This is a genomic window from Proteus sp. G4380 (genome assembly GCF_963885725.1).
Taxonomy (GTDB): domain Bacteria; phylum Pseudomonadota; class Gammaproteobacteria; order Enterobacterales; family Enterobacteriaceae; genus Proteus; species Proteus mirabilis.
Map to the genome: position 1 here is coordinate 1 of NZ_CAWPAV010000143.1, position 48,170 is coordinate 48,170.

Here is a 48,170-nt window from a genome sequence, read left to right on the forward strand (position 1 = left end):
GTGTACTTTTATTAATGTAACTAATCATGGTTTTTAAATGGATTTAAAGGTATTTATTGTGAAATTTTTATTAAATTTTAATATGTTGTAAATTTTTTATCATCTCTCTTTTAACAAAGATTAATCGCAATGGATAGCATCAAAATAATCTACTTTATACATTTTAAGTGTTAAGTATATTGATGTTATGTGTGTTTTCTCATCAATGAAAAAATAATAGCAATGCTAAAAACATTGCTATTAAGATTAAACTGAAAATGAATCACAGTGAGAATAAATTAAGAGACTAATCGTTCACTTAACAACATGGTAGGACGTTCAATCCGTTTTTGGGTTTGTCGATCAAAAAAATGTAGATTTTCTGGATAAATAGCAACACCTATTCTATTACCCACATTAACACCATGATCGTTTGTGGCTCGAATAACAATAGATTGTTGGTCACAAGTGGTGGCGTAAATTAAAACATCAGCCCCTAAAGCTTCAATAAAATCGACATTAGCATGAAACAGTGGATTTTGTTGATTTATGAGCAAATGTTCAGGACGTAATCCTAGTTGGATCTCACCATTAGGTAATGAGTGGGCAGAAATAGCAAGATGACCATCCGCAATTTCAATAATACCGCGATTGATATGAGTGGTTAAAATATTCATCGCCGGTGATCCCATAAATGTTGCCACAAATACAGAAGCTGGGCTTTCATAAATCTCTAAGGGGGAGCCAACTTGTTCTATATGACCTTGGTTTAGTACTACTAATTTATCCGCCAAGGTCATGGCTTCCACTTGATCATGAGTGACATAAACAGAAGTAGTGGCTAATTTTTGCTGCAGCTTTTTGATTTCAAGACGCATTTGTACGCGTAGTTTGGCATCAAGGTTAGAGAGCGGTTCATCAAATAAGAAGACTTTGGGATCACGGACAATCGCTCTGCCCATGGCAACGCGTTGGCGTTGTCCACCAGAAAGCTCTTTAGGTTTTCTATCCAGTAAATGGCTTATTTCTAGCATATGAGCAGCGCGATCGACTCGGGCTATGATTTCAGCTTTGGGGATTTTTCGATTACGCAAACCATACGCCATATTGTCATAGACAGACATATGTGGGTAGAGGGCATAATTTTGAAAAACCATCGCAATATCTCGCTCACTAGGCTCATGTTCATTTACGCGTCGATTATCAATCAGTAAATCGCCATCTGTGATGGTTTCTAATCCCGCTATCATGCGCAGTAGTGTTGATTTTCCACAACCACTAGGCCCTACTAAAACCACCATTTCGCCTTGCTCAATAGAGAGATTGAGCGTGGAAATTGCTTGATAACCATTAGGATAACGTTTTTCTAAATTAGTCAGTGTTACGGTAGTCATATTATTTCTCCGTATCAACAAAGCCTTTAACAAAGGCTCTTTGCATCAAAATGACGATAAAGACAGGTGGCAACATTGCAATTAAAGTGGTTGCCATAATTTTGTTCCACTCAATCACGCCATCAGATACGGCCACCATCTGTTTGATGCCCATGACAATGGTGTAGTACTGAGTATCTGTGGTGATAAGCATTGGCCAAAGATATTGATTCCAGCCATAGATAAAGGTGATAACAAAAAGTGCGGCAATATTGGTACGGGATAAAGGCAATAAAATAGTAAAGAAAAATTTTATTGGCCCTGCACCATCAATTTTGGCCGCTTCAATCAGCTCTGGGGTGATGGTAAGAAAAAATTGGCGAAACAAAAATGTAGCCGTTGCACTCGCAATCAGTGGAATGGTCAGTCCTGCATAGGAGTTCAACATATTAAGATTTGTCACTACCTCAAAGGTCGGCATGATCCGCACTTCGACGGGGAGCATCAAGGTAAAGAAGATTGTCCAAAAAGCCAGCATTCTGCCAGGAAAACGAAAGAACACCACGGCGTAAGCGGAGGCAATAGAGATAACCAATTTACCAATAGTGATCACTAACGCCATAACTAAAGAGTTCAATAGCATACCATTAATGGTAATTGCACTATTTTGAGTCGTTCCCGCTGATGAAAAGAGCGTTTTAAAAACCTCGATACCCTCCTGACCAAACCAAAGAGGCGAGCCTGTGGCAAATTCGGTATTTTGGTGGGTAGTCGCAACAACAGCGATCCATACCGGAAATGCTACAGAAAGAATGCCAACAATCAGAATAAGATGGCAAAAAGCGTGGAAGAGAGGTCTACGTTCAACCATTAGTAAGCCACCTTTTTCTCAACATAACGAAATTGAATAATGGTCAATATGGCAACAATCAACATTAAAATAACCGATTGTGCCGCTGATGAGCCTAAATCTAATCCAACAAATCCATCGTTATACACTTTATAAACTAATGTTGAGGTGCTATTACCGGGGCCACCTTGGGTCATGGCATGAATGATGGGAAAGGTGTCAAAAAAGGCGTAGGCAAAATTCACCACCAATAAGAAAAAAGTTGTCGGCGAAATTAATGGCAAACTAATGGTAATAAAACGTTTAATTGGACCACTGCCATCAATGGCTGCTGCTTCTAGCAACGATTTAGGCACAGATTGTAACGCGGCAAGAAAAAACAGAAAGTTATAGCTTATCTGTTTCCATGTGGCGGTTAAAATCACCATCCACATTGCATGAGATGTATTTAAGACCGGATCCCAATTGATACCGATTTTGTTTAATACTCGGCTTAATACACCAATGGTAGGATCGAGCATAAACAACCAGAGAAAACCTGCGATAACAGGAGCAATAGCATAAGGAGCGATAAGTATTGTGCGGTAAAACAATTTACCCCGTAATATTTGCTCAGCAATACCCGCTAAAATAACCGCAGATAACATTGAAAGTAATACAACACTGGTACTAAAAATAAGCGTGGTGATTAAGCTGTCAAAATAATAATTATCATTAAATAAGCGCTGAAAATTTTCTAAACCAACAAATTCACGACTAAGGCCAAAAGCATCTTCTAACTGAAAAGATTGCAACAATGCTTGTCCAGCCGGCCAAATAAAGAAAACTAAAGTAATGGCTAATTGAGGGAAGATCAGCGCGATAGGTAACCATTTTTGTTTAAAGTAAACGGATTGGGAAGCCATACTGTATCCAGAGATCTGACAAAATAACAGGCGAACACTTATTGATGTTCGCCGAATACCAAATACCTTACTGAGTGCGTTCAAATCGCCGTAGTTGTTCATTTCCCCGTTTAACCGCATTATCCAAGGCGGCTTGTGCGCTCTGTTTGCCTGACCACACTTTTTCTAATTCTTCATCGACGATTTCTCGCGTTTGTAAAAAGTTACCAAAGCGCAAGCCTTTTGAGTTTGCTGTAGAGTCAGAGGTGGTCATTTGTAAAATAGCCGTATCAGCACCAGGATTTTGCTGATAGAACCCCTGTTGTTGTGTTAATGCATAAGCGGCTTTCGTCACAGGTAAATAACCGGTTGCTTGATGCCAATCTGCTTGTACTTCAGGACTAGAAAGATAGGTAAAGAATTTAGCGACACCGTTATATTCAGCATCAGGGCGACCTGCCATTACCCATAATGAGGCACCTCCGATAATGCTATTAGCAGGTTTATCAACTAAAGTATCGTCATAAGGCAATTGGCTAACACCAATATCAATGCCTTTCATATTCTCTTTAATACCCGCAAAGCCTGCAGATGACTCCATCACCATGGCGCATTCTTGAGTATAAAATAGCGGCATAGCATCAGATTGGCGGCCACCATATTTAAAAATACCGGATTTAGACCAATCCGCCATGCGTTGGATATGAGTAACAAACGGTGCCTGATTAAATAAAAATGAGGTATCAGTCCCATCAAAGCCGTTATTTTTGGTGGCGATAGGTAAGTTATTACGAGCGCCAAAATTCTCTATTTGGGTCCATGATTGCCAAGTGGTGGTAAAACCACATTTCACGCCAGCATCAAGTAGTTTCTGAGAGACAGCCCCCATCTCTTTCCATGTTTTAGGAGGTTGCTCTATGCCTGCTTGTTTAAATAGTGCTTTGTTGTAATAAAGCACAGGCGTTGAGCTATTAAAAGGTAGAGATATCATCTTACCATCGCTGGTGGTGTAATAAGCGGTAACTGTCGAGAGGTAGCTATTAGGATCAAATGGCTCGTTGGTTTTTTCCATTAATTGGTAAACAGGAAAAACGGCTTTTTTAGCTCCCATCATACTTGCTGTTCCCACCTCAAACACTTGAACAATCGCAGGTTGGTTTTTGGCTCGAAATGCAGCAACAGCGCTGGTCATCGTTTCTGGATAAGTCCCTTTATAGACAGGTTTGATCACATATTCTGATTGGCTGGCATTAAAGTCTGAGGCAATTTGATTGACTTTTTGACCTAAGGCGCCCCCCATAGCATGCCACCACTCTATTTCGGTTTTTGCGTAGGTTGGTGAAGTAAATAATGCTATTGCTATGGCAAGCGTACTGAAGGATTTAATCGACATGCAAAATTTCCTTTTTATTTAAATACGAAAGGCGCAATCTAATTTAAGAAATACCCTAAGCGTTCTTTATGACAAATGGGTGACAATTAAATGAAGATATGTTGATGGTGTGACTGTCAAATTGCTGTCATAAATGGTTGTCATGATGGCGATATCAACGAATAAGGAGAGAAAGATGAAAATAGCCGCTCATAGAGGATTTTCTGGAAAGGCACCTGAAAACACATTAGCTGCATTTAAAATGGCAATTGATTTTGGGTGTGAATGGATTGAAACCGATGTGCAATTAACGGCAGATCATGTACCTGTACTGATCCATGACAAGACGGTTAATCGTTGCACGAATGGACAAGGTGCGGTGCGCTTTCATAGTTTGGATGATTTACACCGCCTTGATGCAGGCAGTTGGTTTAGTTCACTTTATCAAGGGGAAAAAATTCCCACACTAAGACAAGGTTTGCAGTTGATAAAGCGCTCAGGCACTAAGCTCAATATCGAACTTAAAACATGGCCTGATGATGATGTAGAGCGCTTATGTTTAGCGGTATCTGAAATGATAAAAAGCGCAGATATCCCTAACGAACAAATCCTGTTTTCCTCTTTCGATACTCACGCATTAATGGTGATGAAACGTTATCTGCCCGCCATTCGTCGAGGACAGCTATGGGATGATATTCCTGATAATGCACTAGAAACTTTACAAGCTATAGAGGGGTTTAGCGTGCATTGTAATTATCAATATTTAACGCAGCAACAAGCGGCTATGTTGAAACAAGCAGGCTATGAAATTTATTGCTATACCCCCAATGATCCTAAAGAAGTGAAAGATTTTGAAGCATGGGGAGTCGATATGTTGATCACTGATGTCCCAGATATTTATCAACAGAATTAATGTGCTTTTTATAAGGTATCTGAGTGAATGACACAGATGCCTTATAATGCTTATTTTTATCACTAATCTGTCAATATATGGCTAGTAGGATAGGCCTTATTATAATTATGAGGATTTAACCGTGCAAATAATCCCATAGTTAATATCACTAAGACAGCATGAAAAGCCCAAGCATAGGTAAAACTACCATCATCTTGTTGTAGCCATACTGCGATCAGCGGCCCAAAAGAGGCAATAATAAATCCGCCACCTTGCATCAAGGCTGATAGTGCTCCTGCGTGTAATGGATGAGGAACATGATCTAATGCGGCAATCATCATCATTGAGAAACAACCACCCAACCCACAGCCTAAAAAGATACTCCATAGATAAGGGGCGCTCATTGGCATTGTCATCAGCGCTAAAAATCCAATAAGTTGGCTTGTCAGTGTTAAAAGTAGCCAAAAACGGCGATCATGATTTTTGGCAGCAAGAAATGGAATAATTAATGCTGCTGATGCTTGAAAGAGTGACAAAATAGCAACTAATGAGCCACTTTGTGCACTTGGCATACCTAATGATTGATAGAAGGGAGCTAACCATGCCACCATCGAAGCGTAACCGGCATTAACAAAGCCAAATCCAACAATTAATAAGGCTGTTCTTGGTCGCCAAATCAATGTATTAAGTGGCAGTTTATTGGTTTCGGAAATATTCTTTTTAATTGATAGCGTAATAGCAACTAATGCGACGCTCGCGGGTAACGCAAACCAAGCAAGAGCCTGTTGCCAATTGCCATCAGATGCCGTAAGAACAGGGGATAACTGAGCACCTAATGCACCTCCTCCCATTAGCATGGCTGAGTAGAGACCCATCATAATGGGAGTTTTCTGTCCAAACCACGCTTTGATGATGCCAGGGAAAACCGCTTGGATATAAGCGACACTTAAACCACAAAATAGAGCAGTAATAAGTAACTGATCACCATCAGAAACATAGGCACGAGAAAACGATGCTAATAATAAGATAAGCATCGCAACTTGTAGCCCTCTACGAGCTTGAATATAAGGTTGTAAAAAGGGCACAACCAAAGCACCGACTCCCATTAAAATCATGGGTAATAACGTGAGTAATGAGACTTGGCTATAGCTCATGCCTGTTGAAGCAATAATATTGTCAATAACAGGGCCAGGCCCGGTTAAAAAAGGGCGTAAATTTATTCCTACTAAAATGATAGTAAGGACAATCTGCCACATATTTTTTCGTGGTAAGGCTGTCATAGTAATTCCCTGATAAACATCAAATTTGTCTATTGTATAGACAAAGTTTGTCTAAAAAAATGCTAATAGTAAAGATAAAGTGTCATTGTTTTCAGTTAAGGTTAGCATTATTGACAGAATATAGAACTCTAATCTGAAGATGATATTTTCCCTAATTTGTTCTATCAGTTATTTCCTAAGTAAATTTATCTAAATGATATTTGGTTTCTTTTATATTAATATTAGCAGGAAGGTGTAAACTGGTTTATTATTTTATACCGAAAAATATAAATAACTAAGGTAAGTTAATGTTGAGTATGGAAAAAATTAAGCAACCCTATTGGCCAGCATTAAAATTGATATTAAGTTCACTTATTGTTTTTAGTTTCTATTTGAAACAAAGCCATACCCCTGACTTTTCATTACTGATTAATATATTTGATTTAACATTAATTCCTATGTTTGTTTTTATTATCGGGTTTATTACTAAGAATGGGACATGGAAAAGTTGGCGTGATAATTTATTGGCTGCCTTAGTGATTTATGCGACTTTCCAAACTATTGATATGATCCCTCTTTATTATTCAGGGCAATTTGACCTTAATACTTACCTTCTTTTTCCTCAAAATGGTGTTTGGTTTTTTCTTGCTACACCTATTTGGCAAGCTTTTTTCCTATTGTTACCTTCATATATCAGACATCATAAACCAATATTATTCTCTCTTCTGCTTGTCAGTATTTTGCTATCGTTGTTAACTAAAGGCTATGAAACTAAACTATCTACTTTCTTGGCTATAATACAATATTTTCCATTTTTTATTATCGCTTATTTAGTAGACCAACAAACTATTGCTAAATTGAGAAGTCAATCTTCTGTGGTTATTGCTTTAATAAGTTTATTATCAATATTTATACTTTATTATCAATCTAATATCAATTATATTATTCTAACAAAATTAGAAGGGAGTCTATTTTTTGCAAAATTAATTATATATATTATCTCTTTATTGATAAGTTTTATTTTAAGCGCAGGGATTATTTACCTTGCACCAACCACTCAAAAATACGCTTCTCTTGCCAATAATGCGTTAGGTGTTTATTTAATTCATCCAATTATTTGCTTTATCCTTTTACAAGGCATAATCTTTTTTCAGTTATCTCTTACATTACCGATGGTTTTTGCACTCACTGTTATCACCATTAGCCTAGCACTATTATTGGCATCAATTAAGCTTATTCATTGGTTTATTAGCCCAACTTTTAATATCCGATAGCTTAGTCAACATGAGTGGAGAAGAATGCCATTAATTTTTCTCCACTAAGAATAAAATCGTATGTTCACTATTAATTTGTTTTATTTGTATAAATAAATTGTCTTTACGCCAGGATTCATTTCCATCTGTATTCCAATATGCATTTATATCTTTTACATAACCTAGATTTTCAATATAATTTATCAATTCTATTTTACGGTTTGGATTTACATTTGAAAATAGAATTGAATTAGTCATTGGTGCTACACCATCAGGTGAGTCGTAAAATATAATGTAATTGCTTGAAATAATAGGAGCGTTTTTGATTTCATCAAAGGTAAATAAATTATACCTAATGAAATCATGTTTTGTGTATGAAAAATGATTATCTACAAATAAAATGGGTATATTCAGAATAGACCCTACAAGTAATAGAACAATAAAAATAAATTTAATAACCTTATTCAAATTTGATCTCCATATCTCTACGAAATTGATATTATATCTTGTTTTATCTTCAATGTGATGGCATTGTCAAGGGTGCTAAATTCTGTCTAATTTTTTCATTTGCTTATAAAGGATTGGAATGGGTATTTAAGGATCAATATCATTTAGCCGATTTTTTGGGAAATGTAACGGTTGATATGGCAAAAACAGCTTTGGCTGCTGCTGGAGCTTGGGCTGTAGGCACAGTATTATTATCAAGCGCTGTGGTAGGAGGCAGTGTAGTAGCTGTTGGGTTAATTGTCTTTCTTGTAGGGGTTGGTATCACGATGACTTTAGATTATATAGATAAGCAATATGGCTTAAGTGAAAAAGTCATTTAATACTTGAGAGAGGAGTCAAAAAGAAAACCAAGAACACCTGAGGTTGATGTTAATAAAATATTTCACTCATGGCCAAGGTTTTGATTATGCCAAGATGGGATAAAATAATAGTTTCCATATTCTTTCTTATTTTATTTATCGTAATTGGAATACTTGTTTATGGTTACACTATTTCGTTATTTCTGATGGAAGATATTATTATATTTTCAGAGCCTATTGTTATGTTAACACTGGGGGTACCACTTGTCATATATACTTGTTTCGCAATGACAATTGAGTTTTTTCTTGGTGTAAAATCAATTGTTTTTATGTCTTTAATGACATTTAATAAATTAATAATGCGATATTTAGTCTATTTAGGACTTGCCGGTGTATTGCTCAGTTTTCCTATCTCATTTGTAGTAAATATCTTTCTTCTTGATGAAGGATATAAAACGTGTGATAAAATTTCGTGGCTATCACCCACTACATATGTAAAAGAATTATCGTTTTGCAATAACAAAAAAGCCCTTAACAAATAATGAAAAGGGCTTTTTAATTCAATGTATTATACGACTTCTATTAATTCATGCCGTATTTTTTCAGTTTCTTACGCAGTGTGCCACGGTTAATGCCCATCATTTGCGCAGCACGTGTTTGGTTACCACGGGTGTATTGCATCACCATGTCCAACAATGGCTGTTCAACTTCAGCCAATACCAGCTCATATAAGTCATTAACATCTTGACCGTTTAATTGAGCAAAATAGTTCTTCAGTGCTTGTTTAACTGAGTCACGTAAAGGTTTTTGGGTTACCTGATCTTGTGAATTTACAGTGGCAACGGTTAGTACGTCTGAATTTACGCGTTGTTCGAACATAGTTCTGTCAGCTCTTTTATTTATTTACGCAAAAAATTTTCGAAATATGCTTCCAACGCCTCCAGCTGTTCGCTGGCATCCTCTATGGCGTTGAAGGAGCGCCGAAACTGGTCATCAGGGGCATGTTCCTTGAGATACCAAGAGACATGCTTGCGTGCAATGCGAGTTCCTTTGCCTTGACCGTAAAAGTCGTGCAATTCACGCACATGCTTTTGCATTATTTGTTGCACCTTTGCAATCGGCAAAGGAGGCAACAGTTCACCTGTGTCCAGATAGTGCTGGATTTCCCGAAAGATCCAGGGTCTTCCCTGAGCAGCGCGACCGATCATTAAAGCATCGGCTCCAGTGTAGTCAAGCACTGCTCTGGCTTTTAGCGGGTCAGTTATGTCTCCATTCGCAATAATGGGAATAGAGACACTCTGCTTAACTGTCCGAATACTGTCGTATTCAGCTTCACCTTTGAACAAACACTCGCGCGTACGTCCATGAATGGTGAGAGCCGCAATACCACAATCTTCAGCCAATTTGGCAATCTCTACACAGTTTCGTTCATCAGGTGACCATCCTGTACGGATCTTGAGTGTAACAGGTACATCAACCGCATTGACCACCGCAGAAAGGATCTCTGCGACTAAATCCGGATAACGCAGCAATGCCGAGCCTGCTAACTTTTTATTCACCTTTTTTGCTGGACAACCCATATTAATGTCGATAATCTGAGCGCCACTTTCTACGTTTATTTTCGCAGCTGTAGCCATATCAACAGGGTCACTTCCCGCAATTTGTACGGAGCGGATCCCCAATTCATCGCTATGTACCATCCGTAACCGAGACTTGTCTGTCTTCCAAACCTGAGGATTAGAAGAAAGCATTTCAGAAACTGTCATCCCCGCACCCATGTCATAGCAAAGTGACCGAAAAGGTCGGTCTGTAACGCCAGCCATTGGAGCTGCAATGAGGCAATTTTTTAACTGATACTGTCCGATTCGCATAGATGAAAAGAGGGCCAAACTGTGACTGCAAGGGCGCGTATATTACGCATTTTTTACCAGATATGAAAGGACAAAGTTTAACCAAATCGCGAAAAAAAGTTACTTTTTTATACTTGATTTTTTATAAATAGATTATTTAGTCAATAAAAACAAAAAGTTACTGTTTTTCTAAAATTTTAAATTTAAATATAGAGAAGTAACAAACTCAAGCAACAAGGTGATATTTATCAGGCAAAATTGTGATTAATGCCTGATAAATAATCATTAAGTGAAACTTTAACTGTTTAATATTATCGTAAATTGTTTAATATTTAATCTGTGTTATTTTTTCACTCCGGTAATACGACACCACTCTTCTTTTTCAGCCACAGGATCTAAAGTAAATTGTTTTTGATAAGCTTGTGCAACACTGTCAGCTTGTGTGGCAAGAACACCGGAAAGACCTAAATGACCCCCTTGACGTGGCAGTGTGCTGATAATAGGTGCTAATTCACGTAATGGGCCAGCTAAGATATTGGCGACCACTACATCGGCACTGAGATTGTCTGGTTGGTCTTTAGCAAGGTATAGCGTCAGTGCATCAGCGACACCGTTACGTTGCGCATTGTCGCGACTTGCTTGGATAGCTTGTGGGTCGATATCGATACCTATCGCTTTCGCAGCCCCCAGTTTTAATGCTGCAATGGCTAAAATACCAGAGCCACAACCAAAGTCGATAACGGTTTTACCTGCGAGATCTAAACCATCGAGCCATTGTAGACATAAAGAGGTGGTTGGGTGAGTACCAGTACCAAATGCCAGACCTGGATCGAGCATGACATTTACAGCGTTAGGATCAGGCACTTCACGCCAGCTTGGGCAAATCCATAAACGTTCGCCAAAGCGCATAGGGTGGAAGTTATCCATCCATTCGCGCTCCCAATCTTTATCTTCTAATTGTTCGATTTTATGTACAAATCCTTTACCCAGCACCGCCGTGTTTTCTAACATAGCCACGATGATACTCATATCGGTTTCTGCATCATATAAGCCAATAACATCGGTATCACCCCAGAGGCGAGTTTCTCCCGGTAATGGCTCAAAAATAGGGGTATCGTGGCTATCTTGAAAGGTTACTGATACCGCGCCACTTTCAACCAACTCATCACCAATGGCTTCGGCGTTTTCTGAGGTGGCATTTAGTCTTAATTGTATCCAAGGCATAATTAATCTCTTTTAAAAACAAGTTCACTGTAATGGAGCAGATTGAGGCAAGGTTTGTTCTCCAAACCTATTTGCGACAAGAAAGGCCACTAAGCTCAATAACAGCGCAGGAATAATAGGATGAAATCCAGCAATCTGGATATTAAATGTTGCCAGTGTAGCATAGAGTGTGGCACCGGTTATCATGCCCGCAATCGCGCCATAACGGTTTGCTTTGTTCCAGTAAAGGCCAAGTACTAGAGGCCATAAGAAAACCGCTTGTAGTCCACCAAAGGCAAGTAAATTGAGCCAAATTATCATTGATGGCGGGTTCCATGCAGCAAATAGCAATAAGATCCCTAAAATCAAAGTAGATAGGCTAGATAAACGCGCAATGCGTTTTTCATTGTTTATGGCATGAGGCGCGAGATTGAGATAGAGATCTTTGACCAATGTCGCTGATGATTGTAGCAGTTGTGCGTTAATCGTTGACATGATGGCTGCCATCGGTGCCGCTAAAAATATACCGGCAGCAAAAGGCGGTAATACATCAACCATTAAGGTTGGAATAACTTGATCTGGCACGGTGAGATCAGGAATGATTGCCCGACCTAATGCGCCCGCAAAGTGCATACCAAACATTAATAACGCCATCACGATGGTGCCGATGATGATCCCTCTGTGCATGGCTTTGCTGTCTTTATAAGAGATACAGCGCACTGCAGTATGGGGAAGGCCGATAACCCCAAAACAGACCAATACCCAAAATGACGCCATAAAGGGGCCAGTTAAAATGCCGTCAGCACCATGAGGAGAGGTAAGGGCAGGATCGATAGCATTTAGTTTTTGTATTGCAATATCTAAACCACCCGCCTTGTAGATAATGGCAAAAAGCAAAATAAAGGTGCCCAATAACATCACAAGGCCTTGTAAGGCATCATTTAATACACTGGCTCTAAATCCACCTATCGCTGTATATAATGCGATTGAGATACCAAATATCAGCAAACCAAATTCATAGGGAATACCCGCAGCGGTTTCTAATAAGCGAGCACCACCAATAAATTGTACGGTCATGGCACCAACAAAAGCTACCAGTAGACTTAAGCTGGCAAACCAGACTAAAAAGCGACTTTGGTAGCGAGCATAGAGCATATCATTTAGGGTGACGGCGTTATAACGACGCGCCAAAATAGCAAATTTTTTACCTAGTACCCCGAGGGAGAGCCAAATCGCGGGGAGCTGGATCATCGAAAGAAGTACCCAACCAATGCCGTATTTGTAAGCCGCGCCTGGTCCACCAATAAAAGAGCTAGCACTGACATAGGTTGCCGTGATGGTCATTGCAAGGACAAATCCACCCATAGAGCGGTTACCAAGAAAATACTCGTTAAGAAATTGCCCTTTTTCACGTTTACGATATGCGTATGCGGATAATAGGAAGACCAATAAGAGATAGCCAACCAGTGGCACGATAACCTCAGTTTGCATTGTCATGCTCATCTCCTAACGGCATATCTTTGAAAAAATAGCGTACCATCAGATAGCACAGTAAAAAAAATAGCACAGGCAAAAATAGGCATGAAAGCTCAAACCAAACCGGTAGGCCGGTTAGGCCCACAGTATTATCGGGTAAATAGGCAGTAAGTAACCAACCCAATAAGTAGATAAAAGTAAGCACTAAGGCCAAGAGGGCTTCTTTGTGGGCCTGAACAAAACGCTTGTCCATCTGTTCTCCCAATCTTTATAGGATTAAAACGAATGGGAAGGATTGTACGGGAAAGTGAGAGGTGATTCAGTGAAAATTGATCATAAACTTATTGGTGGCATCAAATGATGAGGAATTGATTGGCGGTTAAGTGTGCTGCAGGAACTTATTTGGTTATTTAATAGACTATTTAGTCGAATAAAAAAGGCATAGTCGATAAACTATGCCTTTTACTAATAAGCTAAAAAGATTAATTTTCAGTTAAACCTAGGCGTTTTTCTAGGTAGTGAATATTAGTGCCACCTTTTTGGAATTGCTCATCATTCATAATGAATTGGTGTAGCTCAATATTGGTTTTAATGCCGTCAATAATAAGTTCTGCCAACGCATTTTTCATACGAGAAATCGCAATTTCACGTGTTTCACCGTAAGTGATCAATTTACCAATCATTGAATCATAGTGTGGTGGAACGGTGTAACCTGCGTAAATATGTGATTCCCAACGTACACCAAATCCGCCTGGTGAGTGGAAACGAGTGATGGTTCCCGGGCTTGGCAAGAAGGTTTTTGGATCTTCTGCGTTGATACGGCACTCAATAGCATGTCCATGAACGTGAATTTGATCTTGTGTGACCGATAATGGTAAGCCTGATGCAATACGCAGTTGCTCTTTGATAAGGTCAACACCGGTGATCATCTCAGTAACAGGGTGTTCAACCTGAATACGGGTATTCATTTCGATAAAGTAGAATTCGCCATTTTCATAGAGGAATTCAAACGTACCCGCACCGCGGTAGCCAATTTCAATACACGCATTTGCACAGCGTTCACCGATATTTTTACGGATCTCAGGGGTAATACCCGGTGCTGGTGCTTCTTCAACCACTTTTTGGTGGCGACGTTGCATTGAGCAGTCACGTTCAGCTAAATAGATAGCATTACCTTGTCCATCGGCCATCACCTGAATTTCGACGTGGCGTGGATTTTCAAGGTATTTTTCCATATAGACCATATCGTTGCTAAATGCCGCTTTGGCTTCCGCACGGGTCATGGAGATTGCTTGCGCTAAGTCTTTTTCTGAGCGAACAACACGCATACCGCGACCACCGCCACCACCTGATGCTTTGATGATAACAGGGTAACCAATGCGTTTGGCGATTTCGATATTTTTGGCTGTATCGTTACCTAATGGGCCATCTGAGCCTGGTACACAAGGAACACCGGCTTTTTTCATCGCTTCAATAGCGGAAACTTTATCACCCATTAGGCGAATGGTTTCCGCTTTAGGGCCAATAAAAATAAAGCCTGAGCGTTCAACTTGTTCGGCAAAATCGGCATTTTCAGACAGGAAGCCATATCCTGGGTGAATGGCTTGCGCGCCACTTATCTCTGCCGCGGCAATAATTGCCGGAATATTTAAGTAACTTTTTGCTGAAGCAGCGGGACCAATACAGATAGTCTCGTCTGCCAGCAGAACGTGTTTTAAATCACGGTCTGCCGTGGAGTGAACGGCGACTGCTTTGATCCCAAGTTCCTTACAAGCTCTTAGGATACGCAGTGCAATTTCACCACGGTTGGCAATGAGGATTTTTTCTAGCATGGGCCTGCCTCGTTATTCGATGACAAAGAGTGGATCGTCAAACTCAATAGTATCGCCATCTTGGCAAAGGATAGATTTAACAACGCCCGCTTTATCAGATTCGATTTGGTTCATCATTTTCATTGCTTCAACGATACACAGTGTATCGCCAACATTGACTTGCTGACCCACTTCAACAAAGACTTTTGCTTCTGGGCTTGGTGAACGATAGAAGGTACCTACCATTGGTGAGCGAACAACATGGCCGCTAATTTCTTGCGTTGCTGTAGCCGCTGGTGTTTCTGGTGCTACAGGTGCCACAGCAGCTGCTAATGCAGGTTGAGGTGCTGCTGGTGCCGCAAAATATTGCTGAGGAGCCATTTGACCCTGAACGCCAGAGTTGCGACTGATGCGTACTGACTCTTCACCTTCAGAAATTTCCAGTTCAGAAATGCCAGACTCTTCGACTAGCTCGATCAGTTTTTTAATTTTACGAATATCCATGAGTTGATTCCGTACTCTTTTGATGTTTTTTATTAAGACAAACGGTTGACCGCTGCCTGTAAAGCAAATCGATACCCTTCAGCACCTAATCCACAGATTACGCCAGTTGCGATATCAGAAAGATAAGAGTGGTGACGGAAAGGTTCCCGACTGTAGACATTGGATAGGTGAATTTCAATAAATGGAATATTCACCCCTAATAATGCATCACGCAGTGCAACACTGGTGTGCGTAAATGCTGCAGGGTTGATAAGAATATAATCAACATTTCCCCGCGCCGCATGAATTTTATTTATTAGCTCATGTTCAGCATTTGATTGAAAATGAGTCAGTTTCACATTTAATGCTTGAGCATCCGCTGACAAACTTTGAACAATATCATTCAGAGTTAGGTGTCCGTAAGTTTCCGGCTCTCTAGTGCCAAGCAGGTTTAAGTTCGGACCATTCAGGAGCAAAATATGAAAATTTTCCGACATTATGCTTCTATCTCCGTCAATTCGTCAACGAAATGACAAAATAACCTGTGCTTTTCGTTTTGTCATCTTTTATTGTATCGAATGTTACGATATAAATCACAAAGTCCGACATTATAGACATTTCACAGAAGATAACAGCAAAATACTGGTCTAATCAGGGAAAGATGGGATTATTTTGATGAAAAGTTAAAAGTTTTTACAAGATTGTAAAACCAAGAAAGTAAAATAAACAGAAGTTTAAAAAAATAATCATAACATGACGTTATTTATTGATGTGACAGGAAATCTACGCTTCTTTGAGCTAGATCGATAATATATGTTATAAATGTGATCCGGATCACATTACTAACCAGGCTTAATATTAAAAACGCAATAATCTGGCATTAAATTAATCCGTTTAATGCCAGAAATTAGCTCAAAATCATGATAAATAATTACAACTTAACTAAGGTTCTACCTGTTACTTGATTATCCATTATCATCTGAGCATAGCGTGGCACCTCATCGAGTGTAATTTCGGTTACTGTTTGCTGATAAAATGTATCAGGCAATAGCTGTAGTAAACGTTGCCATACTTGAGCGCGTTTTTCTGCTGGATAATAGACGGAATCGATACCTTGCAGACGAACATTGCGTAAAATAAATGGCATGACTGTAGTAGGTAACGTATATCCTCCTGCTAATCCACAGGCGGCAACGGTGCCATTGTAATGTGTTTGTGACAAGATATTGGCAAGGATTTGTCCACCTACGGTATCAATAGCGCCTGCCCAACGCTGTTTATCTAACGCTTTACCTGCAGCCTCAAATGCTTCACGGGTGATAATATGCTCGGCCCCCAGTTTACGTAAATAATCGTGATTGCTGGCTCTGCCACTGAGAGCGGTAACCTGATAGCCAAGTGCGGTTAATAAACTAATTGCGGTGCTACCGACACCACCGCTGGCACCTGTAACCAAAATCTCACCACTATCGGGTGTTATGCCACCTTGTTCTAACGCCATCACACAAAGCATGGCAGTAAAACCAGCTGTACCAATGATCATGGCATTTTTTAACGACAGTCCTTCGGGCAGCGCCGTTAACCAATCACCTTTAACGCCCGCTTTTTGTGCTAAACCGCCCCAGTGGTTTTCACCTACACCCCAACCGGTTAGTAACACATGTTGTCCAATATGAAAACGGGGATCTTCTGTATGGTGAACCACCCCTGAAAAATCGATACCGGGGACCATCGGAAATTGGCGTAGAATTTTTCCTTTACCTGTTATGGCTAAGCCATCTTTGTAGTTTAGTGTCGAGTAGTGGACATCAACAATGACCTCATGAATAGGGAGTTGTGATTCATCGATATGTTGGACGCCGGCGCTAAGTTTATCGCTGTGTTGTTCGACTAATAATGCTTTCATGATGACCTCTTATTGCTATCCGTTTCTGTCATGATAGGTGATTTTTTAGCAAGCGTTGTGATTGTGCACAATATCTCGTGTAATAATGAGACAAATTAACGCTTTTTAGTGTATAAACGATGGGTTCTATGTTCATTTAAGCAGAGATTATTCTGAGTTTTACATTTTTGTTGTGAGTTGATACTTAAAATATTTTACGATTGGGCCAAAAATAACATTTATCTTCGTTTATTGAAATTAAGCTAATAGGTTGTTTTGGCCACCATCAAGATGAGTATGATGATCGCTATCTTCATCAAATGATAGGGTAAATGTTATCGAAAATAGATATTGCTGATGTGAATAATTAAATGAATAAATTTTATTTGAACTTGAACCCTTACTTTTGTGTCACAGTGTGGCAACCAAGTAAGATTTTTCTTTGTCGATATCTACGTGATTTGTATTGTGATTAAGTCAAATAAATCTTACGTAGGATCGAATTTATGCGTTAATCGTTTTAATTAGCCCATTTTTATGCAGTTTTTTTCTGCTCCAATTGGGAAAAGTAACGTAGAATATTGTGCCTTTATGATTATTCACGTGTCCACTTTTAACTAAGTAGCGGATCGCGCCTTGTCGCTGCTTATTGTGGTTGGTAGAGTAGACGGATTTTTCCGTCCCGGCTTGCAGGATTATCCTTTCGTATGTTTAAAAAATTTCGTGGCATGTTTTCCAACGATCTGTCTATTGACTTGGGTACCGCCAATACCCTGATTTATGTCAAAGGACAAGGTATTGTTCTCGATGAACCTTCTGTAGTTGCGATCCGCCAAGATCGCGCAGGTACATCAAAAAGTGTTGCAGCCGTCGGGCATGAAGCCAAACAGATGCTAGGGCGTACACCTGGGAATATCGCAGCTATTCGTCCAATGAAAGACGGTGTTATTGCTGATTTTTATGTAACCGAAAAAATGCTTCAACACTTCATAAAACAGGTTCATAACAACAGCTTTATGCGTCCAAGCCCTCGTGTATTAGTGTGTGTACCTGTTGGTGCGACACAAGTTGAGCGTAGGGCTATCCGCGAGTCGGCACTTAGTGCGGGTGCTCGCGAAGTCTTTTTAATTGAAGAACCTATGTCTGCTGCAATTGGTGCAGGTTTACCGGTATCTGAAGCGACGGGTTCAATGGTCGTTGATATTGGTGGTGGGACTACAGAAGTTGCGGTTATCTCATTAAATGGTGTGGTTTATTCCTCTTCTGTACGTATTGGGGGAGACCGTTTTGATGAAGCTATCATTAATTATGTACGTCGTAACTACGGTTCGTTGATTGGTGAAGCAACCGCTGAGCGTATTAAGCATGATATTGGCTCTGCTTATCCTTCAGACGAATTAAATGAGATTGAAGTACGTGGACGTAATTTAGCGGAAGGGGTACCACGTAGCTTTACTTTAAATTCCAATGAGATCCTCGAAGCTTTACAAGAGCCATTAACAGGTATTGTAAGTGCTGTGATGGTTGCCTTAGAACAGTGTCCGCCAGAGCTTGCTTCTGATATTTCAGAACGAGGTATGGTCTTAACGGGTGGTGGGGCACTGTTACGTAACTTAGACCGTTTATTAATGGAAGAAACAGGTATTCCTGTTATTGTGGCTGAAGATCCGCTTACCTGTGTGGCTCGTGGTGGTGGTAAAGCATTAGAAATGATCGATATGCACGGTGGCGATCTATTTAGCGAAGATTAATATTATTGTGCGAGTAAGGGAGAAAGGATTCCCCCTTAATCACAATATAACAATATTAACACCTGTTCTTTTACTTCTCCGTGTGAGTGATCTTAGAGTTTATGAAGCCTATTTTTAGTCGGGGGCCTTCCCTGCAACTAAGATTAATAATCGCTGTGATTATCGCGATATCGTTGTTAATTGCTGATAATCGCATAGGTGCTTTTTCAAAAGTCCGTCAGTATTTGGATACTGCTGTGAGTCCTTTCTATTTTCTTGCAAATGGGCCTCGTCGTTTCCTTGATCAACTCTCTGAAACCTTTGCAACTCGCGAACGTTTACAATTTGAAAATCAAGCGCTAAGAAAAGAGCTTCTTGTTCGCAGTGGTGAAAGTCAGCTACTGGAACAATTTAAACAAGAAAATGCCCGCTTACGAGAATTACTTGGTTCACCTTTACGTCAAAATGAACAAATGACGGTAACACAAGTGTTGTCTGGTAATAGTACGCCTTATCGAGATCAAGTGGTGATAGACAAAGGCACTAATGATGGGGTGTATGAAGGTCAGCCTGTTATTAGTGATAAAGGCGTTGTTGGACAAGTTATTGCCGTAAGTGAGTTAACCAGCCGAGTACTGTTAATTTGTGATACCTCTCATGCATTACCGGTACAAGTATTACGTAATGATATTCGCGTTATTGCCTCAGGGGCTGGGTGTGCGGATGATCTACTGTTAGAGGCACTACCTGCGAATATCGATATTCGTGTAGGGGATGTGTTAGTCACCTCAGGATTAGGGGGACGCTTTCCTGAAGGTTATCCTGTTGGGGTTGTTTCTTCGGTAAAAGTCGATAATCAACGTGCTTATTCGGTGATTAATGTGCGACCTTCTGCTGAATTACAACGTTTACGTTATCTGTTGCTATTATGGAACGCCTCAGAGAAGAAACAAGCGCCACCGTTACCCTCAGAGGTTTACCGTGCTGCCAATGAACGTTTGATGCAATTAATGCCACAGGTACTGCCTAACTATGAACAAGCGGGGCCACCACTGCCTCGTTCTATGTCACAAGAGCCAACGGAAAATAGCGCCACCCCAAGTGATATAGCACCAGTACCACCAACGGAAAACAATAAACCTCAACCTAATACGAATCGAGGTAGATAGTGACAATCAATCCTTATCGTAGCCGTGGGCGTTGGATTATTTGGCTCTCGTTTCTAATAGCTTTGGTGTTACAAATTATGCCTTGGCCTGAGCAACTAGAAGTTTATCGCCCTATTTGGCCGGTGTTGTTTCTGATTTATTGGATAACGTCATTACCTCATCGTATTAGCGTTGGAACAGCATTTGTTCTTGGGATGAGCATGGACTTAGTGCAAGGGACAACATTAGGGGTGAATGCGTTGGCTTATACCCTAGTAAGTTATGTTATCGCCTTTAAATATCAATTATTTTGTAACTTAGCGTTATGGCAACAGGCATTAGTGGTAATGTTAGCGATTGGTGTGGTTGATCTTACTGTATTTTGGGCAGAATTTTTGCTTTCTCCCGTGACTTTTCACCCACAAGTATTCTGGAATAGTCCAGTCAGTGGTATTCTTTGGCCATGGCTTTATTTTTTGCTTCGCAAAGTCCGTCACCAGTTTTCAGTTCATTAACCTCTCTGGATCATGACGGTATTTTTGTGTCACCGTCATGAGGATATTATTGTGATCACTCTTTACCTTGCATCGAGTTCCCCCAGAAGGCGAGAGCTTCTGTCACTGTTGGATGTTCAATTTAGCACCATTACACCGGCAATTGATGAAATTTGGCAACAAGGTGAAGCACCGGAAGATTATGTTATCCGTTTGGCGAGGGAGAAATCTCAAGAGGGGGTACGTCAAGCGACAAATGACTATCCGGTATTAGGCTCTGATACTATCGTGGTTCAAGCAGGTCGTATTCTGGAAAAACCACGAGATAAAGCGCATGCAGCACAAATGCTAAGTAATCTTTCAGGTGCAACCCACCAAGTGATGACGGCGATTGCTATTTCAGATAAAACCCGAACAATAAGCCAATTAGTTGTCACGGATGTGACTTTTAGAAAGATGACAGAAAGTGAAATTAGTGCGTATATTGAAACGGGAGAGCCAATGGATAAAGCTGGCGCTTACGGTATTCAGGGAAAAGGAGGCCGTTTTGTACAACGGATTGAGGGTAGCTATCATGCTGTTGTCGGCTTACCGCTTGTTGAAACCGAAGCATTGATAGCTCAATTTTTGTCTCTAGCGAATGATAAGGAGATTTCATGACAGCAGAGCTATTAGTGAATGTGACTCCCTCTGAAACCCGAGTGGCCTATATCAGCGGGGGCATACTACAAGAGATCCACGTTGAAAGAGAAGCCAAACGAGGTCTTGTCGGAAACATCTACAAAGGTCGGGTAAGTCGTGTATTACCTGGGATGCAAGCTGCATTTATTGACATTGGGCTTGAGAAAGCCGCTTTTTTACATGCTTCTGATATTATGCCTCACACGGAATGTATCGCGGGTGAAGAGCAGAAAAAATTTAATGTTCGTGATATTGCGCAACTTGTACATCAAGGTCAGGACTTGATTGTACAAGTGGTGAAAGATCCTCTAGGTACAAAAGGGGCACGTCTTACAACAGATATCACATTACCATCACGTTACTTGGTGTTTATGCCGGGTGCTTCTCATGTGGGTGTTTCACAACGTATTGAAAGTGAAGAAGAACGTGAGCGCTTAAAACGCTTGGTAGAAGAGTATTGTGATGAAAATGGCGGGTTTATTATTCGCACCGCCGCTGAAGGTGTCGGCGAACATGAAATAAAACAAGATGCTGCTTTTTTAAAGCGCCTATGGAATAAAATCATTGAGCGTAAAAAAAGAAATAAAACGCGCATTCAAATTTATGGTGAGCTCGCTTTAGCACAACGTATTCTACGTGATTTTGCAGGGGCTGAATTAGATAGCATTCGAGTTGACTCTAAATTGACTTATCATCAATTACAGGAGTTTATTGGTGAGTATATTCCTGAATTAACCGCTAAACTTGAATTACACCAAGGTAATCAACCTATTTTCGATCTTTACGGGGTTGAAAGTGAAATTCAGCGCGCGTTAGAGCGAAAGGTCGAGTTAAAATCAGGAGGCTATCTGATTATCGACCAAACCGAAGCAATGACAACGATTGATATCAATACGGGCGCTTTTGTTGGTCATCGTAATTTAGAAGAGACGATTTTTAATACCAATGTTGAGGCGAGTCAGGCGATAGCGCGGCAACTGAGATTACGTAATTTAGGCGGCATTATCATTATTGATTTTATTGATATGAGTAATGAAGATCATCGCCGTAGAGTATTAGCTTCCTTAGAACAAGCATTGAGCAAAGATCGCGTGAAAACGACCATCAATGGTTTTTCACAATTAGGTTTGGTTGAGATGACACGTAAACGAACCCGTGAAAGTCTCGAGCATGTACTTTGTGATGACTGTCCTACTTGCCAAGGCCGTGGTACAGTAAAATCAGTTGAAACGGTATGTTATGAAATATTACGAGAAATTGTTCGTGTTCATAAAACCATAGACGCAGATCGCTTTTTGGTTTATGCCGCCCCCGCTGTTGTGGAAGCACTAAAAGGTGATGAATCACATGCTTTAGCCGAAGTGGAAATTTTTGTTGGGAAGCAAGTCAAAGTGCAAACTGAGCTACTCTATAGTCAGGAGCAGTTTGATGTGGTGATGATGTAATGGATTCGCCTTGCTAATAAATATGATGGCAGAAAGGAGACTAAATGAAGCGGCTGTCTAAATCTTTATTATTGATAACCCTTTTTTGCCTGATTATTTTCGCCGTAGTATTAAGTGGATTTCGTTATTTTCTGCCTCGTTTAGATAATTATCGCCCTGAAATTGAAACCTATTTATCTAAACAGTTCAATAGCCCAGTCACCATGACACAGGTGAAAGGAGAATGGCAAAACTTTGGCCCTGATATCCAAATTACTGGGCTGTATATTGATAATAACAGTGTTGAAGTGAGTGCTGAACAGATCACTTTCTCTTTTGATGTTTGGCGTTCACTACTTCATTTTCAACTCTATTTTCGTGAATTAACCTTTGAACAATTAGCAGTAAATTACAAAAAGCCTATTTTTACTGGGCAAAATGGTGATATTACTTTCACTGAACCCGATGATATCTCTTCCATTTTCTTAAAACAGTTTGATCGATTTAAATTGGTTGATAGCCGTTTCGTGTTTTTATCACCTTCTGGTGACACTAGCACGCTCCATATTCCCGAATTAATGTGGCTCAATCAGAAAAACCGCCATCGTGCGCAAGGGGAAGTTACTTTAGATACCCCAATAAATCACTATGGTGGACTAAAAGTACGTCTTGATCTCTATACGAAAAAGCAGGGGGCACTCGATAAAGGACAGGTGTTTGTCACCGCTGATGAGGTTGATATTTCCCCTTGGTTAAGCCAATGGGTTAAAAGTAACAGTGGCCTTGGTGAAGCGAAAGCCAGCCTATCTAATTGGATAGAGATCAGTAATGGGCGGATCACGGGTAGCCAGTTACAAATCCATCAAGGTGAAATGGATTGGCGTAATGAAGGGCGCACACATGTATTAAAGGTAGAAGATTTAATTCTACGTATGAGACGCCAAGAAAATGGCTGGCTTGCTGATATCCCTTATACCCGAAAAATAACGATGGATGGCGATGAATGGCCAGATGGTTATTTAGCGGTACTTTATCAACCTAAAGAAAAACAACAAGATGAAGCTTGGCGTATCCGTGCTAAAAATATTGAATTAGAACGGTTATCTGCGTTATTGCCTTTGTTCTCTTTTTTAACGCCTGATGTCGTGCGTCAATGGCAGTATCGTCAATTTTCTGGCATGGTCGACTCATTTGCTCTTGATGTAGCTCCCGATGATTTTAAACGTAGTGCCATTGATATCAGTTGGCAAAATGTTGCTTGGAAACGCTGGCAAGAAATCCCTTCTGTGGCACATTTTAATGGTCATTTAAAGGGCACATTACAGCAAGGAGCGCTTAATTTTGCGCTTAATAACAGTGAAATTGATACTGCTGAGCTTTTTAAAGCGCCACTTAATATAGAAAAAGGCACTGGTACGGTTTACTGGCAGCATCAGGGAGATTCTCTGTCGTTATGGAGTCAAGGGATTGATATAAAAGCCACCTCCGCTTGGGTTGCCGGTGATTTTCGTTATCAAAAACAAGGAGAGCATCAACAACTGTCTATTCTTTCGGGAGTGAATGTGACCGATGCCGGTGAGACATGGCGCTATTTACCTGAAAAATATGTTGGTAAAGATTTAACACAATATCTTTCTGACGCGATTATTGCCGGAAACGTTAAAAACGGTACGTTTATTTTTCATGGTGATCCGCGGGATTTCCCTTTTGAACAACATAATGGCTGGTTTCAAGTCTATGCCCCAGTAAAACAGGCAACTTTCAAATATGATAGTGAATGGCCGGCACTGTTTGATCTTAATGTTAATCTTAATTTTAAGAATAACGGCTTATGGATGTCCTCTGATAATGTTCAGGTTGGTAAAGCCACCGCTAAAAACTTGACGGCGATTATTGAGGACTATAACAAAGAAAAAATTGTTATTGATGCAGATATTGAAGCCACGGGGGATGATTTAAAAGAGTATTTTCTAGCTTCGCAAATGGCAACGATTGGCCATACACTTGAAATACTAAAAGTGGCTGGAAAAATTAACGGGAGTTTGCATCTCGACATTCCTTTTGATGGCGAGCAGGTGGTCGCTTCTGGTCAGGTAAACTTAAACAATAACGATGTCACATTAGCCTTTATGGATACCACCCTAGAAGGTGTTACGGGACAATTTCGTTACCATAATGATAAATTAGAGAGTGATACTTTAACCGCGAATTGGTTTGGTCAACCTTTTACATTTTCTTTTGCTGGTGGTGATCAACGGGATGCTTATCAAGTTGGTGTTGATCTAAAAGGACAATGGGATATCGCGAAAATTAAGGGATTACCTAATGATATACAACATAAATTAAGCGGTTTTTTACCTTGGCATGGCGCGGTGAGTGTTAATATTCCAGAAACAGCGGATGTTAATTATCAAGTGGATCTGACCGGACAAGTGAATGCGCTACAAAGTCAGTTAGCTGCGCCAAGTACCGATGACTTTAAAAACGCTTCCCCCATTGTGATTTCAGCAAAAGGGAATAGTGAAAAACTTAACGTTAGTGCCGATGCACAAGATCAGTGGTCATTAAATAGTGAATGGGCGTTAGGTGAACCATTACGTCTATTACAAGGTAATTTAGTCTCTTCCTCGCTCACACTACCTCAATTAAATGATCAATCACGATTGACTATTGCTTTGCAGGGATTGCAAGGCGATAAATGGCTACCTACTTTAATGGCTTTTTCATCATTAGCCCCTTCTGAAAACGCGATACGTTTCCCTACCAATATTCATATTAGTCTGCCTGAACTTAATTTTGCTGGTCAGCAATGGATTGCGCCACAAACAGAAATTATGCGTGCTGATGATGGTGTAAAATTATCCTTCTCAGGGAGTGAGTTACGAGGTGACTTATTTGTACCCAATACGGCACAACCTTGGCAGGTGAATATTACCTATCTCTATTTTAATGGCGCTAGCCCAACAGAAGAAAATAAATCCTTAAAAATGGCAAATGTGCCTGATGCCAAAAAAGCAGTTCAATTTTCACTTAAAGATATTCCTGCTATCAATTTCGCCTGCCAAGAGTGTTGGGTGAATGGATTATTACTAGGGAATATTGAAGGTGCAATACAGCCTCGTGACGGAGCATTATTGTTAACTGCAGGTAAGCTTAAAAATAGCAGTGGCGAGCTATCTGTGAGTGGTGTGTGGTCAGAAGATAGTTTAGGCAACAGTATCACTAAGTTGGCAGGTAAACTAACGGCACCGGAAGTCGATGAAATGGCGGCTTACTTTGGTTATATCATTCCGATTGTTCAGTCACCACTTACGGCAGATTTCTCACTGCAGTGGCACAATACCCCTTGGAATTTTGATCTAAAAACACTCAATGGTGAAGTGAATGCTTCTCTTGGAAAAGGTCGTATTGAAAAGGTGGATGTTGGGCAAGCGGGAAAATTATTACGTCTAGTCAGTTTTGATGCCCTGTTACGTAAGTTGCAATTCGACTTTAGAGATACTTTTAGTGATAATTTTGAGTATGATTCCATTAAAGGTGATTTGACGGTTAAACAAGGTGTTTTAAACGCGAAAAGTGTTGCTGTAGATGGTGTTATTGCCGATATTGCTATAAAAGGTCAAGTGGATCTGTTGGCGCGTAAAATGGACTTACAAGTAGTGGTAACTCCTGAAATATCAGCTACAGTAGGCGTTGCTACCGCATTTGCTATTAACCCCATCGCTGGTGCTGCTGTATTTGCAGCTTCAAAAGTACTGGGGCCACTTTGGAGTAAGATTTCAGTTATACGTTATCATGTTACCGGAACGGTAGAACAACCCAAGATTGACGAAGTACTGCGTCAACTTAAGGAGGATCAGGCGTTATGAAAAAAGTTAATGTCGCACTTTTGCAGCTTTGTAGCGGAAAAAATATAAAAAATAATCTGGCGCAAATAGAGCAACAGATTAAGCAACTCCCCGATTCAGTCAAGCTTGTATTAACGCCTGAAAATGCATTACTTTTCTCCAGCGCAAAAGATTATCATAAACATGCTGAAATTCAGGGGAAAGGGCCATTACAAGATGCGATTGCTAATATGGCGCAGCGCTATAAGGTGTGGATCTTAGTGGGTTCAATGCCATTGATTAGCCGAGATTCTCCTGAGCAGATCACCAGTAGTAGTTTAGTTTTTGATGATGAAGGGGTGATCCGCGCTCGTTATGACAAAATTCATATGTTTGATGTGAACATTGATGATGAACAAGGCGAATATAATGAATCAGCCATTTATCAACGTGGTGAACGCTTGACTGTAGTGGATACACCTGTGGGGAAATTAGGTTTAACGATTTGTTATGATTTACGTTTTCCCGGTCTTTTCCAAGCATTAAGAGAAAAAGGTGCTGAAATTATTTCTGTACCGGCAGCCTTTACTTGTTTAACAGGTAAAGCGCACTGGGAGCCATTGTTACGCGCGCGGGCTATTGAAAATCAGTGTATTATTTTGGCACCGGCTCAAGTCGGTACCCATGATGCTCGTCGCACATGGGGTCATACAATGGCAGTGGATGGTTGGGGGAAAGTATTGAAAAAGAACCCTGATGCGGTCAGTGCCCTAACGCTCAATATTCGAGTCGATAGTTTAGAAGGTATGCGTGAACAGATACGGGTTGTGAAACATAATCGCTTTCGCCCGAAACTGACACACTTAATAAAAAAAGTTAAGGATAAAAAAGAATTATGAGTTTAGCTGTTGTCAGCGAAAGTCTGTTGGAAGCGAACAACCTGAGTTTAGATGATTTAGCATCGACACTAGAGCAGCTTGCACAGCGTCAAATTGATTATGGTGATCTTTATTTTCAATCAAGCTACCACGAAGCATGGATATTAGATGATCAGATAATTAAAGATGGCTCTTACAATATTGACCAAGGGGTTGGCGTTAGAGCGATTTATGGTGAAAAAACAGGTTTTGCTTATGCAGACCAATTAACACTCAACGCACTTAACCAAAGTGCTCATGCTGCGCGTAGTATTGTGCAAGCACAAGGCAATGGGCAGATCCATACACTGGGTGCTATTCAACATACTCCGTTATACAACCTAAATGATCCATTACAAAGTTTGTCTCGTGAAGAAAAAATAGCACTATTACATGACGTTGATCGTGTGGCACGGGCTGAAGATAAACGTGTTAAACAAGTCAATGCCTCATTAACGGGGGTATATGAGCATGTGTTAGTTGCTGCAACGGATGGTACTTTAGCGGCGGATGTGCGTCCTCTTGTACGTCTTTCAGTAAGCGTACTGGTCGAAGATGACGGTAAACGTGAACGTGGTTCAAGTGGTGGCGGTGGTCGTTTTGGTTATGATTATTTTCTGACTAAAGAAAATGGCGAAACCCATGCAGCGACTTATGCCCGTGAAGCGGTACGCATGGCATTAGTTAATTTATCGGCTATTGCTGCACCGGCAGGTACAATGCCTGTGGTTTTAGGCGCCGGATGGCCCGGTGTTTTATTACATGAAGCTGTTGGACATGGTTTAGAAGGTGATTTTAATCGTCGTCAAACATCGGTATTCTCTGGGCGTATTGGCGATAAGGTAACTTCTGAGTTATGTACTATCGTGGATGATGGTTCAATTGAAGGCCGACGAGGCTCCGTGGCGATTGATGATGAAGGCGTACCAGGCCAATACAACGTATTAATCGAAAATGGCATCTTAAAAGGCTATATGCAAGATAAGATGAATGCGCGTTTAATGGGGGTAAAACCGACGGGCAATGGGCGTCGTGAATCCTATGCACATTTGCCAATGCCACGTATGACCAACACCTATATGCTTGCGGGTAAATCTTCTCCTGAAGAGATCATCGCCAGTGTCGATCGCGGTATTTATGCGCCAAACTTTGGTGGTGGGCAAGTTGATATTACCTCCGGTAAGTTTGTTTTCTCAACTTCAGAAGCCTATTTAATTGAAAAGGGTAAAATTACTAAACCAATTAAAGGCGCAACCTTGATTGGTTCAGGTATTGAAGCGATGCAACAAGTTTCTATGGTGGGTAATGATCTCGCATTAGATAAAGGTGTCGGGGTGTGTGGCAAAGAGGGGCAAAGCTTACCAGTAGGGGTTGGGCAACCGACACTGAAATTGGATAAGTTAACCGTTGGTGGTACTGCTTAACAGTTGTTATTGTTATCTATTTATACAAATTACCCCAATAAAACTCCATCGCTATGATGGAGTTTCTATTTAAGTGAGTAAATGGAGCTATTTATGGGCAAACGTCTATTCCCTGTTCTTATTGTTGTGGCTGTTTTATTTTTTGTTCTGTATAAAGGATTAGTACCTGAAACGCAGATACCAGCAACAGCGCCTCCTACATCAACAACATCTACATCGTCAAAGAGTTCAATCAGTCAGCCTGAGTCTCAACGTCCTTTAGCAATTGATGAAAAGACACAAGCCAATAAAGTGGCTGATTATTTGCAACAACACGCTCGTTTACCTGATTTTTATATCAGCAAAAAAGAGGCTCGTGCTAAAGGTTGGAATGCGAAAGCGGGCAATTTATGTGAAGTTTTACCAGGACGGGCGATTGGTGGTGATCGCTTTATGAACCGTGAAAAACAGTTACCTGAAGAAGCAGGGCGCCAATGGTTTGAAGCAGATGTCAATTATCAATGTGGACATCGTGGTAGCGATCGCTTGCTATATTCTAATGACGGATTAATTTATTTAACCACCGATCATTACCGTACCATGCAAAGAGTTGCACCTTAATGAAACAGATTATTTTTGATTTCAGCACATTGGCGGATCGAGATGCTTTTTATCATCAGTTTGCTCAGCAATTTCAATTAGATGAAGCATTCGGTAATAATCTTGATGCGTTATGGGATGTATTAACAGGAGAAATTGAATTGCCTGTTAATATTGTTTTCAGACATGCACCGCATCATTCCCGCACCTTCCAGCCCATTATTGAGATAATGCAAGAAGCGCAAGAGACGCTGGGTAAAGAGCTATTTCGCTTTCATTGTGAACATAAAAAAGCTAAGTAGAGCTAGCTGAAAGCCCATAAGTATTACAAGGTATCCTGAAAACCGCAGTGGTATCATGATTTAGCACTGCGTTTTCAGGAGCATCAGTCGTTAAGCTGACTCTGAGAGATCTTTTAGATATTGAAACAATAAGCGGAATGATTTTGGCGGTTTATTGGCTTCTTTCTCTTTTTTAGCATTACGAATAAGTGTGCGTAATTGCTGGCGATCGGCCATAGGATAAAGCGCTACCACTTCCTCAATCACTTCATTACCGCCGTCAATCAGACGTGTACGCAGATCTTCTAGTTTATGTAACACTAAAATTTGCTGATTATGGCGATTTTTTAGTTTATCTAGTGCTTGGCGGATCGGCTCTTCATCAACATTACGGAGTAACTTACCGATATATTGAATTTGGCGACGACGCGCTTCGCGTTGTACCTTTTGCGCCAATTTAATTGAAGCGAGTAGTTTTTCATCAAGAGGAACACGTTCAAGCTCTTGAGCACTTAACTCAACAAGTTCGGTGCCTAATTTCTTTAACGCTTCAGCATCACGTTTAATTTCACTTTTGCTGACCCAAATGATCTCTTCCTCTTCTTCCTCTTCTAACGGTGTATTGTCAAATTCAGGATTGAGGTAGTGCCACTCTTCTGGCTGCTTTGCCATAATAAAAATTCCTGTTGCAGAGTAAGCCGGGAGTGTGATTTGGTGAATGACCAAAAGCCCGACGGGTGATAACATTCATATATCTTCTATTGTAACTGGGAAAATCGCTTGTTGACCACCTGTCAATTGATTTACTTTAGCAAAAATAAGTAAAAAGTGATGTTCTCCTTAGGAAAATGGTTCTCAATGAATAATACAGATCAGGTAAAACAGCTGGAAGAGGCAGTTTCTCTTGCACTGGAGATCGCCGCAAAACAGTGTGACGGTGCAGAAGTTGCAATTAATAAATCAACAGGCATAAGCGTTAGTACACGCTATGGTGAAGTAGAAAATGTTGAATTTAATAGTGATGGTGCCTTAGGGATCACCGTCTATCAGCAACAACGTAAAGGGAGTGCATCTTCTACAGATTTAAGTCCTGATGCGATTAAACGTGCAGTACAAGCGGCTGTAGATATTGCGCGCTACACTTCTGTTGATCCTTATGCAGGGCCTGCTGATAAAGCCCTGTTAGCCTTCGATGCCCCTTTTCTTGATCTCTACCACCCAACAGACATAACAGCAGATAAAGCGATTGAGCTGGCGTCTCGAGCGGAGCAAGCTGCATTAGACAGTGATAGCCGTATCGTCAATACCGAAGGGGGAAGCTTTAATAGTCATAGTGGAACTCGTGTCTTTGGTAACAGCCTTGGTTTATTAAAAAGCTACTCTTCATCTCGTTATTCAATGTCGAGTTGCGTTATCGCTCGTGAGGGTGAGGATATGGAGCGCGATTATGCCTATACCATTAGTCGCCGTTTTGAGGCATTACAATCTCCTGAATGGGTAGGACAAGAGTGTGCACGCCGTACCTTATCTCGTCTAGCTCCCCGTAAATTATCCACCATGAAAGCGCCTGTTCTCTTCTCAGCGGAAGTAGCCACGGGGATCTTCGGTCATTTAGTGGCAGCCATCAGTGGTAGCATGATCTACCGTGAGTCATCTTGTTTGTTAGATAGCTTAGGAAAACAGATTTTCCCTCAATGGTTAAATATTCAAGAGCGTCCACATATTGTGGGGGGATTAGCATCAACGCCTTTTGATAGTGAAGGGGTACGCACATCAGATGCAGATATTATTAAAGATGGGGTACTGCAAGAGTGGCTCCTTACTAGCTATTCCGCAAGAAAATTAGGGTTAAAAAGCAATGGACATGCGGGGGGCATTCATAACTGGCGTATCCCAGGGCAAGGTCTCTCCTTTGATGAGTTGTTAAAAGAGATGGGCACAGGGCTTGTGGTCACTGAGTTAATGGGACAAGGGGTTAGCACGGTGACAGGGGATTATTCCCGTGGTGCGAGCGGTTTCTGGGTCGAAAATGGTGAAATTCAGTATCCAGTGAGTGAAGTGACTATTGCCGGTAACTTGAAAGAGATGTGGGCGAATATTGCCACAATAGGTGATGATATTGAAACACGCAGTAATATTCAGTGTGGATCACTACTATTACCAGAAATGAGTATCGCAGGTCAGTAGCACCTTGCCTTTAATCTCAGCCCATAAGTGGGCTGAGATATCGCGCTTACTTGTATTTTATTGCGTTAATAAGATAAAAAATAACACGCGAACCTTCAGCATTGCTTAACGGTGTAATTCACCAGCAGCTTCAGGTTGGTAGAGAATTTCTAATACTTTGACCTTAGTTTCAAGGCCATTAGGAAGCTGCCAACTGATCTCATCATTGATAGCTAAACCTAATAGTGCAGCCCCCATTGGCGCCATGACTGATAATTCAGTCGCACTATCTTTTAATGAAGCAGGGTAAACTAAAGTACGAATACGCTCTTCATTATTTTTTAAGTCCATAAAACGGACTTTGCTGTTCATGGTGACGATGTTAGCAGGGATATCAGCTGGTGTAACAATGTCAGCACGATCTAACTCTTCATTTAAAGCTTCTGCAATTGGGCTGTCTGCAAAGGCAGGTTGCTCTAGTAATGAATCTAAACGTTCTGCATCAAGTTCATTGATGATAATTGTTGGCTTTGTCATACCACACTCCAATTTGTTCCAATGCAAAACAACACCCCCACGGATTAGGTGGGGGTGTTGTTAAACTCTATGTAAGATAATAGGCGGTTCTGTAGCAAAAAGAAAGAGGCAGTGATCACAGTCTCTTTCTGGGATTTTTGTTAAGAAATGCTAATCTATTGTTTTTAATTAGAATTAATCTTCATCAAACCCTGATTCAAATAATGCAATAATCGCATCAATCGCTTCTTTTTCATCACAGCCACTGGCTTCTATATCGATGTGACTGCCTTGTTCGGAATCTAACATCAACATCGCAATCACACTATCTGCTTGCGCCTCAACGCCCTCATGGTTACGTAACGTCACCGTTGATTGAAATGTATTGACCAAATCAAACAATTTCATGGCAGGCCTTGCATGCATGCCTAAACGGTTTTTTATCGCTACGCGTCGATATTGGGTCATTTGCGCTTTTCAAGTGTTCTATGGCGTGATTGTACGTTTTTCCCTCTAGAGCGGAAATAGTCAGCCAGTTGTTCAGCCACGTAAACAGAACGATGTTTGCCGCCAGTACAACCAATAGCAACAGTTAGGTAACTACGATTATTCGTCTCTAACATCGGTAGCCAAAGTTCTAGATAACTTCTTGTTTGATAAATAAAGTTATGCACTTCAGTATGGCGATCGAGGAAGGCTGCGACTGGACGATCTAACCCCGTCATTGGGCGTAATTTGGGATCCCAGTGGGGATTAGGTAAAAATCGTACATCAAAGACATAATCAGCATCGATAGGAATACCATGTTTAAAACCGAAAGACTCAAATACCATGGTCAATTCGCGTTCACGTTTACCGAGTAAGCGTGTACGTAGCATTTCGGCTAATTCATGCACTGACATCTCTGAGGTATCAATAATCAGATCAGCCCGTGATCGTAAAGGTTCGAGCAGATCACTCTCTGTATCAATCGCCATTTCTAGCGAGAGGTTTTTCGTTGAAAGAGGGTGTAGGCGTCGAGTATCACTATAACGGCGGATCAGCGTATTTCTATCAGCATCTAAAAATAACAGTTGTGGAGAATATTCCGCGGGTAAACTTTCCAGCGCCTTTTCGAAAATCTCCGGTGATTCTGGCATATTACGTACGTCAATACTGACTGCGGCAGCGGCAGCATCACGCTCAGCCAGTGTTTTCGCAAGCTCCGGTAACAGATCGACAGGTAAGTTATCAACGCAATAAAATCCCATGTCCTCAAGCGCACGCAAAGCGACTGACTTACCTGAACCAGAGCGTCCGCTGACTATCATCAGCACCATGAGGTAGCTCCCCTTAATTTCCCAGTGATGAATATCATTCCACTGTATGCTATTCGCGTCCTGATAAACCCAAACCCATTAGGTTTATTCTGTGATAATCTGATAAAGCTCTTCATCACTTTGTGCGGAGCGTAGTCGGCGACATAAATTTTTGTCAGCCAACTGTTTTGCAATCAAAGACAGTGTGTGTAAATGTTCCTTACATTGTGTTGCAGGAACGAGTAATGCAAACAACAAATCGACAGGTTGATTATCAATAGCGTCGAAGGCAATAGGCTCGCTTAGGTGAAGAAACACACCAACAACTTTTTCAGTTTCATCACTTTCAATACGCCCATGAGGGATAGCCAATCCACCCCCAATCCCTGTTGTACCGACTTTTTCACGCGTTAATAAAGCCTCAAAAATCAGTGTCTCTGGTAAATTCAGTGCTTGAGCTGCATTCTCACTGATAATTTCTAACGCGCGTTTTTTACTTGTACAATGCACATTGTTATGTGTACATGCCAGAGTAAGTACGTCGCTAATATTCATCTTTGTATCGTTGTTCATTGTCTTATTCACTTAGACCAGCAAACCAGATGCCACAGAGTGACATCTGGTTTTTGTTAGCGGATTATTTAGGCGCTGTTTTTAATTGAACAAACGCGACATCAATAACACTCTAACATCGCCGATTGTATTCCCATTTTACAATGGGAAATGAATTAATGTTGTCTCAGTTTATCTTTGTGTTTGGTTAATTGACGAGCCAGTTTATCCATTAATCCATCAATTGCTGCGTACATATCTTCTGCTTCCGCAGAGGCATGTAATTCACCGCCATTTACTTGAATCGTCGCTTCCGCAATTTTAGTCACTTTTTCGACTTTGAGGATAACTTGGACGTTATTAATTTTGTCAAAGAACTGAGGTAATTTAGCGCTTTTTGCTTTGACGGTATCACGCAGAGCATCAGTTAATTCAATATTATGACCAGTGATTTGAAGTTCCATAGTGTCTTCCTTCTCAATTATGCTCAAACCAACTCTTTACGTTGATTTGAAGGCGGGATGGATAATGACTCTCTATATTTCGCAACAGTTCGTCGAGCAACCTGTATACCAAGCTCGGCGAGCATATTTGCCAGTTTACTATCACTTAGTGGTTTCGCTGGGTTTTCTGCTGCGATTAGTTTCTTCACTAAAGCCCGAATTGCTGTTGAAGAGGCTTCACCTCCGTTATCAGTATTTACGTGGCTTGAGAAAAAATACTTCAATTCGAAAATTCCCCGAGGACAATGCAAATATTTTTGCGTTGTAACGCGAGAAATGGTGGACTCGTGCATCTCAACCTGTTCTGCAATATCGGCCAAAACAAGGGGTTTCATATGCTCTTCACCGAATTCGAAAAACGCCTGCTGTGTGTCAACAATGCAATGAGCGACTTTTAATAATGTCTCATTACGGCTTTCTAAGCTTTTTATCAGCCATTTAGCCTCTTGTAAATTGTCACGAATAAATTTCCCATCGCTTTCGTTTTGAGCTGATTGCCCAAGCGCTGCATAAGTCTCATTTATGCGTAGGCGGGGAATGCTATCCGTATTTAACTCAACTTGCCAGTGTTCTCCTGATTTTTTTACCAGTACATCAGGAATAACATACTGTGATTCCTCTGTATCAATACTTAAACCCGGTTTTGGATCAAGAGATTGAATGGTCTCAATCACTACTTTTAATGTCTCTTCACGTAGCTTAGTGTGACGCATTAATTGGCGAAAATCACGATTACCTAATAACGCTAAATAGTGCTCAATAACAAGTTGAGTCTCTTTCAAATAAGGTGTATTAGTTGGAAATGTCGACAATTGAATTAACAGACACTCTTTTAAGTCTCTGGCTGCGACACCTACGGGATCAAAGCGTTGAATACGCTTTAATACCGCTTCAATCTCATCAAGCTCTAACTCATCATCACCCATTCCGGCAAGAATGTCATCTGTTGAAACTGTTAAATATCCTGTTTCATCGACAGCATCAATAATGCTTGTCGCGATAGCACGATCAGTATCAGTAAAAGGTGTTAGGTCAGCTTGCCAAGTTAGGTAATCTTGCAGTGAAGCCGTGGTTTCACCTTGATAGAGTGGTAATTCATCAGCCGCATAATCATTACTGGTGCCTGAAGGGGTGCCTGCGGTGTAAATTTCTTCCCATTGGGTATCGAGAGGAAGATCGTCAGGCATCTCCTTTTGCTCTAGTGCATCTAGGGTATCTAATACCTCATTATCATGCTCATTGTCTGGTGTACTATCATCACTCTCTTGTGTTGATGAGCTATCAGGATGCGTTACATCAGCTTGATCGTCTTCTTGTTCAAGCAATGGGTTAGATTCAAGGGCTTGTTGAATTTCTTGTTGTAATTCAAGCGTAGAAAGTTGCAACAAACGAATAGCCTGTTGGAGCTGTGGCGTCATGGCCAATTGCTGACTAAGACGAAGTTGCAGACTTTGTTTCATAGTGATGCGATGGATCCTCTTATGTTGTCATCCGTGACGAAATAAAAGTGTCACTCAGATCACAGGCGGAAGCCTTCACCTAAGTAAACACGTTTAACTTGCTCATTTGCCAAAATTTCTTCTGGTGAACCATGGGCAATAAGGTGTCCTTGACTGACGATATAAGCACGTTCACACACATCTAAGGTTTCGCGTACATTATGGTCGGTAATTAATACGCCCAAGCCATAATCGCGTAGATGTTGGATAATTTTCTTAATATCTAAAACGGAAATAGGGTCAACACCGGCAAAAGGCTCATCCAATAAAATAAATTTAGGATTTGCCGCTAGCGCCCGTGCTATCTCTACACGACGGCGTTCACCCCCTGATAAAGATTGCCCTAAACTATTACGTAAGTGACTGACATTAAACTCTTCAAGTAGCTCTTCTGCACGATCTTTTCGTTGTTCGGCCGTTAAATCATGGCGTATTTCTAAAATTCCCATGATATTGTCATAAACGCTTAAGCGTCTAAAAATAGAGGCTTCTTGTGGCAAATAACCAATACCCTTACGCGCACGCTCATGTAACGGGAGTAAGGTAATATCTTCATCGTCGATAGTAATGCTACCCGCATCACGGGCGACAATACCTACCACCATATAAAAGGTGGTGGTTTTCCCCGCACCGTTAGGGCCAAGTAAGCCAACAATCTCACCGGAGTTAACATTGAGGCTCACATCACCGACAACGGTGCGCCCTTTGTATGCTTTTGCTAAATTTTCAGCTTTTAACAGCGCCATAAAGTGTTACTTACCTTTGTTGTTAACACCGGGACCTTTCTCTTGTAACTGAGAAGGGAGTAAAACGGTGGTGACTTGTTTTCCCTTACCGCTAAATGCTTCCATTTGTTGTGTCGGTACGAGATAAGTGATTTTATCACCGGTGATATTACTGTCTAATTGTTCAAGATAAGCCTTACCTGTTAAGGTCACCAGCTCTTTGTCCATCTCATAGGTCATTTTATCACCACGACCTTTGATTGGTTTACCATCATCTTGTAACTGATAGAATGTCACAGGGTTACCAAAAGCTTCAATCACGATTTTTTTAGAATCGCCACCAGGACGTGTAACCACTACTTTATCAGCTCTTATATCAATAGAGCCTTGTTTTACCACAACATTTTGTGTGAAAGTGGTAATGTTTTTTTCTAAATTAAGTGACTGTTTCTCGGAATTAACAACAATAGGTTGTTGTGTATCATCTTTAAGTGCCATAACTGGGACACTTATTGAGAATAACGTACTGATAATTAGTGTATTACGGATTTTTCGATTCATTAGGGATCTCATAATAGGTGTTCACCTGTTCAATCAGCTCTGCACGTTTTTCACGCAGATTGCCTCGCATTTTTAAGCCGACTGATTTCAGTCCGACGCCGATAATAGTCACTTCATCATCAGAGGAAACATCTTGTGTATCCAGATCTGCGATAGCATTTTCTGTGCTGATCCGCTGAAGTTGGGAGTCATCAGTTAAACTATCAATTTGAACGTCGCCATAAAGATAGAGCATTTTACTGTTTGTCAGTTTGGCTTTATTTGCACGCACTGTCCATGTTGCATCTCCTGTCGGCGAATAAGTCGTTAAGACAGGATTAGTAAACCATGTAAACTTTTGCTGAGCATAGTTTTTGACATCATCAGCAACTAGTTTATATCCCAGTATACCTGTTGGTTCATAAACAAAGGATATTGATGATTTAGATTGGTAGGTGGGTTGACCATCTTCAACAATCTTTCCATCATCAAGCTCAGTATTGTTAGTATAGTTCCAGCCAATTAGCCCAAGAGCAATAATGGCTAAAATCAGGGTAAACCAGGATTTTAATTTATTCATTCTGTGTCGTTATACGTTTAAATCGATAAACCTTTAGCTTCTTCAAGTCGACCTTGGGCTAATAGGATCAAATCACATAATTCTCGTACTGCACCGCGTCCACCTAAAATATGGGTAACATAGTCGGCACGAGGTGTGAGTAATGGATGGGCATCAGCAACGGCAACTGACAGTCCTACTTTTTCCATTACCGGTAAATCAATCAGATCATCGCCAATATAGGCTGTCTGTTCTGGTTTAAGGTTTAGTGTATCTAACAGTTGTTGATACGCCAAAAGCTTATTATGCTGTCCTTGGTAAAGATATGTAATGCCAAGTGTTTTGGCTCTATCTTCTAAAAGCTTAGATTGACGACCCGTAATGATAGCGACCTCAATACCCGATGTAAGTAAACAACGAATGCCATAGCCATCACGGACATTAAACGCTTTCAACTCTTCACCGTTATTGCCCATATAAATAAGTCCGTCAGACATCACACCATCAACATCGCAAATCAGCAATTGGACTTTTTCTGCTTTTTGCATTATTTGCTTGCTTACTGCACCGTAGCAGGTCTCTATCATTGTATTCATCTTTATCCTTATGAGCGCATAACAAGCTTAAACAACCCCAGCTTGCAATAAATCGTGCATATGTAAAACACCTAATAAAATATCACTATCTGGTTCAGTGACTAACAGTGAAGTGATATGCTTTGCTTGCATTAAATTAAGCGCTTCTACCGCTAAGCTATCTGGGGAAATGCGAATTCCGCCTTTCGTCATTACATCTGATATTTTGGCATTATTAAGGTCAATACCTAAATCAAAGATACGACGCAAATCACCATCAGTAAAAATACCGTTAATCAACATATTATCATCACAGATAACGGTCATACCTAATTTTTTACGGGTGATCTCTACCAGTGCTTCGCGTAATGTCGCTTCTTTGCTGACGCGTGGAATATCATCATCTTTATTCATTAAATCACTGACATGAAGCAATAATTTGCGCCCCAATGCACCACCGGGATGCGATAGTGCAAAGTCTTCCGCCGTAAAACCTCGAGCGCGCAATAAAGCGATAGCTAAGGCATCTCCCATCACCAGTGTTGCCGTCGTGCTGGTGGTAGGGGCTAAACCTAACGGACAAGCTTCTTTAGGGACTTTTATACAAAGATGAATATCAGCAGCTTTCCCCATTGTACTTTGAGGTGAGCGTGTCATACAAATTAAAAGGATCTGTTTACGCTTGAGGACAGGGATAAGGGCGAGAATTTCACTGGCTTCACCTGAATTTGAAATTGCCAGCACAATGTCTTTTTCTGTCACCATACCTAAATCGCCATGACTGGCTTCACCGGGGTGAACAAAAAAAGAAGGGGTGCCGGTACTGGCAAAGGTGGCGGCAATTTTATGCCCAATATGACCTGATTTTCCCATGCCCATAACAATCACTCTTCCCTGACAGTGAAAGATTTTTTCACAGGCAAGAGAAAAATCGTCATTGATATATTGTGCTAACTCAGCTAATCCTTCTTGTTCAATTTGAAGAACCTTTTTACCTGCTTGCTGAAAATCAAATCCGGTCATTTTTTTGTACCATTTATTTTAGGTTAAGAGAGAATGTGCAACGCACAACACCGTAATATAAACAATAAAACAAACTAATAAGAAAATCCCCTTTCCACGGTTTAGCCGCTGTTTGCGCCCCAATGAAAAGAGTGAGAAAAGTAGGCCCGCGGCCACCAGCACAGTAAAACTAAAATAGAATGCTTGCATATTAAATGTGCTAGGAGAGAGTAATGCGGGCATGCCTAGCACAAAGGTGAGATTAAAAATATTAGCGCCAATAATATTGCCTAGAGCCAGTTCATTTTCACGTCTTAAGGCTGCCACAACGGTCGTTGCTAATTCAGGTAAACTGGTGCCAATAGATAGCAAGGTTAGTCCAACTAAAAAACCGCTGAGATGATACTGTTGCATGATGATAAAAACATTATCAATGATCATTCTTGTTGCAACAGGGATTATCAGTAATGCAATAACCACCCAAAATAGGGCAACAGAATTACGTGGATTAGTTTGTAATTCAAAACGTGAAAGTGTCTCTAGCGGTAACACATGGCGCACTTGTGTTAAGGTTTTATGGAGCATTTTTATCATTAGAAAAAGAGAGGCGAAGCCGATGAAAAAAAGTAAACAGCCTTCTCTCAACCCTAGATGACCATTAGAAACCACCAGTCCTGCTAATAAGATGACTATAATCATCAAAGGAAGTTCTTTTTTTAGTACCGCAGATTGGATATTCATGGGATAAATCATCGCTCCAATCCCAGCAATCAGTAGCAGATTCGTTAATGAAGATCCTATTGCTGTACCTATCGCTATCTCGGGTAAATTGTGGATGGCCGCGTCGGTTGCAACAAAAAGCTCCGGCAATGAAGTACCCATTCCCACAATAACAATACCGATAACGGCAGGAGGGAGCTTTAATGATTGAGCAAACACACTTGCACCATACACCAGTCGGTCTGATGCATAGACTAATAACATCAACCCAACAATGAGAAGAGACAAAGTAATCAACATGCCATCAGTTTTCCAACAATGAGTGAAAAATAAAGAAAAAACCAATAAGACAGGGCTGATAAAAAACATTATTGTCAAAAGGTTTTGCTAATTCACCATATTTTGACTAGCCAAGCACGAAAAGTAAAATCAACCGTGCAATAAATTGCTAAATAGTGGTGATTTCTTTGTAACATTGACAATGACCTGCCAAAATAGCGTATAAATTTTGTTTATGCAGACAGGCTTAAGGACGTTTTATTCATGAACGCACAACCAGACAATTTAATTGAAGTGCGCAATATGAACTTTACTCGCGGTAGCAGAAAGATTTTTTCGCAAATCAATCTGGATGTGCCTAGAGGAAAAGTGACTGCAATAATGGGGCCTTCAGGGATAGGTAAAACCACCTTATTACGCTTGATGGGGGGACAAATTCTGCCTGATAGTGGTGATATTTGGTTTGATGGTGACAATATTCCTAAGTTATCACGCTCTGCTTTATATCAGTCAAGAAAAAAAATGAGTATGCTTTTTCAATCAGGCGCCCTTTTTACTGATATGAATGTATTTGAAAATGTCGCCTTCCCATTAAGAGAGCATACTAATTTACCCGAGGCGTTAATTCACACTACCGTGATGATGAAGTTAGAAGCGGTAGGGTTAAGAGGGGCAGCTAATTTAATGCCATCTGAATTATCGGGGGGAATGGCGCGCAGAGCCGCTTTAGCAAGAGCGATAGCCCTTGATCCAGATTTAATCATGTTTGACGAGCCATTCGTTGGACAAGATCCCATTACCATGGGGGTATTAGTAAAACTGATTGATGAATTAAACCATGCATTAGGGGTCACTTGTGTGGTGGTGTCTCATGATGTCCCTGAAGTACTGAGTATTGCCGATTATGCATATATTATTGCAGAACAGAAAATCATTGCTCAGGGAAGTGCAAAAGAGCTACAGGAAAATCCAGACAGACAAGTAAGACAGTTTTTAGATGGTATTGCTGATGGACCTGTACCTTTCCGTTTTCCTGCGGGGAACTATCAGGATGATCTATTAGGACGAGGTAATTAGTACGTGGTTAATTTACTAGCGCGGTTAGGCGCGCGATCACTGTCGATTTTTGCGACTTTTGGTAGAGCCGGCATCATGCTATTTCGAGCATTGATCGGTAAGCCTGAGTTTCGTAAGCAGTGGCCATTATTAATGAAGCAACTGTACAGTGTTGGTGTTCAGTCGCTACTGATCATTATGGTTTCTGGACTTTTTATTGGCATGGTTCTTGGTTTACAGGGCTATCTAGTACTGACGACATTTAGTGCGGAAGCGAGCCTAGGTATGATGGTCGCGCTTTCTTTGTTACGAGAGTTAGGTCCTGTAGTGACGGCACTATTATTTGCTGGACGCGCAGGTTCAGCACTGACCGCAGAAATAGGTTTAATGAAAGCAACAGAGCAGATATCCAGTTTAGAAATGATGGCTGTCGACCCTCTTAGACGTGTGGTTGCGCCACGTTTTTGGGCCGGGTTTATTAGTATGCCATTGCTTTCACTGATCTTTGTTGCGGTGGGGATCTGGGGTGGTGCTATTGTCGGCGTGGATTGGAAAGGCATTGATGAAGGCTTTTTCTGGGCATCAATGCAAGGTGCGGTTGAGTGGCAAAAAGACTTAGTGAATTGTTTTATTAAGAGTGTCGTGTTTGCCATTACCGTGACTTGGATAGCGCTTTTTAACGGATATGACGCAATCCCAACATCGGAAGGGATTAGCAGAGCAACAACGCGTACCGTTGTTCATTCATCGTTAGCCGTATTAGGTTTAGATTTTGTGCTAACTGCACTGATGTTTGGGAATTAAGTCATGCAAAGTAAAAAAATTGAAGTTTGGGTTGGTTTATTTGTTGTTATTGCACTGATAGCGGTTGTCTTTTTAAGCTTAAAAGTGGCTGATATTAAAGAAGTGGGTAATCAACCTACTTATCGTGTCTACGCAAGTTTTGGTAATATTGGTGGTTTAAAAGAGCGTTCACCGGTTAAAATCGGTGGGGTGGTTATTGGTCGCGTTGCCTCTATTACCTTAAAAGAAGAGATGGAAGGTAACTATCGTCCTGAAGTTGCTCTCGATATTTTAAACATTTATGACCATATTCCTGACAGCAGTTCTCTTTCTATTCGCACATCAGGTTTATTAGGTGAACAGTTTTTGGCCTTAAATCTCGGCTTTTATGATGAAGATTTAGGTTCTGATTTTCTAAAGGATGGTGGCAGAATTACCAATACCCATTCAGCCATGGTGCTTGAAGATTTGATTGGTCAGTTCCTTTATAAAACCGGTGACGGAGATGGAAAAACAACCTCTGACTCAAAAACGCAAACCGAACAACCAGCATTACCTTAATGCTCATTCGCTTACGGTGTGGTTTATTTAGTGCACCGTATTTACTGAAATATAATCCCAAGAGGAAGCGAGTATGTTTAAACGCTTATTAATGGTCGCATTATTGGTGATAACACCTTTTGCGATGGCGGTCGATAAAACCAATCCTTATGCTTTGATGGAAGATGCCGCGCAAAAAACCTTTGATAAATTAAAAACTGAGCAACCAGAAATCCGTAAAAATCCGGAACTGTTACGTGAGATTGTTCAACAAGAGTTGTTACCTTATGTACATATCAAATATGCCGGAGCATTAGTGTTAGGGCCTTATTATCGTAATGCAACGCCGGCTCAGCGTGATGCTTACTTTGCCGCTTTTAAAGATTATCTTGCACAAGTATATGGTCAAGCATTAGCAATGTATGAAGGGCAAGAATATCGCATAGAACCCGCTAAACCTTTTGCGGATAAATCAAACTTGACTATTCGTGTCACTATTATTGATAAAAATGGTCGACCACCAGTACGCCTTGATTTTCAATGGCGCAAGAACAGTAAAACGGGTGAATGGCAAGCCTATGATATGATTGCCGAAGGCGTTAGCATGATCACCACCAAACAAAATGAGTGGTCTGATATTTTAAGTGCGAAAGGGGTTGATGGTTTAACTAAGCAATTAGAAATTAGTGCCAAAACACCGATTACATTAGATGAGAAAAAATAGTATGTCAGCTTCGTTAAATTGGCAAAAAGAGGGTGAAATACTCTCTTTCCAAGGAACGCTAGATAGAGAAACGTTATTGCCAGTTTGGCAACAACGTAAAGCGTTATTAGCTGATATTAATATCATCGATATTTCTCAACTTGATCATATTGACTCAACAGGATTAGCACTTTTTGTCCATCTAAAGGCCGAAATGGAAGCACTTGAGCGTCAATGTGTTATTCAAGGTGTTAGTGAGCGCTTTCAAACGCTAATCACACTCTATGATCTTGATGAAATTATGAATATTGCTTAATGCTTTTCCCGATAAAGCAATAAAAAAATCCCCCTTATTGATACTTTTATCATTAAGGGGGTTTTTCATGGTTTAAGAGTAGGCCGGATTCTATTAGGATAGGCAACTGATTATTATTTTAACGTTGAGATTGAGCAATTATGGATACAAATGAAATCAAACAAGTATTAATGGATACCCTATCTTTAGATGAAGTCATTGTTAATGGTGATGGCAGTCATTTTCAGGTTGTGGTTGTTGGCGCGATGTTTGAAGGAATGAGCAGAGTGAAACAACAACAAACCATTTATGCCCCTTTGATGGAATATATCGCAGATAATCGTATTCACGCTTTATCTATTAAAGCCTACACACCTGAAGAGTGGAAAAGGGATCGTAAACTCAGCGGGCTTTAATTCAGTAGGTATACAGCGTACAGCAAAATAAAAAAGAGAGTTCTACAGATGGATAAATTTAGAGTACAAGGGCCTACCTGCTTATCCGGTGAGGTCACTATTTCAGGCGCAAAAAATGCTGCACTACCAATTCTGTTCGCTGCTATCCTTGCCGAAGAGCCAGTAGAATTAACCAATGTTCCTAAGCTAAAAGATATTGATACCACCATTAAGTTACTTAATCGTTTAGGTACTAAAGTCGAACGCAACGGCTCTGTTTTTGTTGATGCTCGTCATATCAACGAATTTTGTGCTCCCTATGAATTAGTTAAAACGATGCGTGCCTCTATTTGGGCATTAGGGCCATTAGTTGCACGTTTCGGACGTGGTCAGGTTTCTTTGCCGGGTGGTTGTGCGATTGGTGCGCGCCCAGTTGATCTGCATATTACAGGTTTAGAGCAGCTTGGTGCGGAAATTACGCTGGATGAAGGTTATGTGAAAGCGCGTGTTGATGGTCGCTTAAAAGGGGCACATATTGTAATGGATAAAGTGAGCGTAGGTGCCACTATTACCATTATGACTGCCGCTGTTTTAGCAGAAGGTAAAACCATTATTGAAAACGCGGCGAGAGAGCCAGAAATTGAAGATACCGCGAATTTTCTTAATACCTTAGGCGCAAAAATCAGTGGTGCAGGCACCGATAGCATTACTATTGAAGGGGTCGAACGCCTTGGTGGGGGAACCTATCAAATTTTACCAGACCGTATTGAAACAGGGACATTCTTAGTCGCGGCGGCGGTTTCTCGTGGTCGTGTTGTTTGTCGCAATGCTAAACCAGATACGCTTGATGCGGTATTAGCTAAATTACGTGAAGCGGGTGCTGATATTGAAACGGGCGAAGACTGGATAAGCCTTGATATGCATGGTAAACGTCCTAAAGCGGTGACTCTGCGTACGGCACCACATCCTGGTTTTCCAACCGATATGCAAGCTCAGTTTAGTCTTTTAAATCTTGTGGCTGATGGAGCAGGAATGATCACTGAAACGATTTTTGAAAATCGTTTTATGCATATTCCTGAACTTATCCGTATGGGGGCTCATGCTGAAATCGAAAGCAATACTGTACTTTGTCATGGTGTTGATAAGCTTTCAGGCGCTCAAGTGATGGCTACCGATTTACGTGCTTCTGCCAGCTTAGTATTAGCCGGTTGCATTGCGGAAGGTACGACGATTGTTGATCGTATCTATCATATCGACCGTGGCTATGAAAATATTGAAGCCAAATTACAGGGTTTAGGGGCTAAAATCGAACGTCTACATTCTAATGACTAATTAAGTTTAGTTACCCTGTTATCGTGATTAAAAACCATAGCACTTTATTGGTGCTATGGTTTTTTATTATTCATCAAGCGTATTTATAGATTTTTCACTAAGTTAACAGCATCTTGGTTATTAATGTTTTTGCTTACATAGTTTTTTAGCATGACTCTATTTGATACAATAAGCGAAAACCACTTACTTTCCCATGCTTTATAGGCGTGCCAAGAATATCCTATAGAATAGTCTTTACTCATATGATTCATCGAATGAAATACCGCTTTAAGATATATTTTTTCTAAGGATGTATCTTTTATTTCGATAATTGTTGCAAGATAAATTAGCCAATTTGCTAAATGAACATATTGTTCCCATGCACTATTTTCGCTCGTTAGTTTTATTTTTTCCTGTATTATTTTTTCTATCATATTCATTGCCTTGGCATCTGTCACAAGAACACTAAATGCAGCTAAGGACATAATTATTTCATAAAAATTATTTTCAACCTTGAGAAAACTTTTAGAAAAGCTGTGTTTTCCACTCAGTACTTTTTCGATATTCTCTAACGAATCTTCTACTCTTTTTTGTACATCTTGAATTTTTGAATTTAATTTATCAAAAAAGTCATGAATATCTAAATTATCAATGACTCTAATGCCATAACAATGAAAATAATACTCTTTTAAATAAGATTCTACTTTCTTTCTCGATACTAAAAACATAGAGGAACCAATAACATTTTCTCGTGAGAAATTTTTGTACTCATTAATAATTGCTTTAAGATTAGTGTCTCCAAGAGAATAGCCTAATATAACGATTGTATTTTCATAAATCATGGAGCTTATTTTCTTAGAAAAATAAGAGTTATAGTTTATAAATTTAAAATAATCATCAGAAGTAACTACCATATTACTAGGCGAATCAATAGAACCATGAACATGATAAATTTTTGTACTGGAAGATGCTTTTGGTATTGGTAAACCAGGTGCAAGAGATTGACATTTTTTTATTGGGATCATTTCTTCGATAAGTTTATCATAATTTGTTGTTATTATTCTTATTGAATTATTATCTAAGAAATTCTTTACATGCTTATTATCTTTTGATAAATGAATTTCTTTTATTATTTCTGCTATCTTTTCATGTAAATTTTCTCCTTTTTTTTGATATTCAATATAAATAACTTGAGCCGCTTCTTCTAAGCTTAATGGATTTTTTGCATCTTCGGGAAAAAGTGATTTTTTGACTTTATTTAAACCATCTAATTTATCACAGGCTTTTTCAAGTAAAGATTGCCAGCCAAGAGCTTTGTTATTCGTTAGTGCTTTAGAAAAACCGGTTCCTGTAAACAAACATAATCTATTTGCTGCCGCTGAATAGGCTATTTCATATATTTCATTCACTTTTTTTACCCCATGTTTTGTAATATAAGTATGTTAAGTCATCTAATTTGAAATTGATAAAATCACCATTATTCATTTTTACAGGTGGTAATTCACTAAATATAAATAAATAAAGAGGTTTTGGCGGTGTTGATAGTGCTATTTTATCTAATTCTTGCCGAGAGGTTCTTTTATACTCTGATTTATTTACAAGACGTTCAGAAATAAAAAATGTTGGCTTGCAAATTAAGTCACCTTTTTTCATTTTTTTATCAAAACGGACAAGGTAATAATTATCTATACGCTTAACCCAAGCTTTACCGAAGTATATTCGAGGTTCATCTACATATTCGCTTAGATCTTTTTTATCATTAATATAAATGAAGAAATCTCTTAAATGGATCTTTCCTTCTGCAATATTGAGAAAGAAATTTTTTTTATCGATAAAATCATTAACGAGTCCTGATAAACGCTTTTTTGAATGACGTGTTTTATTACTATTTTCGCCATCAATATTTTTTGTTTTTAAGCGTTTGTTGATGCCATCTTCCTCTTTTGATGAAGGGATATCATGAAATTTAGTTTTATAAGGTGTTGAGAGATCAAGCTCAACAATATCATCGAGAATAAAAGGAAGAGCCTCTGGATCTTCTTTCATTTTTTTTATTCTACGAAATTCATTTTCTTCATTGATCCCTATTTTACATGTATCACTATGTTCAGAAACAAATTTAAAATGAGGAACTCTTTTTCGTAATCGGTTTGGTTTATCAAGATTGGCACAAGTTACTTGGGCATGACAATCAGGTTCAGTACATTCAAAAAGATATTTTGATGTTATTATTTTTTTTGAAAATAAATTATCAGCTTCTTCTGCTGTAATA

52 protein-coding genes are annotated in these 48,170 nt (G+C 40.2%); 22 read left to right on the forward strand and 30 right to left on the reverse strand.

Going from position 1 to position 48,170, the window contains the following annotated elements; genetic code table 11:
- Nucleotides 1-278 precede the first annotated feature (278 nt).
- From ugpC to ugpB, 4 genes are all read right to left on the reverse strand, one after another.
- Nucleotides 279-1,373 (reverse strand): sn-glycerol-3-phosphate ABC transporter ATP-binding protein UgpC, encoded by a 1,095-nt coding sequence (gene ugpC, locus AACU98_RS12750; RefSeq protein WP_017827053.1) that lies wholly within the window; start codon nucleotides 1,371-1,373, stop codon nucleotides 279-281.
- A 1-nt stretch (nucleotide 1,374) separates the two neighbouring features.
- On the reverse strand, nucleotides 1,375-2,223 hold the full coding sequence (gene ugpE, locus AACU98_RS12755) for a sn-glycerol-3-phosphate ABC transporter permease UgpE (RefSeq protein ID WP_012368825.1): 849 nt from the start codon (nucleotides 2,221-2,223) through the stop codon (nucleotides 1,375-1,377).
- Nucleotides 2,223-3,107 carry a sn-glycerol-3-phosphate ABC transporter permease UgpA gene (gene ugpA / locus AACU98_RS12760; protein WP_161734849.1) on the reverse strand — a complete coding sequence of 295 codons (885 nt, stop codon included), beginning with the start codon at nucleotides 3,105-3,107 and terminating at the stop codon, nucleotides 2,223-2,225. The genes ugpE and ugpA overlap by 1 nt, the downstream gene beginning before the upstream one ends.
- Before the next feature lie 67 nt (nucleotides 3,108-3,174).
- Nucleotides 3,175-4,479: a sn-glycerol-3-phosphate ABC transporter substrate-binding protein UgpB gene (gene ugpB / locus AACU98_RS12765; protein ID WP_012368826.1), complete on the reverse strand. Its 1,305-nt coding sequence runs from the start codon at nucleotides 4,477-4,479 to the stop codon at nucleotides 3,175-3,177.
- Nucleotides 4,480-4,654: 175 nt separating this feature from the next.
- Between ugpB and AACU98_RS12770 the strand changes: the two genes are divergently transcribed.
- Nucleotides 4,655-5,371 (forward strand): glycerophosphoryl diester phosphodiesterase, encoded by a 717-nt coding sequence (locus AACU98_RS12770; RefSeq protein ID WP_004248889.1) that lies wholly within the window; start codon nucleotides 4,655-4,657, stop codon nucleotides 5,369-5,371.
- Between the two features lie 62 nt (nucleotides 5,372-5,433).
- Here AACU98_RS12770 and AACU98_RS12775 read toward each other — a convergent pair whose 3' ends face one another.
- The gene (locus tag AACU98_RS12775) at nucleotides 5,434-6,630 is read right to left on the reverse strand and encodes a cyanate transporter (protein WP_004248890.1); all 1,197 of its coding nucleotides are present in this window, start codon (nucleotides 6,628-6,630) and stop codon (nucleotides 5,434-5,436) included.
- A 296-nt stretch (nucleotides 6,631-6,926) separates the two neighbouring features.
- Between AACU98_RS12775 and AACU98_RS12780 the strand changes: the two genes are divergently transcribed.
- Nucleotides 6,927-7,883 carry an acetyltransferase gene (locus AACU98_RS12780; protein ID WP_223293414.1) on the forward strand — a complete coding sequence of 319 codons (957 nt, stop codon included), beginning with the start codon at nucleotides 6,927-6,929 and terminating at the stop codon, nucleotides 7,881-7,883.
- A gap of 30 nt (nucleotides 7,884-7,913) precedes the next feature.
- On the opposite strand, the gene AACU98_RS12785 is transcribed toward AACU98_RS12780, so the two are convergent.
- Entirely contained in the window at nucleotides 7,914-8,330 is a 417-nt protein-coding gene (locus AACU98_RS12785; protein WP_004248892.1) for a hypothetical protein, read from the reverse strand.
- 38 nt (nucleotides 8,331-8,368) lie between these two features.
- Between AACU98_RS12785 and AACU98_RS12790 the strand changes: the two genes are divergently transcribed.
- Together AACU98_RS12790 and AACU98_RS12795 are read left to right on the forward strand one after the other, a co-directional pair.
- Nucleotides 8,369-8,689 (forward strand): hypothetical protein, encoded by a 321-nt coding sequence (locus AACU98_RS12790; RefSeq protein WP_036971311.1) that lies wholly within the window; start codon nucleotides 8,369-8,371, stop codon nucleotides 8,687-8,689.
- Nucleotides 8,690-8,775: 86 nt separating this feature from the next.
- Entirely contained in the window at nucleotides 8,776-9,210 is a 435-nt protein-coding gene (locus tag AACU98_RS12795) for a DUF1240 domain-containing protein (RefSeq protein ID WP_004248896.1), read from the forward strand.
- 40 nt (nucleotides 9,211-9,250) lie between these two features.
- Here the strand turns inward: AACU98_RS12795 and fis are convergent, their stop codons facing one another.
- The 9 genes from fis to acuI form a co-directional block, all read right to left on the reverse strand.
- Nucleotides 9,251-9,547, reverse strand: coding sequence for a DNA-binding transcriptional regulator Fis (gene fis, locus AACU98_RS12800; protein ID WP_004245342.1), 297 nt, complete (start codon nucleotides 9,545-9,547; stop codon nucleotides 9,251-9,253).
- A gap of 20 nt (nucleotides 9,548-9,567) precedes the next feature.
- Nucleotides 9,568-10,539, reverse strand: a complete 972-nt coding sequence (dusB, locus tag AACU98_RS12805) for a tRNA dihydrouridine synthase DusB (RefSeq protein WP_004248899.1) — start codon at nucleotides 10,537-10,539, stop codon at nucleotides 9,568-9,570.
- Between the two features lie 321 nt (nucleotides 10,540-10,860).
- Entirely contained in the window at nucleotides 10,861-11,742 is an 882-nt protein-coding gene (prmA, locus tag AACU98_RS12810; RefSeq protein WP_110706772.1) for a 50S ribosomal protein L11 methyltransferase, read from the reverse strand.
- 24 nt (nucleotides 11,743-11,766) lie between these two features.
- Nucleotides 11,767-13,212, reverse strand: a complete 1,446-nt coding sequence (gene panF, locus AACU98_RS12815; protein ID WP_004245338.1) for a sodium/pantothenate symporter — start codon at nucleotides 13,210-13,212, stop codon at nucleotides 11,767-11,769.
- A complete protein-coding gene (locus tag AACU98_RS12820) occupies nucleotides 13,202-13,450 on the reverse strand; it encodes a YhdT family protein (protein ID WP_004245337.1) in 249 nt (82 codons plus the stop codon). The genes panF and AACU98_RS12820 overlap by 11 nt, the downstream gene beginning before the upstream one ends.
- 229 nt (nucleotides 13,451-13,679) lie before the next feature.
- Complete coding sequence (gene accC / locus AACU98_RS12825) at nucleotides 13,680-15,029, reverse strand: acetyl-CoA carboxylase biotin carboxylase subunit (protein ID WP_004245336.1); 1,350 nt, start codon at nucleotides 15,027-15,029, stop codon at nucleotides 13,680-13,682.
- A gap of 12 nt (nucleotides 15,030-15,041) precedes the next feature.
- Nucleotides 15,042-15,512 (reverse strand): acetyl-CoA carboxylase biotin carboxyl carrier protein, encoded by a 471-nt coding sequence (gene accB, locus AACU98_RS12830; protein WP_004245333.1) that lies wholly within the window; start codon nucleotides 15,510-15,512, stop codon nucleotides 15,042-15,044.
- Between the two features lie 32 nt (nucleotides 15,513-15,544).
- Nucleotides 15,545-15,988: a type II 3-dehydroquinate dehydratase gene (gene aroQ, locus AACU98_RS12835; protein ID WP_004245332.1), complete on the reverse strand. Its 444-nt coding sequence runs from the start codon at nucleotides 15,986-15,988 to the stop codon at nucleotides 15,545-15,547.
- 434 nt (nucleotides 15,989-16,422) lie between these two features.
- The gene (acuI, locus tag AACU98_RS12840) at nucleotides 16,423-17,397 is read right to left on the reverse strand and encodes an acrylyl-CoA reductase (NADPH) (protein ID WP_012368829.1); all 975 of its coding nucleotides are present in this window, start codon (nucleotides 17,395-17,397) and stop codon (nucleotides 16,423-16,425) included.
- A gap of 686 nt (nucleotides 17,398-18,083) precedes the next feature.
- On the opposite strand from acuI, the gene mreB reads away from it, so the two are divergent.
- The 10 genes from mreB to AACU98_RS12890 all read left to right on the forward strand — a co-directional run bounded on the left by mreB (nucleotide 18,084) and on the right by AACU98_RS12890 (nucleotide 29,902).
- On the forward strand, nucleotides 18,084-19,127 hold the full coding sequence (gene mreB, locus AACU98_RS12845; RefSeq protein WP_004245330.1) for a rod shape-determining protein MreB: 1,044 nt from the start codon (nucleotides 18,084-18,086) through the stop codon (nucleotides 19,125-19,127).
- A gap of 101 nt (nucleotides 19,128-19,228) precedes the next feature.
- Entirely contained in the window at nucleotides 19,229-20,275 is a 1,047-nt protein-coding gene (mreC, locus tag AACU98_RS12850; RefSeq protein WP_004245329.1) for a rod shape-determining protein MreC, read from the forward strand.
- Nucleotides 20,276-20,280: 5 nt separating this feature from the next.
- Nucleotides 20,281-20,769 carry a rod shape-determining protein MreD gene (gene mreD, locus AACU98_RS12855; RefSeq protein WP_026164602.1) on the forward strand — a complete coding sequence of 163 codons (489 nt, stop codon included), beginning with the start codon at nucleotides 20,281-20,283 and terminating at the stop codon, nucleotides 20,767-20,769.
- A 51-nt stretch (nucleotides 20,770-20,820) separates the two neighbouring features.
- Nucleotides 20,821-21,408, forward strand: a complete 588-nt coding sequence (locus tag AACU98_RS12860; protein WP_004248907.1) for a Maf family protein — start codon at nucleotides 20,821-20,823, stop codon at nucleotides 21,406-21,408.
- Nucleotides 21,405-22,874, forward strand: a complete 1,470-nt coding sequence (gene rng / locus AACU98_RS12865) for a ribonuclease G (RefSeq protein ID WP_004245326.1) — start codon at nucleotides 21,405-21,407, stop codon at nucleotides 22,872-22,874. Before AACU98_RS12860 ends, rng begins: the two co-directional genes overlap by 4 nt.
- 44 nt (nucleotides 22,875-22,918) lie before the next feature.
- Nucleotides 22,919-26,722 carry an AsmA2 domain-containing protein YhdP gene (gene yhdP, locus AACU98_RS12870; RefSeq protein ID WP_161734853.1) on the forward strand — a complete coding sequence of 1,268 codons (3,804 nt, stop codon included), beginning with the start codon at nucleotides 22,919-22,921 and terminating at the stop codon, nucleotides 26,720-26,722.
- Nucleotides 26,719-27,579: a deaminated glutathione amidase gene (gene nit1 / locus AACU98_RS12875; RefSeq protein WP_161734856.1), complete on the forward strand. Its 861-nt coding sequence runs from the start codon at nucleotides 26,719-26,721 to the stop codon at nucleotides 27,577-27,579. The genes yhdP and nit1 overlap by 4 nt, the downstream gene beginning before the upstream one ends.
- Nucleotides 27,576-29,021: a metalloprotease TldD gene (gene tldD, locus AACU98_RS12880; RefSeq protein WP_004245322.1), complete on the forward strand. Its 1,446-nt coding sequence runs from the start codon at nucleotides 27,576-27,578 to the stop codon at nucleotides 29,019-29,021. Before nit1 ends, tldD begins: the two co-directional genes overlap by 4 nt.
- A gap of 93 nt (nucleotides 29,022-29,114) precedes the next feature.
- Nucleotides 29,115-29,621, forward strand: a complete 507-nt coding sequence (locus tag AACU98_RS12885; protein WP_036932390.1) for a ribonuclease — start codon at nucleotides 29,115-29,117, stop codon at nucleotides 29,619-29,621.
- Complete coding sequence (locus tag AACU98_RS12890) at nucleotides 29,621-29,902, forward strand: barstar family protein (RefSeq protein WP_004245317.1); 282 nt, start codon at nucleotides 29,621-29,623, stop codon at nucleotides 29,900-29,902. Before AACU98_RS12885 ends, AACU98_RS12890 begins: the two co-directional genes overlap by 1 nt.
- A gap of 90 nt (nucleotides 29,903-29,992) precedes the next feature.
- Here AACU98_RS12890 and yjgA read toward each other — a convergent pair whose 3' ends face one another.
- Nucleotides 29,993-30,553, reverse strand: coding sequence for a ribosome biogenesis factor YjgA (yjgA, locus tag AACU98_RS12895; protein ID WP_004248913.1), 561 nt, complete (start codon nucleotides 30,551-30,553; stop codon nucleotides 29,993-29,995).
- Nucleotides 30,554-30,739: 186 nt separating this feature from the next.
- On the opposite strand from yjgA, the gene pmbA reads away from it, so the two are divergent.
- Entirely contained in the window at nucleotides 30,740-32,068 is a 1,329-nt protein-coding gene (pmbA, locus tag AACU98_RS12900) for a metalloprotease PmbA (protein ID WP_004248914.1), read from the forward strand.
- A 105-nt stretch (nucleotides 32,069-32,173) separates the two neighbouring features.
- Here pmbA and rnk read toward each other — a convergent pair whose 3' ends face one another.
- The 12 genes from rnk to AACU98_RS12960 all read right to left on the reverse strand — a co-directional run bounded on the left by rnk (nucleotide 32,174) and on the right by AACU98_RS12960 (nucleotide 40,836).
- The gene (gene rnk, locus AACU98_RS12905) at nucleotides 32,174-32,584 is read right to left on the reverse strand and encodes a nucleoside diphosphate kinase regulator (protein ID WP_004245312.1); all 411 of its coding nucleotides are present in this window, start codon (nucleotides 32,582-32,584) and stop codon (nucleotides 32,174-32,176) included.
- Between the two features lie 174 nt (nucleotides 32,585-32,758).
- Nucleotides 32,759-33,031 carry a PTS phosphocarrier protein NPr gene (gene npr, locus AACU98_RS12910; protein WP_004245309.1) on the reverse strand — a complete coding sequence of 91 codons (273 nt, stop codon included), beginning with the start codon at nucleotides 33,029-33,031 and terminating at the stop codon, nucleotides 32,759-32,761.
- A complete protein-coding gene (gene rapZ, locus AACU98_RS12915) occupies nucleotides 33,028-33,882 on the reverse strand; it encodes an RNase adapter RapZ (protein ID WP_004245308.1) in 855 nt (284 codons plus the stop codon). The genes npr and rapZ overlap by 4 nt, the downstream gene beginning before the upstream one ends.
- Nucleotides 33,883-33,966: 84 nt before the next feature.
- A complete protein-coding gene (gene ptsN, locus AACU98_RS12920; RefSeq protein WP_004245307.1) occupies nucleotides 33,967-34,434 on the reverse strand; it encodes a PTS IIA-like nitrogen regulatory protein PtsN in 468 nt (155 codons plus the stop codon).
- A 155-nt stretch (nucleotides 34,435-34,589) separates the two neighbouring features.
- On the reverse strand, nucleotides 34,590-34,877 hold the full coding sequence (gene hpf, locus AACU98_RS12925) for a ribosome hibernation promoting factor (RefSeq protein ID WP_004248916.1): 288 nt from the start codon (nucleotides 34,875-34,877) through the stop codon (nucleotides 34,590-34,592).
- A 23-nt stretch (nucleotides 34,878-34,900) separates the two neighbouring features.
- Nucleotides 34,901-36,376 carry an RNA polymerase factor sigma-54 gene (gene rpoN / locus AACU98_RS12930; protein ID WP_049201476.1) on the reverse strand — a complete coding sequence of 492 codons (1,476 nt, stop codon included), beginning with the start codon at nucleotides 36,374-36,376 and terminating at the stop codon, nucleotides 34,901-34,903.
- A gap of 59 nt (nucleotides 36,377-36,435) precedes the next feature.
- Nucleotides 36,436-37,161 carry an LPS export ABC transporter ATP-binding protein gene (gene lptB / locus AACU98_RS12935; RefSeq protein ID WP_004245304.1) on the reverse strand — a complete coding sequence of 242 codons (726 nt, stop codon included), beginning with the start codon at nucleotides 37,159-37,161 and terminating at the stop codon, nucleotides 36,436-36,438.
- A 6-nt stretch (nucleotides 37,162-37,167) separates the two neighbouring features.
- Nucleotides 37,168-37,701: a lipopolysaccharide ABC transporter substrate-binding protein LptA gene (gene lptA, locus AACU98_RS12940; RefSeq protein WP_004245303.1), complete on the reverse strand. Its 534-nt coding sequence runs from the start codon at nucleotides 37,699-37,701 to the stop codon at nucleotides 37,168-37,170.
- Complete coding sequence (gene lptC / locus AACU98_RS12945) at nucleotides 37,682-38,260, reverse strand: LPS export ABC transporter periplasmic protein LptC (RefSeq protein ID WP_004245302.1); 579 nt, start codon at nucleotides 38,258-38,260, stop codon at nucleotides 37,682-37,684. The genes lptA and lptC overlap by 20 nt, the downstream gene beginning before the upstream one ends.
- A 17-nt stretch (nucleotides 38,261-38,277) precedes the next feature.
- Nucleotides 38,278-38,835, reverse strand: coding sequence for a 3-deoxy-manno-octulosonate-8-phosphatase KdsC (gene kdsC / locus AACU98_RS12950; RefSeq protein WP_004245301.1), 558 nt, complete (start codon nucleotides 38,833-38,835; stop codon nucleotides 38,278-38,280).
- Between the two features lie 27 nt (nucleotides 38,836-38,862).
- Nucleotides 38,863-39,837, reverse strand: a complete 975-nt coding sequence (gene kdsD, locus AACU98_RS12955) for an arabinose-5-phosphate isomerase KdsD (protein ID WP_017628220.1) — start codon at nucleotides 39,835-39,837, stop codon at nucleotides 38,863-38,865.
- Between the two features lie 18 nt (nucleotides 39,838-39,855).
- Nucleotides 39,856-40,836 (reverse strand): calcium/sodium antiporter, encoded by a 981-nt coding sequence (locus AACU98_RS12960; RefSeq protein WP_036896005.1) that lies wholly within the window; start codon nucleotides 40,834-40,836, stop codon nucleotides 39,856-39,858.
- Between the two features lie 243 nt (nucleotides 40,837-41,079).
- Between AACU98_RS12960 and mlaF the strand changes: the two genes are divergently transcribed.
- The 7 genes from mlaF to murA all read left to right on the forward strand — a co-directional run bounded on the left by mlaF (nucleotide 41,080) and on the right by murA (nucleotide 45,919).
- Nucleotides 41,080-41,892 carry a phospholipid ABC transporter ATP-binding protein MlaF gene (mlaF, locus tag AACU98_RS12965; RefSeq protein WP_004245298.1) on the forward strand — a complete coding sequence of 271 codons (813 nt, stop codon included), beginning with the start codon at nucleotides 41,080-41,082 and terminating at the stop codon, nucleotides 41,890-41,892.
- Nucleotides 41,893-41,895: 3 nt separating this feature from the next.
- Nucleotides 41,896-42,675 (forward strand): lipid asymmetry maintenance ABC transporter permease subunit MlaE, encoded by a 780-nt coding sequence (mlaE, locus tag AACU98_RS12970; RefSeq protein ID WP_004248921.1) that lies wholly within the window; start codon nucleotides 41,896-41,898, stop codon nucleotides 42,673-42,675.
- 3 nt (nucleotides 42,676-42,678) lie between these two features.
- The gene (mlaD, locus tag AACU98_RS12975; RefSeq protein ID WP_004252690.1) at nucleotides 42,679-43,215 is read left to right on the forward strand and encodes an outer membrane lipid asymmetry maintenance protein MlaD; all 537 of its coding nucleotides are present in this window, start codon (nucleotides 42,679-42,681) and stop codon (nucleotides 43,213-43,215) included.
- A gap of 73 nt (nucleotides 43,216-43,288) precedes the next feature.
- On the forward strand, nucleotides 43,289-43,918 hold the full coding sequence (mlaC, locus tag AACU98_RS12980) for a phospholipid-binding protein MlaC (RefSeq protein ID WP_004245295.1): 630 nt from the start codon (nucleotides 43,289-43,291) through the stop codon (nucleotides 43,916-43,918).
- Nucleotide 43,919: 1 nt separating this feature from the next.
- The gene (mlaB, locus tag AACU98_RS12985) at nucleotides 43,920-44,213 is read left to right on the forward strand and encodes a lipid asymmetry maintenance protein MlaB (RefSeq protein ID WP_012368836.1); all 294 of its coding nucleotides are present in this window, start codon (nucleotides 43,920-43,922) and stop codon (nucleotides 44,211-44,213) included.
- A gap of 140 nt (nucleotides 44,214-44,353) precedes the next feature.
- Nucleotides 44,354-44,608 carry a BolA family iron metabolism protein IbaG gene (gene ibaG, locus AACU98_RS12990; RefSeq protein WP_004245293.1) on the forward strand — a complete coding sequence of 85 codons (255 nt, stop codon included), beginning with the start codon at nucleotides 44,354-44,356 and terminating at the stop codon, nucleotides 44,606-44,608.
- Nucleotides 44,609-44,656: 48 nt separating this feature from the next.
- The gene (murA, locus tag AACU98_RS12995) at nucleotides 44,657-45,919 is read left to right on the forward strand and encodes a UDP-N-acetylglucosamine 1-carboxyvinyltransferase (protein ID WP_004245292.1); all 1,263 of its coding nucleotides are present in this window, start codon (nucleotides 44,657-44,659) and stop codon (nucleotides 45,917-45,919) included.
- Between the two features lie 83 nt (nucleotides 45,920-46,002).
- On the opposite strand, the gene AACU98_RS13000 is transcribed toward murA, so the two are convergent.
- Both AACU98_RS13000 and AACU98_RS13005 read right to left on the reverse strand, forming a co-directional pair.
- Nucleotides 46,003-47,307, reverse strand: a complete 1,305-nt coding sequence (locus AACU98_RS13000; protein WP_161734859.1) for an SIR2 family protein — start codon at nucleotides 47,305-47,307, stop codon at nucleotides 46,003-46,005.
- Nucleotides 47,300-48,169, reverse strand: coding sequence for a hypothetical protein (locus AACU98_RS13005; protein ID WP_337247555.1), 870 nt, complete (start codon nucleotides 48,167-48,169; stop codon nucleotides 47,300-47,302). The genes AACU98_RS13000 and AACU98_RS13005 overlap by 8 nt, the downstream gene beginning before the upstream one ends.
- Nucleotide 48,170 lies beyond the last annotated feature (1 nt).

Bases quoted from the DNA above. Each gene is read 5' to 3' on its own strand.
- ugpC (WP_017827053.1), bottom strand. From the start codon at position 1,373: ATGACTACCGTAACACTGACTAATTTAGAAAAACGTTATCCTAATGGT.
- ugpE (WP_012368825.1), bottom strand. From the start codon at position 2,223: ATGGTTGAACGTAGACCTCTCTTCCACGCTTTTTGCCATCTTATTCTG.
- ugpA (WP_161734849.1), bottom strand. From the start codon at position 3,107: ATGGCTTCCCAATCCGTTTACTTTAAACAAAAATGGTTACCTATCGCG.
- ugpB (WP_012368826.1), bottom strand. From the start codon at position 4,479: ATGTCGATTAAATCCTTCAGTACGCTTGCCATAGCAATAGCATTATTT.
- AACU98_RS12770 (WP_004248889.1), top strand. From the start codon at position 4,655: ATGAAAATAGCCGCTCATAGAGGATTTTCTGGAAAGGCACCTGAAAAC.
- AACU98_RS12775 (WP_004248890.1), bottom strand. From the start codon at position 6,630: ATGACAGCCTTACCACGAAAAAATATGTGGCAGATTGTCCTTACTATC.
- AACU98_RS12780 (WP_223293414.1), top strand. From the start codon at position 6,927: ATGGAAAAAATTAAGCAACCCTATTGGCCAGCATTAAAATTGATATTA.
- AACU98_RS12795 (WP_004248896.1), top strand. From the start codon at position 8,776: ATGCCAAGATGGGATAAAATAATAGTTTCCATATTCTTTCTTATTTTA.
- fis (WP_004245342.1), bottom strand. From the start codon at position 9,547: ATGTTCGAACAACGCGTAAATTCAGACGTACTAACCGTTGCCACTGTA.
- dusB (WP_004248899.1), bottom strand. From the start codon at position 10,539: ATGCGAATCGGACAGTATCAGTTAAAAAATTGCCTCATTGCAGCTCCA.
- prmA (WP_110706772.1), bottom strand. From the start codon at position 11,742: ATGCCTTGGATACAATTAAGACTAAATGCCACCTCAGAAAACGCCGAA.
- panF (WP_004245338.1), bottom strand. From the start codon at position 13,212: ATGCAAACTGAGGTTATCGTGCCACTGGTTGGCTATCTCTTATTGGTC.
- AACU98_RS12820 (WP_004245337.1), bottom strand. From the start codon at position 13,450: ATGGACAAGCGTTTTGTTCAGGCCCACAAAGAAGCCCTCTTGGCCTTA.
- accC (WP_004245336.1), bottom strand. From the start codon at position 15,029: ATGCTAGAAAAAATCCTCATTGCCAACCGTGGTGAAATTGCACTGCGT.
- accB (WP_004245333.1), bottom strand. From the start codon at position 15,512: ATGGATATTCGTAAAATTAAAAAACTGATCGAGCTAGTCGAAGAGTCT.
- aroQ (WP_004245332.1), bottom strand. From the start codon at position 15,988: ATGTCGGAAAATTTTCATATTTTGCTCCTGAATGGTCCGAACTTAAAC.
- acuI (WP_012368829.1), bottom strand. From the start codon at position 17,397: ATGAAAGCATTATTAGTCGAACAACACAGCGATAAACTTAGCGCCGGC.
- mreB (WP_004245330.1), top strand. From the start codon at position 18,084: ATGTTTAAAAAATTTCGTGGCATGTTTTCCAACGATCTGTCTATTGAC.
- mreC (WP_004245329.1), top strand. From the start codon at position 19,229: ATGAAGCCTATTTTTAGTCGGGGGCCTTCCCTGCAACTAAGATTAATA.
- rng (WP_004245326.1), top strand. From the start codon at position 21,405: ATGACAGCAGAGCTATTAGTGAATGTGACTCCCTCTGAAACCCGAGTG.
- yhdP (WP_161734853.1), top strand. From the start codon at position 22,919: ATGAAGCGGCTGTCTAAATCTTTATTATTGATAACCCTTTTTTGCCTG.
- nit1 (WP_161734856.1), top strand. From the start codon at position 26,719: ATGAAAAAAGTTAATGTCGCACTTTTGCAGCTTTGTAGCGGAAAAAAT.
- tldD (WP_004245322.1), top strand. From the start codon at position 27,576: ATGAGTTTAGCTGTTGTCAGCGAAAGTCTGTTGGAAGCGAACAACCTG.
- AACU98_RS12885 (WP_036932390.1), top strand. From the start codon at position 29,115: ATGGGCAAACGTCTATTCCCTGTTCTTATTGTTGTGGCTGTTTTATTT.
- AACU98_RS12890 (WP_004245317.1), top strand. From the start codon at position 29,621: ATGAAACAGATTATTTTTGATTTCAGCACATTGGCGGATCGAGATGCT.
- yjgA (WP_004248913.1), bottom strand. From the start codon at position 30,553: ATGGCAAAGCAGCCAGAAGAGTGGCACTACCTCAATCCTGAATTTGAC.
- pmbA (WP_004248914.1), top strand. From the start codon at position 30,740: ATGAATAATACAGATCAGGTAAAACAGCTGGAAGAGGCAGTTTCTCTT.
- rnk (WP_004245312.1), bottom strand. From the start codon at position 32,584: ATGACAAAGCCAACAATTATCATCAATGAACTTGATGCAGAACGTTTA.
- npr (WP_004245309.1), bottom strand. From the start codon at position 33,031: ATGACCCAATATCGACGCGTAGCGATAAAAAACCGTTTAGGCATGCAT.
- rapZ (WP_004245308.1), bottom strand. From the start codon at position 33,882: ATGGTGCTGATGATAGTCAGCGGACGCTCTGGTTCAGGTAAGTCAGTC.
- ptsN (WP_004245307.1), bottom strand. From the start codon at position 34,434: ATGAACAACGATACAAAGATGAATATTAGCGACGTACTTACTCTGGCA.
- hpf (WP_004248916.1), bottom strand. From the start codon at position 34,877: ATGGAACTTCAAATCACTGGTCATAATATTGAATTAACTGATGCTCTG.
- rpoN (WP_049201476.1), bottom strand. From the start codon at position 36,376: ATGAAACAAAGTCTGCAACTTCGTCTTAGTCAGCAATTGGCCATGACG.
- lptB (WP_004245304.1), bottom strand. From the start codon at position 37,161: ATGGCGCTGTTAAAAGCTGAAAATTTAGCAAAAGCATACAAAGGGCGC.
- lptA (WP_004245303.1), bottom strand. From the start codon at position 37,701: ATGAATCGAAAAATCCGTAATACACTAATTATCAGTACGTTATTCTCA.
- lptC (WP_004245302.1), bottom strand. From the start codon at position 38,260: ATGAATAAATTAAAATCCTGGTTTACCCTGATTTTAGCCATTATTGCT.
- kdsC (WP_004245301.1), bottom strand. From the start codon at position 38,835: ATGAATACAATGATAGAGACCTGCTACGGTGCAGTAAGCAAGCAAATA.
- kdsD (WP_017628220.1), bottom strand. From the start codon at position 39,837: ATGACCGGATTTGATTTTCAGCAAGCAGGTAAAAAGGTTCTTCAAATT.
- AACU98_RS12960 (WP_036896005.1), bottom strand. From the start codon at position 40,836: ATGTTGATTACTTTGTCTCTTCTCATTGTTGGGTTGATGTTATTAGTC.
- mlaF (WP_004245298.1), top strand. From the start codon at position 41,080: ATGAACGCACAACCAGACAATTTAATTGAAGTGCGCAATATGAACTTT.
- mlaD (WP_004252690.1), top strand. From the start codon at position 42,679: ATGCAAAGTAAAAAAATTGAAGTTTGGGTTGGTTTATTTGTTGTTATT.
- mlaC (WP_004245295.1), top strand. From the start codon at position 43,289: ATGTTTAAACGCTTATTAATGGTCGCATTATTGGTGATAACACCTTTT.
- mlaB (WP_012368836.1), top strand. From the start codon at position 43,920: ATGTCAGCTTCGTTAAATTGGCAAAAAGAGGGTGAAATACTCTCTTTC.
- ibaG (WP_004245293.1), top strand. From the start codon at position 44,354: ATGGATACAAATGAAATCAAACAAGTATTAATGGATACCCTATCTTTA.
- murA (WP_004245292.1), top strand. From the start codon at position 44,657: ATGGATAAATTTAGAGTACAAGGGCCTACCTGCTTATCCGGTGAGGTC.